Consider the following 56,215-nt stretch of genomic DNA (forward strand, 5'->3'; position numbering starts at 1 on the left):
ACTCATCGGTCACCACCCACGACTCAACACGTTTCGCCAAGATCTCGATCCATCGCCGCGCCCAATGCGGCTCGGATCGACAGTTTACCTATTTACGGATAAGTTCTTAGTTAGGCCTTAGACGATCACAGCACCACCGTCCGCCACCAGCGTCTGCCCGGTGATGAACGCGCCCGCCGGAGAGGCAAGCATGGTGACGATGCCGGCGATGTCCTGCGGTTGGCCGAGCCGCCTCAGCGGCAGCTTGTCCTTTGTGAAGGCCTGCATCTCCGGATCGTCGAGCAGTGCCTGGGCCAGCTTGGTCTCGACCAACCCGGGTGCGATGCAGTTGATGCGGATGTTGTGCGGGCCGAGTTCCACGGCCAGGTCACGCGCCAGTTGCATGTCGGCCGCCTTCGACAGTCCGTAGGCGCCGATGGTGGACGAGCCCTTGAGTCCTGCGATCGACGAGATCACGACGATTGCGCCATCGCGTTTCGTCTTCATGTCGGCGCTCACCAGCTTCACCAGCCAGAGGTTGCTGAGCACGTTGTTGCGCACGATCTTGAGGAACATGTCGTCCTCGATGTCGTTCAACGCGCCCCAGTGCGGATTGGTGGCGGCATTGCAGACGAGGATGTCGATGGCGCCATAGCGGGCGCGCACCTGCGCGACCATGTGTTCAAGCTGGTCCTTGCGCGAGATGCTGGCTTCGCAGGCCATGGCCTCGCCGCCCTTGGCCCGGATGTCGGCGACGACGGCCTCGCAGGCGTCCAGGCGCCGGCTGGAGACGCAGACCTTGGCGCCGTGCGCCGCGAGTTGTTCGGCAGTGGCGCGTCCGATGCCGCGGCTGGCGCCGGTCACGACGGCCACCTTGCCGCGCAGGCTGAAGAGATCGTTCATCATTTGCTTCGATTCAGGTGGGGTCAGAAGAGGGTTTCGTCGGCGGTCATCAGCACGTCGGCGTCGATGTCGATCACGCGCAGGTGGTGCTCGGCCTCGGGGAAGAGGTAGGCGAAGTAGAAACGCGCCGTCGCGAGCTTGGCCGCGTGGAAGCTGGAGAAGTCGGCCTGCGGCTGCGCCACCCGCGCCATCTCGGTCCAAAGCCAACCGTAGACCTGCAGGCCCAGCAGCCGCAGGAAGCTCTGGCCGCTGGCGCCGACCTGGTCCGGGTTCGCGGTGGCACGCGCTGCGATGCGTGGCACCTGTGCGCCGATGCGTTCGCCCAGTTGCAGCACGCTGTCGGCGAAGGGACGAAGGCTCGAGTCGGGCTCGATGTGGGCCATGGACGCAGCCACGTGCCGCTGGAAGCGCGCGAGTCGATCGCCTCCATCGGCAAGCACCTTGCGGCCCAGCAGGTCCTGGCCCTGGATGCCGTTGGCGCCTTCGTAGATCTGCGCCACGCGCACGTCGCGGATGAACTGGTCCACGCCGCGCTCACCGAGGTAGCCCGCGCCGCCCATGATCTGCTGCGCGAGCGTGGTGCAGGCGTAGCCGTTGTCGCTGGAGAAGGCCTTGAAGACCGGGGTGAGCAGGGCGACCAACTCATCGGCATCGTGGCGCGCATCGGCATCGGGATGCGCCTGGGCGCGGTCCACCTGCAGCGCCAGCCAGTAGCCGAAGGCGCGGCCGGCCTCCAGCCAGGCCTTCTGCGTGAACAGCATGCGGCGCACGTCGGCATGGACGATCAGCGGATCGGCTTCGTGGCCTGGCGCACTGCCCCGGGCGCTGCGGCCTTGCAGGCGGTGGCGCGCATGGTCGGCCGCGACCTGGTAGCCGCGCTCCGACTGGTTGACGCCCTGCATGCCGGTGGCAAGGCGCGCGATGTTCATCATGACGAACATCGCCTGCAGTCCCTTGTTGGCCTCGCCCAGCAGGAAGCCCGTGGCGCCGTCGAAGCGCAGCCAGCAGGTGGGCGTGCCGCGGATGCCCATCTTGTCTTCCAACCCTTCGCAATGCGCGCTGTTGCGTTCCCCTGCATCACCGTTCGCGTCCGGCAGGAACTTGGGCACGATGAACAGCGAGATGCCGCGCGAGCCCGGCGGCGCGCCGTCGATGCGCGCGAGCACCAGGTGGACGATGTTCTCGCCGAAGTCATGCTCGGAGACGGTCGCCATGCGCTTCAGGCCGGTCAGCCGATAGCTGCCGTCGGCCTGCGGCGCGGCGCTGGTTTGAAGCAGGCCGACGTCGGTGCCAGCCAGCGTTTCCGACATGCACATGCTGCCGGTCCAGGCGCCGCTCGCCAGCCTGGGCAGGTAGAGCGCGCGCTGCTGCGCATTGCCGTTGGCACGGATGCATTCATAGGCGCCGCGCGAAATGCTGGCGTACATCAGCCAGGAATGGTTGGCCGAACCGACCAGTTCGATCACCAGGTTGGTCATGACGTTCGGCAAGGCGCGGCCGCCGTCTTCCCGTGCTGCGGTGAGGCGGGGAAAGCCTTGGGCGCACCAGGAGGCATATGCCTCGCGGAAGCCGGCCGGGGTCGTGACCTGGCCGTCGTGGAAGCTGCAGCCCTCGGTGTCGCCGATGGCATTGAGCGGGGCCACTTCATCTTCGGCGAAATGGCCGAGCGCCGAGATCAGTTCGTCGATGTCGTTGCGCCGGATGCCGGCGTGGCTGGGCAACTCCTGCAGACCGGTGGCGGCGTCCAGCCATTCGTGCAGGATGAATTGAAGCTCACGCGTAGGCGTGGCATAGGTCTGGGTGTGTGGCATGTGTGGGGGCGTATCAGTTCGGGGGCACCCGCGGAACCGGCTTTGCCGGGCCGCTGGGTGCGCCCCCTTGAGGGGGAGCGCCGCAGGCGCATTCGGGGGTGGGCCCATCTTCAGGGGCGCTTCATGGCGCAGGTGGTGGGCAGCGAGGTCTCCGCGTTCGGCACGATGGCATCGGTGCGCCAGCCGAAGCCGGTGCCGTCCTGGTCGAGCTTGACGCGCTTGCCGTCCACCTTGGCCCAGGAATCGATGTAGATGGGCATCTGCAACTGGTGGTCTTCCTTGCGCATCTCGACCGGGCCGGCCAGGCCGTCCAGCTTCATGCCTTCCAGCTTGCGCGCCACGGCGACCGGGTCCGAGCCCTTGGCCTCGCGGATCGCGCTCGAGAGCATGCGCATGCCGGTGTGCACCGCGCCGAAGAAGAAGTCCTCCTTGAAACGCTGCTTGTATTCCGTCGCGATCTTGGTGGCGCCGAAGCGCTCGTCGTTCATGTTGTTGCCGATCACCAGCTTGACGCGGCCGACTGCGGGCTCGCCGTAGGCAATGCCCATGCCCGGGCTGCTGCCGGCCACGGTGTAGATGCTGGTGTCCTTCATGCCGGCATCGTTGGCGGCGCGCACCATCAGCGCCAGGTCGTTGCCGAATGCGACGGTGATCAGCGCATCGGCCTTGGCGGCCATGATCTTCGCGATGTAGGGCGAGAAGTCCTTGACCTGGCCCATCGCGTGGTAGTCGTCGCCGACGATCTCGACGTCCGGGCGCATGTCCATCATGTACCGGCGTGCGAAGCGCGCGGCATCCTGGCCGTAGGCGTAGTTGGGGTTGAGCATGAAGACGCGCTTGAGCGTCTTGTCCGCGGCCATGTGGGTGACCATGGCCTTGATCTTCATGTCGATGTTGGCATCGGTGCGGAAGTGCCAGTAGCTGCACTTCTCGTTGGTCATGACCGGCGTGGCGGAGGCGTAGTTGAGGTACACGATCTCCTTGCCGGGGTTGCGCTGGTTGTGCTTCTCGATGGCCTCCTCCAGCGCGATGCCCACCGCGCTGGAACTCGCGCCCTGCACCACGTAGCGGATGTTCTGCGCGCTGACCTGCTGCAGCAGGCTCAGCGCCTCCTGCGGGGACATCTTGGTGTCGAAGGGGACGATCTCGAACTTCGTGTCGCCGGCCCAGCCTTCGGTGTTGGCCTTGTCCGCGAGGAACTGCCAGTGCTTCAGGGCCGATTGGCCGAAGCCGGCGAGCGGGCCGGACAGCATGTCCAGCGATGCGATCTTCACGGTTTCGGCCGCGGTGGCGAGTTGGGCGCACAGGGCCAGGATGGCGCCTGCAAGCAGTTTCGACTTCATGATGTCTCCCTTGGAATGAGTCGGCTTCGGGGCATGCCGGGCAGTCCGGCATGTGTGAAGAAACTCTATGCGGGGAGGGGATTCGGGCTGTTCAGAAATGCCGCCTGCACGCATTCCCTTGCGGAAAGCATGCGAAGCGAGGGCCGATGTGGCGGGGTGTTCAGTTTTTGCCCGGCGCGCCGGACGCCGGGCGGGCTGGCGCCCATGCCTGCTGGAGATAGCCGTCCAGCACGCAGCGGATCTCGCGCACCAGGGCTTCCTCGGCCGGAACTTGCGCATGAACCAGCAGGGCATGCCGGACCATGCCATCCACGATGGTGAATACGGTGAAGGCCATGGCGTCCGCATCGGAGGGTGCGGGCCAGTCGGAGGCGGCGACGAGCGCGTCGCGCACGATCGCCACATGCTGGCGGTACAACTGCTCGTAGCTTTCCGCGGAGGAGATCCGTCGCTCCAGCGAGATCAGCGCTTTCCATTGCTGCGGCCGGTCCAGGAAGCAGTGGGCATAGGCCGCGGCGATGGCATCGGTGACCTGTTGCACGGTGCGTGCCTGCTGCCCAGGGTTCGCTTGGGCCAGCGCCTCGCCGACGCGCCTGACGCATCGGCGCACCGTCACCGCCGCCATCGAGTCCTTGTTCGGGAAGTACAGGTACAGCGTGCCGAGCGCGACCCCTGCGACGTTGGCGATGTCGCGCATCGACACCGCCTCGTAGCCCTTCTCCAGCAAGAGCAGTACGAAGGCATCCTGGATCGCTTCCGACGTCATCCAGGCGCGCGACTGCGTGGGCCGGCGGCGGGGTTTCATCGGATGGGTCATCGATCCTTTCTCCGGCTTGCCGGCGTGCGTGCTGCCCGCCATGGGGTCAGACGGCCTTGCGCTTCGCGTCGTAGTCGCGGATCAGTGCGCGGGCCTCGTCGCCTTCAGGGATCGGCCGGCCGCTGTCGCGCCACTGCACGGCCGACTTGAAGCCCTCGGCCTGCGCATGGCGGCGGAACCACATCCCTTCCGGGTTGTGGCGCGTGATGCCGTCGAACACGGTGGCCATCTGCTGGCTCTGCTCCAGGCCCATCGTGAGCATCACCTGGTTGACGACCATCTTGTGCATCGCGAGGTGGCTGCGCGGCACGCCGGCAATGCGCTTCGCAAGCTTCATCGTCGCGTCTTCCAACTGGTCCGCGGGCACGACCTCGTTGGCCAGGCCCCATTCGGCGGCCTTGCGGCCGTCGATGGTGTCGCCGGTGAACATGAGTTGCTTGGCCCGCGTCGGGCCGAGCCGGTAGGTCCACATCGCGGTGGTGGGGCAGCCCCACACGCGCGTGGGCATGTAGCCGATGCGCGCGTCCTCGGCCATCACCAGCAGGTCGCAGCACAGCGCGATGTCGCTGCCGCCCGCTGCCGCGTAGCCATGCACCTTGGCGATGGTGGGCTTGGGGCTTTTCCACAGCGTCATGAAGTCCTCGGTGTTGCGCTTCATGTAGGCGTAGTCGTCCATCGGGTCCCAGGGGAAGCGCTCCTGCTGGCAGGGGTGATCGAGTTCGCCCTCGCCGAACTGCGAGAGGTCGTAGCCGCCGCAGAAGCCCTTGCCGGCGCCTTCGATGACGATGACGTGAACCTCGTTGTCATCGTTGGCCCACTCGACGGCGGCGCGGATCTCGCGCGGCGTCTGGTCGTTGATCGCGTTGAGCCGCTCGGGGCGGTTCAGCAGCAGGCGGGCAATGCGGGGCTCTGCTGCATCCTTGTCGATGCGCAGGGTGGTGAAGGCGGGCATGAGGTCTCCAGGATTGTTCTGGAAATGATCATAGGCGGGCCTCCGCGCTGCCACGTACTACCCTGGCGACACCCCGCGGTGCAGTGGCACGCCCGGCACATCCAGTTGCGCACGGAGGATGTTCCCGTGTGTCGAGTCGGTCACGAACAGGATGGACCGGTCCGTGCCGCCGAAAGCGATGTTGGTGGTGGAGGCGCCGGCCGGCCCGCGCAGCACGAGCACCGGCTCGGCTCGCGCGTTCAGCACCCAGACATAGCCCAGGCCGGGATTGGCCACGATCACGCGGCCCTGCGTGTCGACGGCGAGGCCGTCCGGTCCGCTCGGGCCGTAGGAGGTGAAGAACTGGCTGACCTTGGCCACGCTGCCATCCGCCAGCAAGGGCACGCGCCAGACGCAGTTGCCGCGCGTCACGGCCAGGTACAGCAGCTTGCCGTCGGGCGACAGGGCGACGCCGTTGGGGCTGGGGACGTTGGCCAGCAGCAGGTCCAGCTGGCCGTCGGGGCGCAGGCGGTACAGGCGACCCGTGGGATCGTGCAGGCCGGTCTGGCCTTGGTCCGTGAAGTAGATGTTGCCTTTGGCATCGATGACCAGGTCGTTGACGCCCTTGAAGCGCTCGGTGTTGCGGCGCTGCAGGTGCGGCGTGACGGTACCCGTCTTCACGTCGATGCGCATCAGGCCGTTCTTGTAGTCGGTGACGAGTAGCGTGTTCGCGTCGAGGAACTTCATGCCGTTGGGCTCGCCGTCGTACTCCGCGACCTGCGACCACTGGCCTCCTGCGTCGATGCGAAAGATGCGGCCGAAGGGAATGTCGGCCACGTACAGGTTGCCGGCATCGTCGAACACCGGGCCCTCGAGGAAGGAGTCGGTGATCTGACCGCCGCGGTTGGCGTCGGCCCAGACGGAAGGCTCGCGCCGGCGCAAGGACTCCGGCATGCGGGAAAAGACTTCGAGCTCCAGGACCTGGGGCGCTTGCAGAAGAAACACGGGAATCTCCGTCGCGGCATTCATGCCGCAGTGGGGGTGAAGGGGCCGAAGCCGTACAGCCGTTGCGGGTTGTCCACGAGGATACGGTCCATGACCGCGTCGTCCCCGCACCATGCGCGCAGCACTTCGACAAGGTCGGTGTCGTCGACCGAGCCCGGTGTCTCCGTGGTGTGCGGCCAGTCGGTGCCCCACATCATGCGCTCCGGCGCGGCCTGCACCAGCGCGCGGCCCAAGGCACTGGCGTCGCCGTACCCTGGTGCGCCCTCGCGCGAGCGCATGTAGACGCCCGACAGCTTGACCCAGGTGCGGCCGCGGTCGATCAAGCTGCGCAGCGTGTCGAAGGAGGGGCTGTCCGGGCCCTGCGCGGGATCGATGCGGGCCAGGTGGTCGATGACCAGCGGGGTCGGCAGCGCCGCGAGCACGGGTGCCAGTTCGACCAGTTGTTCCGGGTGCATGAAGACCTGGATGTGCCAGCCCAGTCGGTCGGCCTTGCGCGCCAGCGTCGTCAGCATGTCCGCAGTGGTGGCGCCCCACGATTGCGGCGTCACGAAGTTCACGCGCAGGCCACGGACGCGCTGCGCATCCAGGCGGTCGAGTTCGGCATCGTCGACGTCGGCTGCCACCACCGCAATGCCGCGCGCTTCGTCGCCAAGCTGTGCCAGCGCGTCGAGCAGGCAGGCGTTGTCGGTGCCATAGGTGGACGGGTTCACCACCACCGTGCGCGACGTGCCGATCCGACGTTGCAGCGCGCGATAGGCATCGACCCCCGCATGCGGTGGCTGGCGCTTCCAGTGCGGCGACGGCGCGAAGCGGGGATCGAAGATGTGCATGTGGCTGTCGCACGCGCCGGCAGGCAGCACACGGGACGGTCGCCCGAGGCCCGCGGAATGGGGCACGGGCTGCGTGAGCGGGTTCAGGGTCATGGGATTCAGTCGAGCTTGATGTCGCCCTTGCGAATCACTTCCGCCCACTTGGCGTCTTCCTTCTTCAGGAAGGCCGAGAAATCGGCGGGCGAGGATCCGACGGGCTGCACGCCCACGTCGGCGAAGCGCTGCTTCACTTCGTCTTCCTGCAGGACGTCGACCAGCGCCTTGTGCAGCTTGGCAGCGACGGGCTCGGGCGTGCCGGCGGGCAGCAGCACGCCGTTCCATTCGAAGGCTTCGTAGCCCGGCACGATGGACTCGGCCACCGTCGGAACCTGCGGCAGGCGCTTGGACCGCTCCGGCGACGACACCGCCAGCGCGCGCAGCTTGCCGGACGACACCAGCGGATAGGACGCGGCAATGGTGCTGAACATGAAGTCGACCTGCCCGCCCGTGACGTCGACGATGGCCGGTCCGCCGCTCTTGTAGCCCACGTGCACCATGTCGAGGTCCAGCTTCTGGCGCAGCAGTTCCGCCGCCAGTCGCTGCACCGTGCCGCTGCCGCCGGAGGCGTAGTTGATCTTGCCGGGCGAGGCCTTGGCCCGCGCCACCAGGTCCTTGGCATCCTTGATCGGCGAATCGGCCTTGACGATGATGATGTTCGGAGCGAGCGCGACCAGCGACAGCGGCTGCAGCGCGTTGCTGGCGTAGGGCATGCGCGGGAACAGGTGCGGATTGATCGAATAGGGCGTGGCGTCGTACAGCATGGTGTAGCCGTCGGGGGCGGCCTTCGATGCATAAGTCGCACCGATGTTGCCGCTCGCACCGGGGCGGTTGTCCACGATCACACTGGTGCCGAGCTTGGCGCCCATGCGCACCGCAAGCACGCGCGCCAGGGCATCGGCCGACCCGCCCGGGGCATAGGGCACGACCATCGTGATCGGCCGGTCCGGGAATGCGGCGTGAACGGAGGCGGCGGCCAGGAGGGATGCGGCGAGCACGCCGCGGAGGAGGTTCTTCATGAAAGGGATTCCCGAAAGGATGAAACTGTGTCCGGTGAACGGCCTGCGCTCATTCCGGCTTGAGGTCGAGCGTGCGGGCGAGATCGCCGTAGGCCTTCACCTCTTGCGCCAGTTGCGCACCGAAGGCGTCGCCGCAGACGTTGCGAGGTTCCATGCCCAGCAGGCGCAGCTTCTCGGCCGTGGCCGGCGCCTGCGCGAACTCGGTGGCCACGCGCCGCAGCGTGGCCAAGATCGGAGCGGGTGTGTTCGCCGGCGCGAGCACGCCATACCAGGCATCGGCGGAATAGCCTTTCACGCCGGCCTCCTCGAAGGTCGGCACATTCGGCAGCAGGGCCGAGCGCTTCGGCGCGGCGACGGCAAGCGCGTTCAGCTTGCCGGCCTGCACCTGCGGCAGCACCGAGCCCAGCGTCGCGAAGGAACTGTCGACCTGCCCGCCCATCATGTCGGTCGTGGCCTGCGCAGCCCCCTTGTACGGAATGTGGTTCATCGAGGTCCCGGTCAGCCGCGTGAACTGCGCGGCGGCGAAGTGGCCGGAGCTCCCGCTGCCCGGCGTGCCATAGGTGCGCTGGCCCGGCGCCGCCTTGACCTCCTTCAGGAAGTCGCCGAGCGACTTGACCGGCATGGAGGGACCGACGACCAGCACCGTCGGGCTGACGGCCACCGAGCACACCGGCGCAAAGGAGCGCACTGCATCGAACTTCACGCGCTGGCTGTAGAGCGCGGGGATCATCGTGTGGTTGGTGGCGCCCAGCAGCAGCGTGTAGCCGTCGGCCGGTGCCGAGGCCACCGCTTCCGCCGCGAGGATGGTGTTGGCGCCGGGCTTGTTGTCCACCACGAAAGGCTGGCCCAGCGCGCGCGACGCGTGCTCGGCGAACGCGCGCGCGACGACGTCGGTCGGGCCGCCGGCGGAGAAGCCGACGAGGATGCGCACCGGCTTGGCCGGCCAGGCCGGCTGTGCCTGTGCGGGCAGGGCCGTCAGTGCACCGCCGAGGCCGAGCGCACCTCCCAGCCATGCGGCCATGAGGGGATGCTTCATGGATGTCTCCTTGTTGTTCTATGCATGCTCAGCCGACCACCGCGGGCTGGCGTGACAGCACCTGCAGCAGGTTGGTGGCCGCGGCGACGCCCATGTTCACGTAGGCATCGCTGGTCACGCCGCCGATGTGCGGGCTCAGCACGAAGTTCTTTTCGGCCTGGAACGCATGGCCGGCGGTCATCGGTTCCACCGCGAAGCTGTCCAGCCCGGCCATGGCCACCTGGCCCGAACGCACCGCGTCCAGCAGCGCGGCTTCGTCGATCAGGCCGCCGCGCGCCGTGTTGACCACGATCACGCCGCGCTTGCACTGCGCGAGCGTGCCCGTGTCCAGCAGGCCGCGGTTGTCGTCGGTCAGCGGGCAGTGCAGCGAGATCGCATCGGACTCGCGCCACAGCGTCAGCAGGTCCACGCATTCCACGTACGCCGGCACGTTGCGAGCGAACGGATCGAAGCCGATGACCCGCATGCCGAGGGCATCGGCCATGCGTGCGAATCGCAAGCCGATCGCGCCGAGGCCGACCAGGCCGATCGTGCGCCCACCCAGTTCGAGGCTCTTGTGCGTTGCCTTGTCCCAGTGGCCCGCATGCATGCGCGCATCCAGCGCGACCACCGACTTGGCGCAGGCCAGCAGCAGGGCCAGTGCCTGCTCGGCCACCGCGGCGGCGTTGGCGCCGGCAGCCGCGACCACCTCGATGCCGCGCGCCTGCGCCGCCACCTTGTCGATGGTGTCGGTGCCGCTGCCGTGCTTGGAAATCACGCGCAGCGAGGGCGCCGCGTCCATCACGGCGGCGCCGACCTTGCCGTAGCGCACGATGATGGCGACAGGGTCATGCGCGCCGCACAGTGCCACGAGATCGCTTTCGGTCGGCGTCTTGCCGGCGTAGATCACCTCGTGACCTTCGAGCAGGGCCAGTGCTTGCGGCGCCAGGTCGGCGCCGGTGACGAGGATGGTGCTCACAGCGTTTCCCCTTCCTTCAGCACGCCGGCGGAGCGCAGTGCGGCGTCGAGCCACTTGGCGGCGGTCTCGCCACCCTTGATGGCCGCGATGCGCGCGGCTTCGTCCTTGACCTTCTTCGCGGCCAGCGGCAGAAGTGCTTCGATCTTCTCGCGCTCCACCACGACGACACCATCGCCATCGCCGATCACGAAGTCGCCGGGATGCACCGTCACGCCGCCGATCGACACCGGATGCCCGATGCGCCCGCCGATGTTCTTGGTCGGGCCGTTCGGATTGGTACCGACCGAGAACACCGGGTAGTCCATCTCGTCGATCTCCAGGCTGTCGCGGCAGGCGCCGTCCATCACCACGCCAGCGATGCCGAGCTTCTGGCAGGCCGTCATCATGATCGTGCCCATGAGTGCCGAGGTCTGGTCGCCCTTGCCGTCGATGACCAGCACGTCGCCCGGCTTGGCCATGGCGATGGCGGCGTGGATCATGAGGTTGTCGCCGGGGCGGACTTCGACGGTGAAGGCCGTGCCGGCCAGCTTCATGCGGGGCCGCAGCGCCTTGATGCGGCCATCCACCGCGCCGCGGCGACCGGCCACGTCGGCCAGGATGGCGGGTTGCAGTTCGGCGGCTTGCGCCACGATGTGGGCGGGGACACGTTGGAAGTCGCGAATGATGTCGGGAAGGGTGTTTGTCGTCATGGTGTTCTTTCGGTTCAGGGTGTGTTTGTCCTTCCCTCTCCCCGCTGGGGAGAGGGTCAGGGTGAGGGGCAGCGGCGATGGATGTGCCTGCTTCAGTCGACCTTCGCCCCCGACTCCTTGACGATCGCGCCCCAGCGCCCGATGTCGTCATGGATCAGCTTGGCGAACTGCTCGGGCGTGCCACCGAGCGCATCGGTGCCCTGGCTCGCCAGCTTCTTCTTGACCTCGGGGTCCTGCAGCGCCTTGTTGAACGCGCCGTTCAGCTTGGCAACGATGTCCTTCGGCAGACCCGCCGGCCCGGCCACGCCGAACCAGGTCACCGCCTCGAAGCCCTTGTAGCCAGACTCGGCAATGGTCGGCACCGCGGGCAGGTCGGCCGTGCGCTTGGCAGACGTGACGGCGATGGCGCGCATCTTCGCGTTCTTGACGTAGCCGATCAGCGTCGGCACCGAGGACATGTACATCTGCAGCTGGCCGCCGATCAGGTCGGTCGAGCCCTGTGCCGCGCCCTTGTACGGAACGTGCGTGAACTTGACGCCGGCGGTCTTCTGGAACAGCTCGGTCGCGAGGTGCGCCACCGTGCCGCTGCCGGAGCTGGCGTAGTTCAGCGACTCCGGCTTGGCCTTGGCGGCGGCCACCACGTCGGCGAGCGACTTGTAGGGCGAGTCGGCGGCCACCACGAGCAGCAGCGGTGCGGTGGCGACCGGCACGACCGGGGTCAGGTCCTTCTCGGGGTTGTAGGGCAGCTTGGGGTAGAGCGTGGGGTTGATGGCCAGGTTGCTGGTCTGGCCCAGCACCAGCGTGTAGCCGTCGGCGGGTGCCTTGGCCGCCGCATCCACGCCGAGGTTGCCGCCCGAGCCCGGCTTGTTGTCGATGATGATCGACCAGCCGTTGCTGGTGGCGACCTTGTTGGCGACTTCACGCGCAATCAGGTCGGTGCCGCCGCCAGCGGGGAAGGGGACGATGAGCTTGATCGGCCGCGACGGCCAGGCGGCCTGGGCCGAGGCCGGGGCGTGCGCCAGGAGCGTGGCGCTGGCGACGAGCGAGAGGGCGGCGATGCCGAGGGTGCGGCGCGAGGCAGTGAAAGCGCGGTGTTGTTGCATGAACTTGTCTCCTGTTGCGCCCGTCCCGCGTGATTGCGGGCGGTGCGTTTGATGGAGCCAAGTATTCGACGAGCGGTCTATTCAGTCCAATCGATAGTTTTTGAAGATTGATAGATGCGGCTTGGGGTATTGCATCCCCAGATCTACACGAGGTGTTCACCAGCGTGCCGCTGGACAAGGAGATCCTGGACGTCCTGGATGAGCTCCAGCTTCTTGACATGGGTTCCCGGGCAGGCATGCGTCGTTTTGGGGTCTTCCCGGTGAAGCTTCATCGTCAAGGGGTCCATGCCCAGGATGGCGCAGAGCGTCGCCATGGCGGCCACGGTGTTCTGGCGGACCAGCAAGCCCCTGCCCGAATCGAAGGCGTCCTTGTCATAGTCTCCAAGCATCTCGATCCCCAAGGCCGTCTTGTTCCAGCTGGGCGAGTGCACGCCAGAGACGGTCAAGGGCGTGAACACCCATATCTGCCGGTCATCGATGAACAGGTGCGGACCGGCACTCCATCCCTGCTTGTCGCGATAGAAGGTGACGAGGTTCTGGATGTGGGTCTTGGTGAACCCATTGGGTCGCTGCGCAAGGGAGGGCGCCGCGGTGTTGTGGACAGTGATGAACGACGGCCGCCACGCTGTCCAACTCAGCCCGTGACAGTAAGCGTCGAACGCATCGGCGTCGAAGGCCGACCCAACAATTTCCTTCCAGGCCATGGAGGTCTCCCAGGTTTGCGAACGCCCACCCTGCATTGCAAATCATCGACGCTTCGATGCACTGCGGCAAGCCTCCGCAAGCGCTGTTGCTCACAAGAATTGAGGATGCAAATTTCGGACATCGCGAGCGGCCTGACGATGCTTTCGCCCCCGTCGTTCCTAGGCCCGCGGTCCCTCTGCGTATTTCGCCAGCAGATCGATCAGCCGTTGCGCGGCGGGCGAGATGTAGCCGCTGTCTCGATAGGTCACGACCATGCGACGGCGCATCGTCGTGGCGGGCAGCTTCACTTCACGCAGCGCTGCGCCGGAGCGGCCGGCCTGCAGGTGCAGGCGCGAGATGAAGCTCAACAGGCCGGTCTCGCCGATCAGCGTCGGCAGCATCAGCAGCATCGTGCTTTCGACCTGCACCACGGGGCGCGTGATGCGGTTGCGGTCGAAGGTCTGGTCGAGCCAGTCGCGTGTCGGCGCGCCGGGTGGTTGCAGCACCCAGCGATAGTCGACGAGATCCTTGAGGCCGGGCTTGGGCTTGTCGAAGATGGGGTGCTTGTCGTTCGCGGCGACCACGATCACGTCTTCTGCCAGGTACTGCGAGGCAAAGCCCGATTCGGTCGGGCCTTCGGTGCCGACCATCAGGTCGATGTCGCCCGCACGCAGCAGCGGTTTCAGTACGTCGACCAGCGCGACCGTGGTGCGCAGGGTGACGCCGGGCGCCTCGCGCATCAGGTCGCGCGCGGCGGGCGGCAGCAGGAACTGCGCGGCGGTCGGCACGATGCCGACCTTGATGTTGCCAGTGAGGCCGCGCCCGATGTCGCCGATCTCGCGGCGTGCGCTCTCCACGTCGAAGCGCGTGCGCTGCGCCCACTTGAGCAGCGCCTTGCCGGCGGCGGTGAGACGGATGCCGCGACCGGTCTTCTCGAAGAGGGCGGCACCGCAGGCGTCTTCCAGCCGGCGCACGCAACTCGTCAAGGCCGGCTGCGTGCGATGCAGGCGTTCGGCCGCGCGCCCCATGTGCTCGAGTTCGGCGATGACTTCGAAGTACTGGAGATCGCGGAGGTCCAAGGTTGCTGCTCCAGGCTTTGGTGGCTGTGGTCGGAGACTTCACTTTAAGGCAGTGCTCGGAAGAGCCGCACATGCGGCCCCGCCCATCTCGTCCCAGTTCGGTGCGTTCGCAATGCTGCGGCGCACCAGATGGGCGCACGTCGCGCCCTGAACGGCCGGGATTCGCGGCTTTCCGGGTTGTTGGAAGCCGGCACGGATGTTGCTCACACCATTGCACTGACCTGCACGGCACCGTTGCCGCAGGCCAAGTGCCTCCGCTAATGACGGCGGGATTCGAGGCGGACCGACAGCAATGACGCTGGCAGTCCGTCTGTTCCAACCCGATTCGCATCCGTTCCATGCGGGGGCCCACTGCCCGCTGTCGTATCAGACAGCGACGTCCGGTGGTCCGCACCCTCACGGTTTCGGTTGTGTGTGCAGGATCCGACATGAAAATCGCAGTGATTGGCCACGGCATGGTGGGCCACAAGTTTCTGGAGCAGCTTCACGAGTTGGGCATCGCGCAGGCCGAGGTCACGGTGCTCTGCGAAGAGCCCCGTCCGGCCTACGACCGGGTGCACCTGTCCGAGTTCTTCTCGGGCAAGACGGCGGAAGACCTTTCGCTGGTCGAGCCCGGTTTCTTCGAGCGCAGCGGGTTCACTTTGCGCCTGGCCGCGAAGGCCGTGGCCATCGAGCGCCGCAACAACACCATCACCACCGCCGACGGCGAAGTGGTGCACTACGACAAGCTGGTGCTGGCCACGGGCTCCTCGCCCTTCGTGCCGCCGGTGCCGGGGCGCGACCGTGCCAACTGTTTCGTCTACCGCACCATCGAGGACCTGGAAGCGATGAAGGCCTGCGGCGCCCGCTCGAAGACCGGCGTGGTCGTGGGCGGCGGCCTGCTGGGCCTGGAGTGCGCCAAGGCCCTGCGCGACATGGGCCTGGAAACGCATGTGGTGGAGTTCGCGCCGCGCCTCATGGCCGTGCAGGTCGATGAAGGCGGCGGGCGTGCGCTGCGCAACAGCATCGAGGCGCTGGGCCTGCATGTGCACACCGGCCGCAACACGGTGGAGATCGTCGACGGCGCGACGGCCCGGCACCGCATGGTGTTCGCCGATGGCACGCACCTGGAGACCGACATGATCGTGTTCTCCGCCGGCATCCGTCCGCGCGACGAACTGGCACGCCAGAGCCTGCTGGCAGTGGGTGCGCGCGGCGGCATCGCGGTGGATTCGCACTGCCGCACCAGCGACCGCAACATCTACGCCATCGGCGAATGCGCGGCTTGGAACGACCAGACTTTCGGCCTCGTCGCACCGGGCTACGACATGGCACGCGTTGCCGCGAAGCACATCGCCGGTCAGGATGAAGCCGCCTTCACCGGCGCCGACATGAGCACCAAGCTCAAGCTGATGGGCGTGGACGTGGCCAGCATCGGTGACGCGCACGGCAAGACGCCCAAGTCGCGCGCCTACCAGTACGTCAACGAGCACAAGCAGATCTACAAGAAGATCGTCGTGAGCGAGGACGGCAAGCAACTGTTGGGTGCCGTGCTGGTGGGCGATGCCAGCGAGTATGGCAACCTGCTGCAACTGGCGCTCAACGGCATTGCACTGCCGGAGGACCCGGAGTTCCTGATCCTGCCTTCGAGCGACGGCAAGGCGCGCCCGGGCATCGGTGTGGAAGCGCTGCCCGACACGGCGCAGATCTGCTCGTGCAACAACGTGAGCAAGGGGCAGCTCTGCGCAGCGGTCGGCGAGGGCGCCTGCACCGTGGCCGACCTCAAGGCCTGCACCAAGGCCGGTGCATCGTGCGGGGGCTGCGTGCCGCTGGTCACGCAAGTCATGAAGATGGAAATGAGCAAGCGCGGCATGGCGGTCAACAACCATTTGTGCGAGCACTTCCCGTATTCGCGCCAGGAGCTGTTCCACCTGGTCCGTGTGGGCGAGATCAAGACCTTCGGCGACCTGCTCGCCAAACACGGCAAGGGCCTGGGCTGCGACATCTGCAAGCCGACCGCCGCGAGCATCTTCGCCTCCTGCTGGAACGACTTCGTGCTCAAGAAGGACCTGGTCAGTCTTCAGGACAGCAACGACTACTTCCTCGGCAACATCCAGAAGGACGGCTCGTACTCCGTGGTGCCGCGCATGCCGGGCGGCGAGGTCTCGGCCGATGGGCTGATCGCCGTGGGGCAGGTCGCGAAGAAGTACGGCCTCTACACCAAGATCACCGGCGGCCAGCGCGTGGACCTGTTCGGTGCGCGTGTCGAGCAGTTGCCTGCGATCTGGGAAGAATTGATTGCTGCGGGCTTTGAATCAGGCCATGCATACGGCAAGTCGCTGCGCACGGTGAAGAGCTGCGTCGGCTCGACCTGGTGCCGCTACGGCGTCGACGACAGCATGGGCATGGCCATCGAACTGGAGAACCGCTACAAGGGCCTGCGCACGCCCCACAAGATCAAGTTCGGTGTCTCGGGTTGCACGCGTGAATGCGCCGAGGCGCAGAGCAAGGACGTGGGCGTGATCGCCACCGAGAAGGGCTGGAACCTCTATGTGTGCGGCAACGGCGGCATGAAGCCGCGCCATGCCGAGCTCATCGCTTCCGACCTGTCGAAGCAAGAGCTCATCAAGCTGGTCGACCGCTTCCTCATGTTCTATGTGCGCACGGCCGACCGGCTGCAGCGCACCAGCACCTGGCGCGAGAGCCTGGAGGGCGGCCTCGACTACCTCAAGGGCGTGCTGATCAGCGACACGCTGGGCCTGGGCGCGGAACTCGAAGCGCAGATGCAGCACGTCGTCAGCACTTACCAGTGCGAATGGAAGACCGCCGTGAACGACCCGGCCACGCGCCAGCGCTTCCGCTCCTTCGTCAACAGCGAGAAGCCGGACGAGCACATCGTGTTCGTGGAAGAGCGCGGCCAGATCCGGCCGGCGCGCGGCGCGCAGCGCGACGAAAGCGCCAACGATCTCGAAACCGCCTGAGGACATCCCCATGAGCACCGAAACCCTTCACTGGACGGCTGTGTGCGCAGCCACCGACATCCTGCCCGACACCGGCGTCTGCGCGCTCGTCGACGGCGTGCATGTCGCGATCTTCAACGTGGCCGGCGCGCAGGAGTTCTTTGCCATCGACAACGTCGATCCGAAGTCCAGGGCCAGCGTGCTGTCGCGCGGCCTGGTCGGCAGCCTGGGCGAGCGCATCGTCGTCGCGTCCCCCCTCTACAAGAACCACTTCGACCTGCGCAGCGGCGAATGCCTCGAAGCGCCGGAGCACTCGGTGCGCGCCCATGCGGTGCGTGTCCACGAGGGCCGCGTCCACGTCGCGCTCTCCTGAACCCCTTTTCATTTCAGATCCCCAAGGAACCCCATGGCCTACCTCGCACCTGCCGAATTCGTCACCAAGATGGTCGACGCCGGCGAATCCAAGCTCCTGATGTCCACCCGCGACACGCTCATCCGCTCCTACATGGCCGGCGCCATCCTGGCGCTGGCCGCGGCCTTTGCCGTGAGCATCACCGTCAACACGGGCAACGCGCTGATCGGCGCCATGCTCTTCCCGGTCGGCTTCATCATGCTGTACCTCATGGGCTTCGACCTGCTGACGGGCGTGTTCACGCTGGCACCGCTGGCCGTGCTCGACAAGCGCCCCGGCGCCACCTGGAAGGGCGTGATGCGCAACTGGAGCCTGGTGTTCTGCGGCAACTTCGCCGGCGCGCTGACCGTGGCCGTGTTCATGGCGATCATCTTCACCTTCGGCTTCAGCGAGGCGCCCAACGCCATCGGCCAGAAGCTGGGCCACATCGGCGAAGGCCGCACGGTGGGCTATTCGTCGCACGGCGCAGCGGGCATGCTGACGCTGTTCATCCGCGGTGTGATGTGCAACTGGATGGTGTCGACGGGCGTGGTCGCTGCATTGATGTCCACCAGCGTGTCGGGCAAGGCCATCGGCATGTGGATGCCCGTGATGATCTTCTTCTACATGGGCTTCGAACACTCGATCGTCAACATGTTCCTGTTCCCCACCGGCCTGATGCTCGGCGGCAATTTCACGCTGATGGACTACCTGATCTGGAACGAGATCCCGACGGTGCTGGGCAACCTCGTCGGTGGCCTGAGCTTCGTGGGGCTGACGCTGTACGCGACGCACTACAAGACGGCCCCCAAGCGCGCCCTGACCTGAGCACAGGCGATTGCGCAAAGAGCTTCGCGTGACGCTCGGCCAGCACTCGCTGGCCGGCGCCGAGGGCATCAACCAGGACTTCCACGGCGCGATGCTGCCGCAGGGGCTGGCGCGTTTTTCCAAGGGCATCGCGGTGGCGATTGCCGATGGCATCGGCTCCAGCCGCGTCAGCCAGGTGGCCAGTGCGGCGGCGGTGCGCGGCTTTCTCGACGACTACTACGCCACGTCCGAGACATGGTCGGTGCGCCGCGCAGCCCAGCGCGTGCTGAGCGCCACCAACTCCTGGCTGCATGCGCAGACGATGCGAAGCGATGCGCGCTTCGACAAGGACAGCGGCTACGTCTGCACCTTCAGCGCGCTGGTCCTCAAGGGGCGCGAGGTGCACCTGCTGCATGTGGGCGACTCGCGCATCTACCGACTGCATGCGCACGCGCTCGAGCAACTCACGGACGATCACCGCGTGCATTTGTCGTCGGTGGAGTCGTACCTCGGGCGCGCGCTGGGTGCCGATTCGCGCGTGGAGATCGACTACGACCATTGGGAAGCCGAGGCCGGCGAGGTCTACCTGCTGGCCACCGATGGTGCGTACATGCACCTCGATGCGGAGGCGGTGCATGCCGCGCTGGCGCAGGGCGGCCCTGACCTCGACGAAGCGGCGCGGCTGCTCGCGAGCGAGGCCAAGGCGCGGGGCTCGAAAGACGATGCGACGGTGCAGCTGCTTCGCATCGACGAGCTTCCTGCGCCCCACGCGGCGCCGCTGCCGATGCAGCGCGACAAGCTCGCAATCCCGCCACCCCTCGCGCCACGCGCCAAGTTCGAAGGCTTCACGCTCGTGCGCGAACTGCAGGTGAGCGCGCGCAGCCATGTGCACCTCGCCGTGGACGATGCCACCGGCCAGCAGGCGGTGCTGAAGCTGCCTTCCGTGGACCTGCGCGATGACGCCGACTACCTCGACCGCTTCGTGCTCGAAGAGTGGATTGCGCGTCGCGTCGACAGCCCGCATGTGCTGAAGGCCAGCGCCGTCGAGCGCCCGCGCAGCCATCTGTATGTCGCGATGGAGTACGTCGACGGCCAGACACTGGCGCAATGGATGGTCGATCATCCGCGCCCCGGCCTGGACAGCGTGCGCGGCATCGTGGAGCAGTTGGCCATGGGGCTGCAGGCCTTGCATCGGCGCGAGATGCTGCACCAGGACATCCGGCCGGAGAACGTGATGATCGACCGCGCCGGCACGGTCAAGATCATCGACCTGGCGTCCACGCATGTGGCGGGCCTGGCCGAAGGCACCGGCGATCAGCGCGCACTCGCCATCGCGGGCACCTTGCAATACACGGCGCCGGAATACTTTGTCGGGCGGGGCGGCGATGTGCGCTCCGAGCTGTTCTCGCTGGCCGTGATCGCGTACCGCATGCTGACCGGCCAACTGCCCTATGGACTGGACGCCTCGCGCATCCGGACGCCGGCGGATGTGAACAGGCTGCGCTATGTGCCGGTGCGCCATTTCCGGCCAGAGTTGCCGGCATGGCTCGATGCGGTGTTGCAAAAGGCGCTGCATCCGGACCCTGCGAAGCGTCAGCAGGCGGTGAGCGAGCTCGCGCATGACCTGCGCGCGCCGGGGCCGGAGTTCATGCGCGAGAGGCCGATGCCGCTGATCGAGCGGAACCCGGTGCGCTTCTGGCAGGCGACGACGGTGGTGCTGGCCGTGGCGGTGATCGTGTTGATGGGGATGCGCGTCGTCGGGGGTTGATGCGCCTCCAGGGACGGGGCCGTCCGGTGCTGCGCTGGTGGCGGAGGCCACTGGATTTCACGCCGAAAGAATGAAAGACTCGCGCGACCCACCCACGCACGCGGAGCCCTTCATGCCGCCCACCGCCCCGATCACGGACGCCAATCCGACCGTCGAAGAGATGCAGGGCCGCGTCGCGCGCTTTCGCTCGCTCCAGCCGACGACGGACTACGTCGATGCCGCCATCCCGGGTTGCGAGCGCATGACCTACCGCGTACTCGGCACGCCGCCCGCCGCGCCGCTCGCGGCCGAGGGCTTCCACCTGAACATCGTCTGCTGCGAGCCCGGCAAATCGGCGCCGCTGCACAACCACCTGACGCAGGAAGTCTTCGTCGCGCTCTCGGGGCGGTGGGAGATCTTCTGGGGGCCGACCGGCGAGCGCAGCGTGGTGCTCGAGCCCTGGGACACCGTGGCGATTCCACCGGGCGTGTCGCGTGGCTTCAGGAACATTGGCGCCGAGCCCGCGTACCTCATGGGCATGGCGAGCGGCAAGGACCCGGGCAACATCAACTGGCCAGCGCCGGTCCGCGCAGCGGCTGCGGCGGCAGGGGTTGAATTGCCGTAGATCCGACGCCCGTCTCTTACAGCTTCAGCTCCCACGTCTCGCCGACGAGTTGCTGGCCAAAGCCTTCGTACGGCTCCGACTTTGTCAGTTTGAACCCCCGTGCCGCGTAGATGCCGCGCGCCGCGGTCAGGCAACTGTTGGTCCACAGCACCATCTTCTTGTAGCCCTTGCGCCGCGCGAAGGCGATGCATTCGTCGGTGAGCTTCGCGCCCAGCCCCAGGCCGCGCGCCCGGGGTGTGAGTATCAGCATGCGCAACTGCGCCGTCGTGGCCGACTTGCGCACCAGGAACACCGCGCCCACGCGTTCGCCGTCGAGTTCGGCGACCCAGCATTTCTCCCACTCCGGCTGGAACTTGCGCATGAACTGCGCCGCGATGTCGGCAACCAGCGACTCGAACTCGCTGTTCCAGCCGTACTCGCGCGCGTAGATTTCGCCGTGCTGCTGCACCACCCAGCCGATGTCGCCGGGCAAGGGGTCGCGCAGCACCACAGTGGTGAGCCGGGTCGACGCGGGTTTGTGGGGGTCGAGCAAGGATTCGACGGTGCGCATCGCCGCCAGCATCTGCTGGCGTTCCGCGGCGGAAAGCGGGGAGAGCAGCGCACCGGCTTCGTCGCGAGATTTCTGCTGCAGCGGCGCGAAGGCCGCATGGCCGGCCTCCGTCAGCGCCAGCAGCTGGTGGCGCGCGTCGCCGGGATGCGGTTTGCGCGTCAGCCAGCCGGCCGCATCGAAGCGGCGCAGGATCCGGCTGAGGTAGCCCGCATCCAGGCCGAGCGTCTTGCCGATTTCGCTGGCCACCGGCATGTCGCGATGCGCCAGTTCGTAAAGCACGCGAACGTCGGTCAGTGACAGGTCGCTGCCAAGGTAGCCGTCGAGCGCGCCGATGCGGGCGGTGTAGAAGCGGTTGAACTGCCGGACGGCCTTTACGGCGGCGGCGTCCACAGAGCGGGGTGCAGCGGTGATAATTGACATGGTCATCTATATTAATTGACAAAAGCAATCATATTCGAATGGCCGGGGACGTCACTGGAAGGTCTTTAGGGCGACAAACCTACGGTAAAACCCTAAAATGGACGGTTGCCCACTTTGGGCCCACATGGCGTTGCATTGCGCCAGCCCCACGCCAGCCGCAATTTCAATGAACGCCCCTGTCGACGTCTCCTTCTTTCATCGCGCCGCCAAGCCGCTGACCAGCTATCGCAAGTACTGGGCGGCCCGCTTCGGCACGGCCAAATTCCTGCCCACCTCGCGCAAGGAGATGGAGGCGCTGGGTTGGGACAGTTGCGACATCATCGTGGTCACCGGCGACGCCTATGTCGACCATCCGAGCTTCGGCATGTCCGTGATCGGCCGCATGCTGGAGGCGCAGGGCTTCCGCGTCGGCATCATCGCGCAGCCCGACTGGCAGAGCGCCGAGCCCTTCAAGGCGCTTGGCAAGCCGAACCTGTTCTTCGGCGTCACGTCCGGCAACATGGATTCGATGATCAACCGCTATACGGCGGACCGGAAGATCCGCAGCGACGACGCGTACACGCCCGGCGACGTCGGCGGCAAGCGGCCGGATCGCGCGGCCATCGTCTACTCGCAGCGCTGCAAGGAAGCCTGGAACGACGTGCCGATCGTGCTGGGCGGCATCGAAGGTTCTCTGCGCCGCATCGCGCACTACGACTACTGGTCGGACAAGGTGCGCCGCTCGATCGTGGTGGACAGCAAGTGCGACCTGCTGCTGTACGGCAATGCCGAACGCGCGATCGTCGAGGTGGCGCACCGCCTCGCCGCGAAGGAGCCGATCCAGCAGATCACCGACGTGCGCGGCACCGCCTTCGTGCGGCGCGACACGCCGGAAGGCTGGTTCGAGATCGACTCGACCAGCGTGGACGAGCCGGGGCGCGTCGAGGCGCATGTGAATCCGTACCTGATGGTGTCGGAGCAGGCCAAGGCGAACGGTGCGACCTGTGCGCGCGAAGACGAGGCGCAAGCCGTCGCCGACGTGGCGAACCAGGCCAACCCGGCGATCAAGCCGATCAATTTCGTGCCGAACCCTCGGGTCCGGCTCAAGGTTCCGCCGCGCGATCGCTCGGTGATCCGCCTGCCTTCCTACGAACAGGTGCGTTCAGATGCGGTCCTCTACGCGCACGCCAACCGCGTGCTGCACCTCGAGACCAACCCCGGCAACGCCCGCGCCCTGGTGCAAGCCCATGGCGAAGGCACGACCGCGCGCGACGTCTGGATCAACCCGCCGCCCATCCCGCTGACCACGGCCGAGATGGACTACGTGTTCGACCTGCCCTACGCCCGCAGCCCGCACCCGCGTTACGCCGACGAGCAGGGCGGCCACGACGGCGCGACCAAGATCCCCGCGTGGGAAATGATCCGCTTCAGCGTGAACATCATGCGCGGCTGCTTCGGCGGCTGCACCTTCTGCTCCATCACCGAGCATGAAGGCCGCATCATCCAGAGCCGCTCGGAAGACTCGATCATCAAGGAGGTCGAGGCCATCCGTGATTCGGTGAAAGGCTTCACCGGCACCATCTCCGACCTCGGCGGCCCGACCGCCAACATGTACCGCCTGGGGTGCAAGTCGCCCGAGATCGAGGCCGCCTGCCGCAAGCCGAGTTGCGTGTACCCCGGCATCTGCCAGAACCTCGGCACCAACCACGATCCGCTCATCAAGATCTACCGCCGCGCGCGTGCGCTCAAGGGCATCAAGAAGATCCTGATCGGCTCCGGCCTGCGCTACGACCTCGCGGTCCAGAGCCCCGAGTACGTCAAGGAACTGGTGCAGCACCACGTCGGCGGTTATCTCAAGATTGCGCCCGAGCACACCGAGCAGGGCCCGCTCACCAAGATGATGAAGCCGGGCATCGGCAGCTACGACAAGTTCAAGCAGCTGTTCGAGAAGTTCAGCGCCGAGGCCGGCAAGAAGCAGTACCTGATCCCGTATTTCATCGCCGCGCATCCGGGCACCAGCGACGAGGACATGATGAACCTCGCGGTCTGGCTCAAGAAGAACGGCTTCCGCGCCGACCAGGTGCAGACCTTCTACCCCAGCCCGATGGCCACGGCCACGGCGATGTACCACTCCAACAAGAATCCGCTGCGCAAGATCACGCGCGAGAGCGAGACGGTGGACATCGTGCGCGGCGACAAGCGCCGCCGCCTGCACAAGGCCTTCCTGCGTTACCACGATGCCAACAACTGGCCGCTGCTGCGCGAGGCGTTGAAGGCCATGGGCCGCTCCGACCTGATCGGCAACGGCAAGCACCACCTGATCCCGACCTGGCAGCCGCTGACCGATGGCAGCTACACCAGTGCGCGGCGCAGCAACTCCAGCGCGTCGGCCGAGAAGGTGAAGTCATCACCGGTGACCAAGGGCAGGCTGCTCACGCAGCACACGGGCCTGCCGCCGCGGGACAACGGCTCGGGCCGGCCTGTGGCGGGCAAGAAGCCGGGCGGGGCGCGGCCGGCGATTCGCAAGGGGCGTTGAGTCGATTGGCAAGTCGAGGTGGCACGGCCATCTCGACTTGAGGTTCTCAGGCTCCCAGAAGGCTCGCCGGCAGCAGCTTGCCGACCCATGCGCCCACGACTGCGAAGTGGCCCAGCACCGTCGTCCAGTAGACCGCCATGAATTCGGGCTTGCGAATCTTGTGGCGGAACACCCGCTGGGCGAACCATGCGCCCGGCCAGCCACCGGCCAGCGACAGCATGTGCAGCGTGCTTTCCGCCGTGCGCCAGCGGCCTGCTTCGGCGGCGCCCTTGTCGAAGCCATAGACGAAGAAGGTCAGCAGGCTGATCACCAGCAGCACACCCAGTGCGATCGGTGGCAGGCGCGCGGTCCAGACGCCGTAGCCAAGCAGCGCGACGTAGATTGCCAGCAGCAGGGCCACCGGCAATGAGGAAGATGTTTGCGCTGCCTCGCGGGCGCGGCCGTTGGAAGGATCGGTCTTTCGGCGCGGCGCTTCGGACGCGCGTCGGCGTTCCGCTTGCTGTGTCGCGCTCGCCGCCCGCACCGCCATGGCACGCGGCCCCTTGCCGCCCACGTGGATCTCTTCGAAGCTGAGCTTCATGCCGACCTGCGGCGCGGCGCCACGGTCGGCGAAGTCACGCAGGTGCACGAACACATCGGCGGGGATATCGGGTGAGCGAATGAAGCCGAAGCCCCTGTCTTTTTCCCAGCGAATGAGTGTGCCTTGGCGTTTCATCGCGCGCATTCTCTCCGAGGCGCTCAACGCTTCGCGACCGGTATCCGCGCCGACGCCTTCACCTCCCGCAGCGCCAGGCTCGACTTGATCGAAACAACGCCGCGCTGCTTGCGAAAAACCTGCTCCACGAATTCGCTGTAAGCGTCCAGGTCGGTGGCCAGGACCTGCAGAAGGTAGTCGGCGTCACCGGTGATCTTGTGGCATGACAGCACCTCGGGCAGCAGTTTCATGGCCTTCTCGAACTTGTCCGGCGCGTCGTCGGCATGCATGCCGAACTGGATCTGCACGAAGGCCAGCACGTCGAGCCCGAGCATGCGCCGGTCGAGATTGGCCTGGTAGTCCTTGATCACGCCGTCGTCCTGCAAGCGCTTGCGGCGTCGCCAGCACGGGGTGACGCTGAGGGACAACTTCTCCCCGAGGGCCGCGTTGGAAATGGCGCCGTCGGCCTGCAGCAGGCCGAGCATGGCAATGTCAATGTCATCCAAAGGTGGCAGAGGGTGATTTTTGCTCATTTTGAGATTTTGGTAGTCGATATTTTCTAAAAGAATAACTTGTGACGCAGCAATAGCAAAGTTTTTGCGCTGATGCGGCGATAAGATTTTTCCATCAACAGAGGGCAAAGATGCTTACGGTTTTCAGTTCTTCCCATCACCTGCACCACGGCAAGGAGCTCAAGGACGGCGCTCTGACGCCTTCCTTCGAAGAGCCGGGCCGCGCGGACACGATCCTGCGCCGCGTGCGCGCAGTGGGCCTGGGGAATGTCATCGCATGCCGTCCGTTCGGCCTCGCGCACTACATCGGCGCGCACAGCGAACGCTATGTGCGCTTCCTGTCGACGGCCTGGCAGCAATGGAGCGCGGGTGGCCGGACTTCCGACGCACTGCCGCTGGTCTGGCCCGTGCGCAACATGCGCGACGACATCGAGCCTTCGGTCATCGAGGGCAAGCTCGGCTACTTCTCGATGGATGCGGGCGCGCCCATCACGGCCCACACCTGGAATGCGGTCGCGGAAAGCGCAAACCTCGCCCTCACCGGCGCCGAACTCGTGCTTGAAGGCGCACGCAGCGCCTTCGCCCTGTGCCGGCCGCCGGGGCATCATGCGGGCCGCGAATACATGGGAGGCTATTGCTACCTCAACAACGCGGCCATCGCGGCTTCCCATGCCATAGCCAAGGGCGCCAGACGCGTCGCCGTCCTGGATGTCGATTTCCATCATGGCAACGGCACACAGGACATCTTCTACGAGCGCCCTGACGTGCTCACCGTGTCCATCCACGGCGACCCTTCGGTCTCCTATCCGTACTTCAGCGGCAATGCCGACGAGCGAGGATCCCATGCCGGCACCGGCTTCAACCTCAATCTTCCGCTGGCCAAGGGCACGGACTGGGCGGCCTACACGCAGGCCTTGAAGCTTGCGTGCCAGGCGGTGGCCGCGCATGCCCCGGACCTGCTGGTCGTCTCGCTGGGCGTCGACACCTTCGAGAACGATCCGATCAGTCACTTCCAGTTGAAGTCCGATGACTTCTCCCGACTCGGCGACCAGATCGCCTCCATCCGGTGCCCCACGCTCTTCGCGATGGAGGGGGGCTACATGGTGGACGAGATCGGCATCAACGCCGTCAATGTCTTGCAGGGCTTCGAAGCGCGCGGATGAGCGCCACAGCCCTTTCGAACACCAACCACCACCGACCCATATGACTCAATACATCGACGTTCAGGATGTCGCGGAAATCGTCCAGCGCGAAGGCCTTCCCCAGATGATTGCCGCCATGGCGAGCTACATCGAATCCGACTACCGCGACTGGAAGAGCTTCGACAAGTCCGCCCGCGTGGCCAGCCACTCCACCGTCGGCGTCATCGAACTCATGCCGACGGCCAACGAGGCGCTCTATGCATTCAAGTACGTCAACGGCCATCCTCAGAACACCTTCAGCGCGCTGCCAACGGTGATGGCCTTCGGCGTGCTTGCCGACGTCGGCACCGGCTTCCCGCTGTTGCTAAGCGAGATGACGCTGCTCACCGCCATCCGCACGGCCGCCATGTCCGCACTGGCCGCCAGCCGCCTGGCGCGCAAGTCCTCACGCAGCATGGCCATGATCGGCAACGGCTCGCAAAGCGAGTTCCAGGCGATCGCGTTTCATTCGATGCTCGGCATTCGCGAGATCCGCCTGTACGACACTGACATCGAGGCTTCGCAAAAGCTCAAGCGCAATCTCGCGGCATTCCCGGGACTCGAGGTCACGATTTCGCAGACGGCCGAGCATGCCGTGCGTGGCGCCGACATCGTCACGACCGTCACCGCGGACAAAACCAATGCCACCATCCTGCGGCCTGAAATGGTGGAGCCAGGCATGCACGTCAACGCGGTCGGCGGCGATTGCCCCGGCAAGACTGAGTTGCATCCAGAGGTGCTCAGCCTCGCGCGCGTTGTCGTCGAGTACGAACCGCAGACACGGATCGAAGGCGACATCCAGCAGATGCCCGCAGATTTCCCGGTGACGGAGTTCCACCAGATTGTCTCGGGTGCTCAGCCGGGCCGGACGAGCGAGCAGGAGGTCACGGTGTTCGATTCGGTGGGCTTCGCGCTCGAGGACTTCTCCGCGCTGCGCTACCTGCGCGACCTGGGCCAGCGGCATGGCGTGGGGCACGAGTTGAACCTGGTGCCTACGCTGCACGACCCCAAGGACCTCTACGCGCTGGTGCGGCCGGGGTCATCGCAATCCGGGGTCATCGACAAGGGCTCCAAGGTCCAGGCCAAAGCGGCTTTGGCCTGACGCGTTCGACGCTTCGACGGAAAGCCTTGCCCCATGAGCCATGTCCACGAAGTTATCGATGAAGCGCCCGTCCGCGAACTGAGACGCCGCCTTCATGCCTGCGCCGAGCTCGGCTACGAGGTCCACGAAACCGCGCAAGTCGTCAGCGACGCACTCGAATCCTGGGGCGTTGAAGTTACGCGGGGCATCGGCAGGACCGGCCTGGTCGGCACGCTCAGCGGGCGCCCCGGCCCCACGTCGATCGGCCTGCGCGCCGACATGGACGCGCTACCGATCCAGGAGGCCAACACATTCGCGCACCGCTCGCGCAACCCGGGCGTCATGCATGCCTGCGGACACGACGGCCACATGGCGATGCTGGTGGGTGCTGCGCGCCATCTCGCGGCGCGTCGCGACGAATTCAGCGGCACGGTGCACTTTATCTTCCAGCCGGCGGAAGAGGGCGGAGCCGGTGCGCGGGCGATGATCGACGACGGGCTGTTCGATCGCTTTCCGGTCGACGCGGTATTCGGCGTGCACAACTGGCCCGGCCTGCCGCAGGGGAGCGTCGCGCTGCGCGCGGGCGGCCTCATGGCCTCGAGCAACCTCTTCAAGGTGCAGGTGCAGGGAACGGCATGCCACGCGGCCATGCCGCACAACGGCTCTGATGCCCTGCTGGCCGCCTCGCAGATTGCGTTGTCGTTGCAGACCATCATCACGCGGCGCCTGCGGCCCATCGACAACGCGGTGCTCTCCGTGACCCAGATCCATTCGGGCCATGCCGACGGCGTGGTGCCGGGCGAGGCCTGGCTCAGCGGCGCGGTGCGCACCTTCGATGGCGCGGTCACCACGGCCATCGAGAGGCACATCGGCGAGATCGCGGCCAGCACCGCGCAAGCCTTCGGCTGTACCGCCCGATCCGACTTCTTCCGAAGCTACCCGCCCACCGTGAACGACCCCGATGAAGCGGCCTATGCCGCGCAGGTCGCCACGCAGGTCGTCGGCGGGGCGAAGGTCATCCGTGACTGCGAGCCGACGATGGCCTCGGAAGACTTCGCCTTCATGCTGCAGGCCCGGCCGGGTTGCTATGCCTTTATCGGCAATGGCGCGGCCGACCAGCGCATCGATGGCCGCTCGGCCGGGCCGTGCGAGTTGCACAACCCGAGCTACGAGTTCAACGATGAACTCATCCCCGTGGGTGTGCGATATTTTGTGCAGCTTGTCCGTTCGTTCGGCGAGCGACCACGACGACGAGAGAACAGCGCATAGACGCTGCCCCATCCAGAAGACCAGAGACATATCAGAGGAGGACCCCCATGCAAAGACGCAATTTCATCCAGCTCGGCGCCAGCGCGGCCACGGGCATCACGCTCGCGGGCGTTCCACTGCACTTGCTGGCCGCCGGCCGGTCCGGCGTCATCAACGCCGTGGTGCAACCCGAGCCACCCGGCCTCATGCTGGGCATCGTGCAGAACGGCCCCGCCGCGCTGGTCGCCAGCAACATCTACGAAGGCCTGCTGCGCTACGACGAGAAGATCAATCCGATGCCAGCGCTGGCGGCTTCGTGGTCCTCGAACAAGGAAGGCACGGTCTACACCTTCAAGCTCAAGCCCGGCGTCACCTGGCATGACGGCAAGCCCTTCACCTCGGCGGACGTGGTGTTCTCGGCCGACGTGTTCCTGCGCAAGACGCATGCACGCCTGCGCAACAACCTCGCGTCGGTGGAGAGCATCAAGGCGATCGATCCGCTCACCGTGGAGTTCAAGCTCAAGTACGCCTTCGCGCCCTTCATCTACATCTTCGATGCCGCGGCCATGCCGATGGTGCCCAAGCACATCTACGAAGGCACGGACTTCCTCACCAATCCCGCCAACGCCACGCCCATCGGCACTGGCCCGTTCAAGTTCAAGGAATGGGTCAAGGGCTCGTACATCCACCTGGTGGCCAACGACAAATACCACGTGAAGGACCAGCCCTTCGTCGAGAGCGTCTACTTCCACATCATTCCGGATGCGGGCGCGCGCGCGGCGGCCTTCGAGTCCGGCAAGATCGACCTTGTGCCCGGCGGCGCGGTCGAGTACTTCGACGTGCAGCGCCTGGCCAAGCTGCCGGGCTGCGCCGTGACCACCAAGGGCTGGGAGTTCTTCGCGCCGCAGTCGTGGCTGTGGATCAACAACCGCAAGGCGCCGATGAGCAACGTCAAGTTCCGCCAGGCGCTGATGCATGCCATCGACCGCGAGGCGCTGTGCAAGGTGGCATGGCAGGGTTTTGCCAAACCCGCAAATGGCCCGTTCAACAGCAACATCAAGTTCTCCAACAGCACCGACGTCGCCAAGTACCCGCGCAACCTCGACACCGCCAAGAAGCTGCTGGCCGAGGCCGGCTACAAGGGCGAGACCATCCGCCTGCTGCCCATTCCCTACGGCGAGACCTGGAACCGCGCGGCCGAGATCGTGCGGCAGAACCTGATCCAGGCCGGCATCAAGGTCGAGACCACTGCCACCGACGTGGCCGGCTGGAACCAGAAGCTCGGCGACTGGGACTACGACCTCGCCTTCACTTTCGTCTACCAGTACGGCGACCCGGCCATTGGCGTGTCGCGCAACTTCACCACCAGCAACATTGCCAAGGGCTCGCCCTTCAACAACGTCGAGGGCTACAGCAACCCGAAGGCCGATGCGCTGTGGGACAGCGGTGCGAAGGAGGTCGACCCGGAGAAGCGCAAGGCCATCTACCTCGAGTTGCAGAAGCTGCTGGTGGAAGAGGTGCCGGTGGCCTGGCTCTACGAGATCAACTTCCCGACGCTCTACCGCACCAAGGTCAAGAACTTCATCAGTTCCGGCGTGGGCCTCAACGACAGCCTGGGCGGCGCGTCCGTTTCATGATGACGCCGGGTTCACACCAACGGCCTGAAGGAGGCCGGAGATGAGGCGCGTGCAGTTCCTGCTCACGCGCGTGCTGCAGGGGGTGATGGCGCTGCTGCTGATCGCTGTCGTCAACTTCATGCTGGTGCATGCGGCGCCGGGAGATCCCGCCTCGGTGCTGGCCGGCGAGGCCGGCGCGTCTGACCCGCAATTCGTCGCGCAGTTGCGCCAGCAGTTCGGGCTCGACCAGCCGATGACCACGCAACTGGCCACCTACATCGGCAAGGTGCTGCATCTGGACCTGGGCTTTTCCTATCGCCAGCAGCAGCCGGTGATGCAGCTCATCCTGGACCGGCTGCCCGCCACGCTGCTGCTGACCGGCAGTGCCTTCGTGCTGTCGCTGTTGTTCGGCGTGACGCTCGGCGCGCTGTCCGCCCGCAAGGTCGGCACCTGGGTCGACAGCGCCATTACCGTGGTGGCGCTGGCCTTCTACGCAATGCCGCCGTACTGGCTGGCGCTGATGGCGGTGCTGGTGTTCAGTGTGCAGCTTGGGTGGCTGCCGGGCTTCGGCTTCAGCACCGTGGGCAGTGGCTTGAGCGGCATCGCGCTGGCGCTGGACATCGCAAAGCACCTGGTACTGCCCGCGCTCACCTTGGCGCTGTTCTACATGGCGGTGTATGCGCGCATGACGCGGGCCTCGATGCTCGAAGTGGCGCAGATGGACTTCGTGAAGACCGCACGCGCCAAGGGTGTGCGGCCTCATCGCATCCTGCGTGCGCACGTGTTGCGCAATGCCTTGCTGCCGGTGGTGACGCTGGCGGGCATCCAGGCTGGCGGCCTGATCGGTGGGGCGGTGCTGGCGGAGACGGTGTTCGCCTGGCCCGGCATCGGTCGACTGATGTTCGATGCACTGCTGCAGCGCGACTACAGCCTGTTGCTGGGCGTGTTCCTGGTGACGGCCGCGATGGCCGTGCTCTTCAACCTTATCACCGACCTCGTCTACACCTTGGTCGATCCACGCATCGAGATCTGACATGAACAGTGCATTCTGGCGGCGCTTTCGCCGCAACAAGGGCGCGGTGATCGGGCTGGCCGTGCTGATGCTGGTGGCGGTGGTCGCCCTGGTCGGCCCGTCGTTCGCGGAGAACGATCCGTGGGCCATGGTGCAGCAACCCTTCCTGCGCCCGTGGACGGAGCCGGGCTTTGCGCTGGGCACTGACGCGCTGGGACGCGACATCCTGTCGGGCGTGATCTAAGGCGCGCGCATCTCCCTGCTGATCGGGCTGGTCTCCACCGTGGTGGCACTGCTGATCGGTGTGACGGTGGGCGCGCTGGCGGGCTACTTCGGCGGCTGGGTCGACGTGGGGCTGATGCGCTTCACCGAGCTGTTCCAGTCGGTGCCCAGCTTTGCGCTGGCCATCGTGCTGGTCGCGATCTTCCAGCCCTCTGTGTATTCGATCGTGTCGGCGATTGCCATCGTCTCCTGGCCGCCGGTGGCACGGCTGGTGCGGGGCGAGTTCCTCACGCTGCGGCAGCGCGACTTCGTGCAGGCCGCCTTGCTGGCCGGCGAGTCGACGCCGCGCATCATGCTGACGCAGATCCTGCCCAATGCGATGTCGCCGATCATCGTGATGGCCTCGCTGATGGTGGCCACTGCCATGCTGCTGGAGTCGAGCCTGAGCTTCCTCGGGCTGGGCGATCCCAACCAGATGAGCTGGGGCTACATGGTCGGCGCGGCGCGCACGGTGCTGCGCCAGGCCTGGTGGATGGCGGTGTTTCCGGGCGTGGCCATCGTGCTGACAGTGCTGGCCCTCAACTTGGTGGGCGAAGGGCTCAATGACGGGCTCAACTCGCGGCTGGACGGGAGAAGCAAATGAGCGACGTTCAAAAGCCCGTGCTCGAGGTCATCGGCCTGAGCATCTCGCTGCCCAAAGGCGCGGACCGTGCGCTGGCCGTGACCGAGGCCAGCCTGCAGGTGATGCCGGGCCAGACGCTGTGCGTGGTGGGCGAGTCCGGCTCCGGCAAGTCGATGATCGCCAATGCGGTGATGGGCCTGCTGCCCAAGCCGCATGTGCAGCCCGTGGCGGGACAGATCCTGTTCGAAGGCGTCGACCTGCTGAAGCTCAGCGAAGAGCAGATGCGCGAACTGCGCGGGCGGCGCATCGGCATGGTGTTCCAGGAGCCGATGACGGCGCTGAATCCGGTGATGCGCATCGGCGAGCAGATCGGCGAAGTGTTCGACGCGCATGGCAATGTGCCGGCCGCGGAGAAGCGGCGCCGCATCCTGGCCGCGCTGGCGGACGTGGGCCTGCCGGATCCGGAACTGCTGATCGACGCCTATCCGTTCCGTCTCTCCGGCGGCCAACGCCAGCGCGTGATGATCGCGTGTGCGCTGGTGCTGGAACCGCTGCTGCTGATCTGCGACGAGCCGACGACGGCGCTCGACGTGACCACGCAGGCGCAGATCCTCAAGCTGATGCGCGAGCTGCAGCAGCGGCGCGGGACGGCGGTGCTGTTCATCACGCACGACTTCGGCGTGGTGTCGGAGATCGCGGACCATGTGGTGGTGATGCAGACCGGCACGATGGTCGAGTCGGGGCCGGCGCGCGAGGTGCTCGATGCGCCGAAGCATCCCTACACGCGCAAGCTGATCGCGGCCATTCCCACGGGCATTGCGGAGCGCGTCACACCCACCGACGAGGCCAGCAACGTGCTGCAGGTGGTGCAACTGTGCAAGACCTACAGGACGGGCAACGGGCTCTTCAAGAAGGGACGCTCGGTGCAGGCCGCGCGCAACATCAACTTCAACCTGCGGCGCGGCGAGACGCTGGGCATCGTGGGCGAATCCGGCTCGGGCAAATCCAGCGTGGGCCGCTGCCTGGTGGGGCTGGCGCCTTTCGACACAGGACAGATCCTGTTCAACGGGCGCAACCTGTCGAAGGGCTCGGACTTCCGGCGCGAGGCGGGCGGCAAGATTCAGATGGTGTTCCAGGACCCGTATGCCTCGCTCAATCCGCGGCATCGCGTCGGCGCGGCCATTGCCGGCGGCCCCATCGCGCAGGGCGTGAGCGCGTCCGAAGCGATGGCGCGCACGGCCGAGTTGCTGAAGCTGGTTGGCCTCGGCGCCGATGCCGCGGAGCGCTATCCGCACGAGTTCTCCGGCGGCCAGCGCCAGCGCATCGGCATCGCCCGTGCGCTGGCGATGCGGCCTGAACTGTTGGTAGCGGACGAGCCGGTCTCCGCGCTCGATGTGTCGGTGCAGGCGCAGGTGCTGGAACTGTTCGCCCAGGTGCGCGAGCAGTTCAAGCTGGCGATGGTGTTCATCACCCACGACCTGCGCGTGGCCGGGCAGATGTGCGATCACATCGCGGTGATGCAGCGCGGTGAAGTGGTGGAGTACGGCGAGACGCACAGCGTGCTGGGCCATCCGCAGAATGCCTACACGCAGAAGCTGATCGAGGCGGTGCCGAAGCTGGTGGCGGGGTAGGGCGACGCCCTCAGGCCTGCGTCATCGCCACACCTTGCGCGTCGAAGAAGTGCAGTGACCTGACATCCACGGCCAACCGCAGCGTGCCTTCCAGGCGCGCGTCGGCCTCGGGTGCCAGCACGACCAGTTCGCCCTGCGCCGAACGCAGATAGCAGAAGGCGCGATCACCCAGATGCTCCATGGCCTGCGTCTCGCAATTGCGCAGCACGAACTGCGCTTCATCCGGGCCGGCCTCGCCGAGGCGCGCATGCTCGGGCCGGAAGCCGACCGTGGCCACCGTGCCGCCGATGCGGCGCGGCACATGCACCGCCAGCTCGCCGATCTGCAGCAGCGTGCCGCCCGTCTCCGGCACGCAGGCATCGACCTTGAAGAGATTGATGCGCGGCGTGCCGATGAAGCCGGCGACGAACAGGTTGGCCGGCGAGCGGTACAGCTCCAGCGGTGCGCCGACCTGCTCGATCCGGCCCTTGCGCAGCACCACGATCTGGTCGGCCAGCGTCATGGCCTCGGTCTGGTCGTGCGTGACGTAGACGGCGGTGGCCTTCAGTTGCCGCTGCATGCGCGCAATCTCCAGGCGCAGGCGCACGCGCAACTCCAGGTCCAGGTTGGACAGCGGCTCGTCGTAGAGAAACACCTCGGGCTTGCGGATCATCGCGCGACCCATCGCGACGCGCTGGCGCTGGCCGCCGGAGAGCTGCCGCGGATAGCGGTCGAGCAGCGGCGTGAGTTCCAGCGTGGTCGCGATCTGCGTCACGCTGCGTTGCTGCTCCTCGCTGCTCACCTTGGCCATGCGCAGCGGAAAGGCGAGGTTCTGGCGCACGGTCTTGTGCGGATAGAGGGCGTAGTTCTGGAACACCAGCGCGCAGCCACGATCGGCCGGCGGCACGTCGTTGACCACGCGGCCGCCCACGCGAATGTCGCCGCCGCTTGGCGTCTCCAGGCCCGCAATCATGCGCAGCAGCGTCGACTTGCCGCAGCCCGACGGGCCGAGCAGCACGGTGACCTGTCCGTCGGGGATCGTGAGGTCCAGGTCGGGAATGACTTCGACCTCGCCGAAGCGCTTGCTGATGGATTGCAGTTGGATGTCGGCCATGCGGGAAGGCTCTTTCAGTGGGCGTCGGGGTCAGGCAGGCGGAGGGCTGCCGGCTTGCGCCACCCCACGCTCGATGTTGGATTCGGTCAGGCCGAGCAGGTGTTCCATCGCCTTGCGGGCCTGCGCCGGCCGTCGCGCCCAGATCTCGTCGAGCACTGCGCGGTGCAGCGGCAGGCTCTTGCGCGGCGCGCCGGGCTGGCGCGTCGACAGTTCGAAGGAGGTGCGCAACGCGGCTTCGATCAGTGCGCCGAAGGCCATCATGAAGGGATTGCCGGTCGCGCTGAGGATGGCGCGATGGAAGTCGAGGTCCGGGCCGGCGTAGGCCTTCGCGTCCATGCCGGCCGCGTCCATCATGCGGTAGGCCCGCTCGATGACGGCAATGGCCGAATCGCTGGCGGTGGCTGCGGCGATCTCGCTCGCCGCCGGCTCCACGATGCGGCGCATCTGCATGAGATGCCGCGCCATCGCCACGCGGTTGTCGCCCGACCAGGCCCAGCGCAGCACGTCTTCGTCGAGCATGTTCCATTGCTCGCGCGGGAGTACACGCGTGCCCGCCTTCTGGCGCGATGCGATGAGGCCCTTGGCCTTGAGCCGCGAGAGCGCTTCGCGCACTGAGGTGCGGGCCACGCCGAGTTCTTCCGACAGCTCGAGTTCCGTGGGCAAGGGCGTGCCCTCGACCCATTCGCCGCCGACCACGCGCAGCGCGATGTCCTCGGTGACCGCGAGGGGGCTGCGCCGCGCCGCGGCAGCCGCAGGGGATCGCTTGGAACTTGTTTGGTCAGACATATGTATTTGCGGTTGCAAGGTTATCCGAGGGAATTGACGTAAATCTCACGGGTTAACACGGATCTTTTGATTTTATTTGTCTGTCATATTCGGCCGCATCGCATACGACAAGCCATCAGGAGACTTTCCCATGCCCGCTGTCCCTTCCGTTGAAATCGATACCCGGCGCCGCAGGTTGTTGAAGGCTGCTTCAGGCACCGCGGTGATGGCCGCCAGCGGCGGGCTGGCCTTTCCGGCGATTGCGCAGAGCAAGCCCTTCAACGGCCTGAAGCTGCGCGGCGCCGCCTACCAGCATGGCTTCTTCACGATCCTGCGCAAGTACATCCCCGAATTCGAGCAGCAGACCGGCATGACGGTCGACCTGCAGCTCTCCGCCTTCCCGGTCTACAACCAGCAGGCCGACCTGGAGCTGTCTTCGGGCGGCAGTGCATGGGACTTCTGCAACGTCACCTTCATCCTCGCGGCGCGCTGGGTCGCGGCGGGGCTGCTGGCCAACCTCGACGACTTCACCGGCGACCGCAAGCTGACGCCGGCCAGCTGGAACCCTGACGACTTCGTGAAGGGCGCGCAGCTGCCGTACCTCGACAGGGCCGGCAAGACCTACGGCTACTCGTGGGAAGGCGGCGCGATGCTGATGGGCATGAGCCGCACCGACCTGATGAAGAAGCGCGGCGTCGAGGCGCCCCGTACCTTCGATGAACTCATGAAAGTGGCCGAGGCCGTCAACGGCCAGGACGGCGTGACGGGCTTCGTCAGCTCCAACCTGCACCACTGGTTCCTGCCGCCGTATGTGCAGGGTTACGGCGGCGACTTCTTCGTCGATCCGCCCGCCAACATCACGCCCGCACTCGACACGCCGGCCGCCATCCAGGCTACGGACTTCTATTGCAAGCTGTTGTCCAAGTACAGCCCGCAAGGCGTGCTCGGCTATACCGAGGACCAGGCCAAGGCCGCGATGATGGGCGGCCGCTCCAACATCTTCATCCACTCCAGTTCCTGGCTCACGCCGATGCTGACCTCGGCCGACAGCAAGGTGAAGGACACGGCCCGCATCATGCGCATGCCGGCCGGGCCCAAGGGCGACTTCCCCGCGTCCAACAGCCAGGGCCTGGGCATTCCGAAGAACGCGAAGAACAAGGAAGCCGCCTGGGAGTTCATCAAGTGGACGCTGAGCCCCGAACTCAGTGCGCGCATCGTGAAGGACACCGGCCATCCGTCGATCTGCCGCCGCTCGATCATCCAGAGCGAGGAATACAAGCGCATCAACACCATCAACGGCCAGGACATCGGCAAGCTCTACCTCGAGGTGCTGGAGCAGCCGGGCAAGACGAAGAACTACATGGCCTACCGCACGGTGAAGGAGTTTCCGCTGGTGGGTGACGTGGTCAACAAGGCGGTGGAGCGTGTGGTGTCGGGCCAGCAGAGCGCGGCCGATTCGATGAAGGCTGCGCAGGAGGCCGCGCTGGCCAATATGAAGCGCGCCGGCGCCAAAGTCTGACGGCCGTCCGCGACCGATGAACGCTGCCTCCTACGAGCGCCAGCGCCGCAGCTTCGTGCGGCGCGCCATTGCGCCGAGCCTGCTGTTCCTGCTCGTGGTGGCGGGGCTGCCGACGCTGTTCCTGCTCATCACGAGCCTCACGCCGGGCGCGCTGGTCAACCCCGGTTCGCTCGGTGACTTCAGCGAACCGCTGCGCAACTACAAGCTGCTGGGCAGCGACGAGCGCTTCCTCGGCTCGCTCGCGGTGCAGGCGCGGCTGTCGGTCTACACGGTGGTGTTGCAGGTGCTGCTGGGCACGGGCCTGGCCTTGCTCGTGCATTCGGGCCAGTCGCGCTGGCAATCATTGCGACACCTCTTCGTGATCCCGATGGTGCTGCCGCCGATCGTCGTCGCGGTGATCTGGAAGCTGATCTACACCCCCGACATCAGCCCCATCTACCAGGCCGCCCGTGCGCTCAACATCGCGTTGCCGGCGATGACCACGCATGTGGACTTCGCGCTGTGGTCGATCGTGCTGGCCGACACCTGGGAATGGGCGCCGTTCACCTTCCTCATGGTGCTGGCCGCCTTGCAGAACCTGCCGGCCGAATACGTCGAGGCGGCGCGCATGGACGGCGCCGATGCCCTGCGCGTGTTTGGCCACATCGTGCTGCCCTATATCGCGCCGGTGCTGCTGGTGTGCACGCTGTTCCGGCTCATCGACAGCATCAAGGCCTTTCCGCTGATCTTCCTGCTGACAGGTGGCGGGCCGGGCTCGGTCACCGAGGTCACCAACTACTACGCCTACCTCGTCGCCTTCAACTTCGGCGAGCTGGGCTATTCGAGCGCCATCACGGTCGTGCTGCTGACCGCCACCGTCGTCATCAGCTGGGCCGCGATGCGCGTGAGCAAGAACCGGGAGAGCCTCGAATGACGACTGCCTTCAGGCAGTGGCGACGCCGCTGGCCACTCGCCCGCTGGGCCGTGCCGCTGGTGCTGTTCCTCATGCTGCTGCCCTTCCTGTGGCTGCTGCAGATGTCCTTCAAGCCTGCGGCGCAGATCATGGAGTTCCCGCCGCGCGTGCTGTTCACGCCGACGTTGGAGCACTATGTGAGCCTGTGGAAGGACGGCTTCCCGGAGTCCTTCGTCAACAGCCTCGTCACGAGCACGGTGTCGACGCTGCTGGCGCTGGTGTTCGGCGTGCCGGCCGCCTATGCGCTGTCGCGCTGGAGCGGGCGCGGCAAGTTCGGGCTGGGCCTGTCGATCCTGCTGACGCGGATGGCGCCGCCGATCGCCTTCACCATTCCGTTCTTCCTGGCTTTCCGCTGGCTGGGGCTGCTCGACACGCGCACCGGGCTGATCCTGATCTACATGACCTTCAACCTGCCGCTGGTCATCTGGATGATGCAGCCCTTCTTCGACGCGGTGCCGGTGTCGCTCGAAGAGGCGGCGTTGATGGACGGCGCGCCCTTTCGCACCGTGTTCCTGGAGATCGTGATGCCAATGGCCACGGCCGGCATCGCGGCCACGGCGATCCTGTGCTTTCTCTACGCGTGGAACGACTTCTTCTTCGCGCTGATCCTCACGCGCACCGACGCGCGCACCGCGCCCGTGGCGGTCGTGAACTTCATGAACTACGAGGGCTGGGAGTGGGGCAAGATCGCGGCGGGTGGATCGCTGGTGATGGCGCCGGTGCTGATCTTCTCGATGATGGTGCGGCGCTACCTGGTGAGCGGCCTGACGGCGGGTGCCGTGAAGGGCTGAAGCGCATGGGGACCTTCACGCTCAGCGGTGCCACGCGCATCGTCCCCATCCTTGCCTGGCCGGTCGATCATGTGCGTGCGCCGCGCATCTACAACCCGGCCTTTGCCGCCGAGGACCTGGACTGGCACATGGTGCCGATGGGCGTTCATCCCGAAGACCTGGCCGCCACCGTCGCGCAGCTGGCGCGTGTGAGCAACCTGCAGGGGCTCAACCTCACGATCCCGCACAAGGCGGCCGCCGCGGCACTCTGCACGCGGCTGACGCCAGCCGCACGGCGCAGCGGCATGGTCAACACGATGCGACTCGATGCGGATGGCGCGTGGGCCGGTGAGAACTCCGACGGCATCGGCTTCGTCAGCGCATCCCGGACGCATGGCTTGCTGCGCATCGACAAGCCGGCCGTCATCGTCGGTGCAGGTGGCGCGGGCACGGCCATCGCGCTGTCGCTGGCCGATGCCGGCGTCCGCACCATCGATGTGTTCGACACCGATGCGACGCGCATTGCGAATGTGCTGGCCGCACTGCGCCAGAACTTTCCCGACGTCGATGCCGGCAGCCGGCTCGCGAGCCTGCGCCATGCCGGCCTGGCCGTCAACGCCACGCCGCTCGGCCTGCACCCCGGCGACGCGATGCCTTTCGACGCGGCGCAACTTCCGGGTGACGCTTGTGTGTTCGACATCATCGCGGCGCGCGACACCGAACTCATGGCCGCTTGCACCGCGCGCGGCCTGCGCGTGCTCGGCGGCGGCGCCATGATCGAAGGCCAACTGATCACGCAGATCGCGTTCTGGCGCGGCGAACCGTGAAGCACTTTCCAATCACAGAAGGGAGTGCCATGGTCAAGCCATTGAAGTCTGCGCTGGCCTTGCCGGTGATCGCTACCGTCCTTGCGCTGGGTGCCCTTCCTGCCATCGCGCAGACCGGCTATCCACAGAAGCCCATCGTGCTCGTCGTGCCGCAACCCGCGGGCGGTGCAGCCGACCAGTTCGCGCGGCCCTTCGGTGCGGCGCTGTCGCAGCGGCTGGGGCAGCCGGTGATCATCGAAAACCGGCCCGGCGCCAACGGGAACATCGCGGCCGCCTACGTCGCGCACAACCTGCCGGCCGACGGCTACACCATTTTCTATGGCTCGGTCAGCACGCTGGCCGTCAATCCTCATCTCTACAAGTCCACCGGCTTCGATCCGCTGAAGGACTTCCAGCCGATCACGCTGACCAACCAGACTCCCAACGTGCTGGTGGTCGGTGCGGGAACGCCGTACAAGAGCGTGGCCGAGGTGGTCGCGGCGGCGAAGAAGGCGCCGGGCACGCTGAGCTTCGGTTCGGCCGGCAACGGCAACACGATGCACCTCACCGGCCTGCAGTTCGAGGCGAAGACCGGCACCTCGCTGGTCCATGTGCCGTACAAGGGCGGCCCGGCCGCGCTCACCGACGTGATGGGCGGGCAGATCCCGATGATGTTCCATAACCTCTCGGCCGTCCTCGCACAGGAAAAGGCGGGCCGCGTGCGCGTGCTGGCCGTGGCCGATACGCATCGCTCGAAGCTGTTGCCCGAGGTGCCGACGATGACCGAGGCAGGTGCCCCGGGCGTGGTGCAGCTCGCATGGAGCGGCATGCTGGTGCGCAGCGGCACGCCGACGCCCATCGTCGAGCGCCTGCACAAGGAGATGACAGCAATCCTCGACACGCCGGCTTTCCGCAAGCCGCTGGAAGAGCAGGGCTTCGACGTGCTGTCGTCGACGCCCAGGGAATTCACCGAACGGCTGAAGGCCGACTACGCCGCCATGGGCGAAGTCATCAAGGCCGGCAACGTGCAGATCGACTGACCGACAAGGAACGCACAGAGTGACCCGCAAGCGCAAGCACATCTTCCTCATCATCACCGACCAGCAGCGCTATGACACCATCGCTGCGCTCGGTTTCCCCTACATGCACACGCCCAACCTCGACCGGCTGGTGCGCGAAGGCACGAGCTTCGACAACTGCTTCATCACCGCGCCGAGCTGCGTGCCCTCGCGCGCGAGCCTGTTCAACGGCTACTACCCGCATGCCACCGGCATCCTGCGCAACGGCCAGCCCTGGCAGAAGACATGGGTCTCGACGCTGGCCGACAAGGGCTACCACTGCGTCAACGTCGGCAAGATGCACACCATCCCCTACGACGCCAAGGCCGGCTTCCATGACCGCTTCGTCATGGAGAACAAGGACCGCTACTACGAAGGTCGCTGGTTCGCCGACGAATGGGACAAGGCACTGGTCGCACGGCACCAGGTCAAGCCCTCGCGCGAACGTTATCGCGACTGGCCCGACTACAAGGAGCGCCTCGGCGCCTACGAGTGGACCTTGCCGCCCGAATCGCATGCCGACTTCTTCGCGGGCGACCTGGCGAGCTGGTGGCTGGAGACGCGGCCCAAGCCCGAGGCGCTGTTCATGCAGGTCGGCTTCCTCGGCCCGCATCCACCTTACGACCCGGTGGCCTCCTACACCGAGCGCTACCTCAACGACCCGCGCATCCCCGTGCCCGATCCGCAGCCATCGGACCTCGACGGCCTGCCCAGCTTCCTCAAGCACAAGCGCGAGCACGACAGCCGCGTGGACCACGATGCCGTGCTGTGGCAGATGAACCCGACCGAGGCGCAGTTGCGTCGTCTGCGCGCCTACTACCTGGCCAACGTGACGATGATCGACGAGTCCATCGGCAAGCTCATCGACACGCTGGAGCGCAAGGGCTATCTCGACGAGTCGCTGATCATCTTCACCTCTGACCATGGCGACAACCTGGGCGACCATGGCCTGTCGCAGAAGTGGTCGATGTACGACACGGTCACGCGCGTGCCCTGCATCGTGTGGGCGCCGGGCGAAGTGCCGCAGGGCAGGCGGGAGGAGGGGCTGGTGCAGCTCTTCGACATCGGCGCCACGGTGCTCGAATGGGCCGGTGCGCCGTTGCCGCCCGGATGTCAGGCGCAGAGCCTGATGCCGGCCTTGCGCGGCGAAGCGCTGCAGCCGCGCGAATACGTCTATGCCGAGCAGGCCGGCGATGTGGTGCTGACCGGCGCCAAGCTCATCACGATGATCCGCGACACGCGCTGGAAGGCGGTGCACATCGTGGGCAGCGAGGAGGGGCAACTGTTCGACCTGCAGTCAGACCCGGGCGAGATCGTGAACCTCTGGAACGACCCCGCTCATCACGCAGAGCGCGAGCGCCTGCTGGAAGCGCTGCTGCAGTGGCGCATGGGCAGTTCCGTCGAGACGATGAACCTGATGGCCGAGGCGCGCTGACCGACTTGGTACCCCGTTTCATAAATGCGGGCACAAATGAAATCGATGCGTTTCGTGTCAGGGCAAGGCGCAAACCGCAGCGATACCTCGAGGTATCGCGAGGATTTGCAACGCCGCCATGGCACGAAAGGCGCGATTTCATGTGCTCGTATTTATGAAATGGGGTACTTAGGCAACTATTGCTTGATCCCTTGCCGGGTAAGCCATTGGTCGATCAATCCGGCGACCTGGTCCGAGTTGCGATCCATCATCAGCATGTGCGTGTTGCCCTTGATGCCGAGGTCCGGCAGCACGATGCGGTCGCCGGTGCCGCCGGCCGCGATCAGGTTGCCGCGGAACTTGTCCTGCGCGGCCACGATGCGGCCCCAGAACGGGAACTTGCCGATGTTGTCGCCCCACACCCAGAGCATCGGGACCCCCTTGACGCGCGCGAAGTCGTATGTGTCGGGGTTGGGCGAGCCCGATGTCTCCACGGCCACCAGCGCCTTCACCTTGTCGGGGTAGCGCAACGCCGAGTTGAAGGCGAAGTTGCCGCCCTGGCTGTGCACCACGATCACGCAAGGGCAGACCTTGTCGACATACGCGTCGTAGGCCGCCTGCGTCGCCGCGTCGTTGGTGCCCCAGCGTGGGATCGACTGTTTGGTGAACTGGTCGAAGGCAGCGATGGGGAACTGCGTGCCCGGCAAGGCGGTGCGTTGCGCGGGATCGGTGTTGTAAGAGTCGGTGTCGCCGATGCGGAACAGTTCCCAGGCTTCCTTCTTGGGACGGAAGAAGGGCTCGCTCTTGAAGATCTCGGGGTAGCGCGCCCATGACGCGCGGCCACGTTCGACCGCGTCGCTCACGTAGACGTCGTAGCCGGCGTGCAGGAAGTAACTCTCCCAGCCGGGCTTGCCATCGGGCTTGGTCTCGAAGGTGGTGCCGGCCAGGCCGCCGCCGTGCCACAGCAGCATCGGGTACTTGGCCTTGGGGTGGGCGAGCCGCGTGTAGCGCGCATAGAGCGATTCGACCTCGAAGTCGCCGTTCGGATTGAGCTTGAGCGGCGGCGCGCCGGGCGTGAAGGTCAACTCCTTTTCCGGCAGGCCGGCAAGCGTCACGGCCCGGCCGCCGACATGGAAGCTGCCGACCTCGGTGACCTGCAATGTCGGCGAGGTGCAACCGATCAGGGCGGCGAGCGCCAGGCAAGCCGATGCGAAGTGGAGGGCTCTTTTCTTCATGGTGTCTCCGGTGGAGGCACCATCATCGTTCAAGTGCTGGCGCGCTGCTCGATGGGGGCGTTCAGCCACCCGGGGGGCTGGTCAGCGCGCGGCAGTTGTTCAGGTCGTGAGCTGGCTGATCAACGCCGCGTCGAGGATGCCGTTGGCCGGATGCCCGTTCTGCGCCTGCCAGGCCTTGACCAGCTTGGAGGAAGTCTGGCCGAAGACACCGTCGGCCTGGATGTCGACGTCGCGATCGGAAAGGCCCAATTGCACCAGCCGCACGTCCAGCCCGCGCGCCAAGGGCGACTGCAGTGCGATCGGCCGCGAGCCTGGGTGCGGCCCGTCGTAGCAGCCCGGTGGCATCGCGGCCAGGGTGGCCTGCGATATTTCCTTGCCGCGCACCACCAGCGGCAGCCCCAGCGCCCAGAAGCCCTGGTCGATCAGGCGCTTGAAGGCGTCCATGCGATAGACCGTGGGGCGAAGGTCGGCCCGAACGTTGTTCTCGAGCCAGGCCCGTCGCGTGGCGACGTAGGCCGTGATCCAGGCGCGTTCGCCGATGGCAGCCGGCGCGCCGGCGGACTGCGTGGTGCGATCGCGCATCGTTGCCCAGGCGCCGTGGACGAAACCGTCATAGACCACGGCGGTGGCCAGTGGGCTGTTGAGCCCCAGCTTGCTGGCCGCGCGCACGGCGGGCTGCCAGTAGGTCTGGTCGAAGAAGATGTCCTGCGTCTCGCGCATGACCGGGTCGTCGGCGGTGGCGCGCAGCACGTTCTGCAGCTTGTGGTCGATGTCGAGCGAGTGGTCGATGGCCGCGAAGCGCGGCAGCGACGGCTTGAGCCGTGCGCCGAAGCGTGCGCCCAGGTTGGCGCAGTATTGCTGGAGCAGCAGGGCCAGGTTGCCGGAGCCCAGCGTGGTCTGCGAGCGGCCGAAGGTAAGGTGGCCGGTGTCGCCGGGGATCAGCGTCACGTTGCCGTAGTCGCCGAGCACTTCGCCGGTTTCGAACAGGTTGATGATGGCCTTGGCCGCGGCTGCCTGCGTCGCGGTGATGGGGCCGGCAGCGGCGGGCGCGCCGGCTGCGGCAGTGGTTTGCGGCAGGGCGGCCACGGTCGCTCCAGCCGTCGCTGCAGCCGCGGCCGGGGCAGCAGGGCGTTCCTCGAAGGTCAGGTTGCATCGGCCCGGTCGGGTGGGGTCCGGGTTGCAGCCGGTCACGAGAAAGCCGATCTGCTCGATGTCCAGTGTGGCCTGGGCGCAGTCTTCGCAGGGGATGTTGCGGTTCATGGAGGACTCCTTCTACGCGGTGGCGGGTCGGCCGGCGAGGCCGCAGACGTATTGGCGGTGCAGGTTCATGCGCATTGTTTCGGCGGGCGAATCGGCATCGATCGCCACGAGGAACATCGTGTACCTGCTACGCGCCGCTGCCGGGGTCATGGCGGAGAAGCCAGCGACGTTGGCCTCCTTGTCCAGCACGCCGAGCGCGTCCGCGTTGCTCCATACCTTGGGCAATTGCGCATCGGTCAGGCTGGACAGGCAACTGAGCGTGACCAGTGCATGCCGGCTTTGCGTGCGTTCCTCGACCCGGTACGCGTTGAGCGCGGCATCGGCCTTGGTCATGAACACGCTGCGCACTTCCTCGCGTCGCGCGAGGTCGGTGGCGACGCTGCCCGTGGCGAACAACTGGCCGGCACCGAACTGCGTGCTGCCTTGCGATGCGGAATCGACATCGGTCTGCAGCGTCGCCAGGACCGACGGGAAGGCGCCGTCAGTCACCGGAATGACCGAGAGTTCCTTGCGCTTGTAGCCGAGGGTGAAGGTCGAGGTGCTGCCGCTGGCTTCGTAGCCTATCTTCAGGCCAAGCGTGGTCGAGGTGCCGAAGAACATCGGCTTGATGGCGCCTTTCAGCGCCGGGTCGTCGGGGAACTTCAAGCCCGGGTTCACCAGCACCCTGGCGGCGTTGCCGGTCGCATAGACCTGCTTCACTTCACGGTTCAGGAGCTTGCCGTTGGTCGTGAAGCTGGCCAGCACCGGCGGCACAGCGCTGGTGTCGTAGCGCGGACCGAAGTAGCCCTCCACCCGGTCGTAGGCGATGCTGGCGGTGGGTGGGGTCTGCTCCACGTCCATGGCCAGCGAAGACTTCGTCACGAAGACCACGGTGTCGGGTCCGCTGGCGCAGGCTGCCAGCAGCGCGGTGGAGAGAAGGCAGGCAAGGGCATGCAGGCGTTTCATCGCGGTGTCTCCAGGTGAGCCCGGGCCGGCGCAACGCAGACGTCGTTGCGCAGGAAGCCGAGCATGGTGTCGCCGTAGCCCAGCACCAAGGCGTTGCCGGCCTCGGCCTGGGTCCATGTCAGCCCGACCGTGCGCACGCGCAAGGTCTCCGCCGCGGCCGGGGGACTTGCCGGAGGGAGCGTCAGGTGCATCGCACCCACGATGTGCCGGGTTCCATCGCTGTCGACCCACACATGCGCACAACCGCCCAGCAAGACCATTGCGGCCACGACGGCCAGTCGACACAGGGTCTGGATGGATTCGGCTTCCATCCGGCCATTACAGCCACCCTGCGGTGCGATGCCATCCCCACAAGAGGTGACTCGTCGCCGGGGTCGAGCGCCGTCGCGCTACGGCTGGTTCAACTGCGTATACGGCAGGTAGCCGCCACCGCCCCAGTTGGCCTGCAGCAGGAGGCCCGAATCGGTGAAGCTGTAGGTCGAGATGAAGGGATTGAACGATTCGGCCATGCCGACGGAAGTGCCGCCCGGCCGGAGCTTCACCGTCGCGTCGGCCGAGGCGGTGACATCGGCGCCCACCTTGAGGAACTGGTCGAACACTTCCCGGTTCTTGAAGATCAGCACCTGCCGGAAGTCCTTGTAGCCCAGGCCCGGGCCGGTGCCGGCGCGTGCGGCGACCATGTACGTCGGCTTCTTCGTCGCGTTGTCGACCATCACGCCGCTGCCGGTCGACGTGACCAGCATCACGATGTTCATCTGCGAGGCGTCGAACACCGCGTAGCCGACGGCCTTGTTCAACTCGTCGCGGGCTTCGGGCTTTTGTGCGAAGAGCTGTTCGAGCGTCTTGTCGCGCATCGCGAGGATGCTGGCCCGCTTCTCGACGACCTGCTCGGGCGTGAGCGTGGGCATGGCGCCGCTGCTCGTCGAGCCGCCCGGGCCTGTCATGGAACTGCAAGCCGCCAGCAGCAGGGGGAGGGCGAGAGTGGCGAGGCGTTTCATCTGCGATGGCTCCTTGCGCGCGACGGTCGCGCCCATGTGTCGGTCGGTGGGCAAGGATAGGCGCCAGCGCGCGCGGGCCTGGACATATTTCGCGGTACGGCATCCGTCGGACTGTTGCTAATTGTTAACCCTATCCGTCAAAAAACTTCCCGTCGATATAGTTTGATTCGCTAATCAAATTGTGTTCATTCGAGGTGTGCGCAAGCCACCGGGAAGAGGCCAATGACAGGACTTCAGCTACGGACCCGCAAGGACGCGGGGCGCGCAAACGTTCATGGCGTTCACTCGCTGGACCGCTTCGTCTTCACCGTGCCGGAGCTCGACGTCGCGGTGCGCTTCTACGATGCCTTCGGCCTGCAATTGCGGCGCACCAATGGCCAGCTCGACCTGCGCACCTGCGGCCATCCGCACACCTGGGGCTCGGTCTTCCAGGCGCCGGGGCCGAAGAAGCTGCAGTACCTGCGCTTTGCCTGTTTCGCCGAGGATTTCGATGCCATCGCCGCGCGGGTCGACGAGCTGAAGATTCCGCGTTGCGCGCCGCATCCGCTGGGCAACGCCGAAGGACTCTGGCTCATGCACCCCGATGGATTTCCCGTGCAGGTGGTGGTGGGCCCGAAGAGCATGGCGGACACCCGCAGCACGCCCGTCGTCCAGGAAGAGGTGCCGGTGGGCACCGGCGCATCGCTGGCCCGCTCGCGCATTCCCAAGGTGCATCCGCGCCGCCTGTCGCATGTGCTGCTGTTCTCGCCCGACGTGAAGGCCGCGGCCGACTTCTACGAGCAGGCCCTGGGCCTGCGCGTCTCGGACAGCTCTGCCGACATCATCGTGTTCCTGCACGGCGTGCACGGCAGCGACCATCACCTGATCGCGATGGCCAAGTCGAACGGGCCCGGCCTGCACCACTCGAGCTGGGACGTGGGCAGCATCGACGAAGTGGGGCGCGGCATGGAGCAGATGCTCACGGCGGGCCACACCCAGGGCTGGGGCGTGGGCCGGCATGTGCTGGGTTCCAACTATTTCTACTACGTGCGCGACCCGTGGGGCAGCTACGCGGAGTACTCCTTCGACATCGACTACGTGCCGGGCGACTTCGACTGGACCTCGGCGGATCATCCGCCGGAGGACTCGTTCTACGCCTGGGGTCCGAAGGTGCCGGAAGAGTTCGTCACCAACCACGAAGTCCCGGCCTGACGATGCCCGCGCGGTCGAGCGGCCGCGCTACCTCATTACCAAGGAGACAAGCATGACCATGGACCGTCGTTCATTCGTGGCCGCTGCCGGCTCGATCGGCGCGCTCGGCGCGAGTTCGCTGCTCGGCCACAACGCCATCGCACAGCCTGCGGGTGCGCCCATCCGCATCGGTGGCACGCTGGCGCTGACCGGGCCGCTGTCGGCCACGGGCCTGGTGCACAAGCTCACCGGCGAGATCTATGTCGACGGGCTCAACAAGCGCGGCGGCCTGCTCGGCCGTCCGGTGGAATGGGTGCTGAAAGACGACCAGTCGAAGCCCGACCTGGCACGCACGCTGTATGAGCAACTCGTCACCTCCGACAAGGTCGACCTGCTGATCGGCCCCTATGCCACGGGCAACATCCTGTCGGCGATGGGCGTGGCGCAGCGCTACAACAAGACGCTGGTGCACCACACCTTCGGCATTCCGAACCTGGCCAAGTACGAGCAACAGTTTCCAGCCTGGTCGATCGGCCCGGATCCGGAGAAGACCTTGCCGGCGCTGGTGCTGGACGCGCTCAACAAGACCGCGCAGCCGCCCAAGACCATCGCGGTCGTGACGAGCAAGTTCCCCTCGGTGCACTTCGTCGCGCTGGGCGCGCGCGAGGTGGCGAAGCAGCGCGGCCTGAACGAAGTGCTCTTCCTCGAATGGGACTTCGGCAACCGCGACTACGGTCCGATCGCAGGGCGCATCAAGGAAGCGAACCCGGATTTCATCTGGACCGGCGCGATCGGCCTGGAGGGGACGCAACTGCTCGATGCGATGAAGAAGATCGACTATGCGCCGCGGCTGCACTTCTATCACTTCCCCTCGCCCGCGCCGATGCTGAAGGTGCCGGAAGCCAACGGCGCGTTGTCGATGACCATCTTCGAGGACCATCCGCCCTTCACCAACAATGCGGCGGCGGCCGATTTCGTCAAGGTCTACCGCGAGCGCGCCACGCAGGCCAACATGCCCGACACCACCGTCGAGACCCAGGCCGCGGCTTCCTTCACGGCCTGGCAACTCATCGAGGCAGCGGTGGTCGCGACCAAGGGCATCGACGACAAGGCCATGGCGGCCTGGCTCAAGGCCAACCAGGTCGACACCATCCAGGGCAAGCTGCGCTTCAACGAGCGAGGCAACTTCGGTGCCGACCTGAGCAAGGTGAAGCAGGTGCAGAACGGCAAGTGGGTGACGGTGTGGCCGCCGGAGTGGGCCGCGCCGGGTGCGAAGCTCGTGACTCGCCCCGCCTGAATGAACATTCCCAGCGCCACGCTGCTGGCGCAGTCGGTACTTGCAGGGCTTTTCACTGGCGCGCTCTACGGCTTGCTCGGGCTGGGCCTGAGCCTGTCGTGGGGCCTTTTGCGGCAGATCAACCTGTCGCATTTCGCGCTCGCTTTCCTGGGCGCGTACCTGACCTATGAGCTGTCGAGCCGGTTCGGCATGGACCCGCTGTTGACGCTCGCGCTCATCGTGCCGCTGTTCTTCGTACTGGGCGTGGGCCTGCATGCGCTGCTGACGCGCTTCCGCGTGAGTCCGTTCAATTCGCTGCTGGTGACCTTCGGCGTCACGGTGATCATCGAGGCGTTGATCCAGTACATATGGACCGCCGACTTTCGCAAGCTCGAATCGACTTACGCGGAGCACAAGCTGCGGCTCGGCCCGCTGTTCCTGCCGGTGCCGGAACTGATCACGGTGGGCTTGGGCGTGGGCATCTCCTTCGCGGTGTGGCTGGTGTTGAGTCGCACCGACCTGGGCAAGGCGATGCGCGCGGCGGCGCAGGACGCACCGATCGCCGCGGCCTTCGGCGTGAACCAGAACGCGCTGGCGCTGATGCTCTCCGGCCTCAATGCCGCGCTGGCCGGCGTGGCGGGTGTGTGCATCGCGCTGGCCTACACGATGTCGCCGTCGCAGATCTATGCGTGGATCGGCGTGGTGTTCGCTGCCGTCATGCTCGGTGGCTTGGGCCGGCCGCTGGGGCCGCTGATCGCGGGTTGCATCATCGGCGTGACGGAGGCCGTGACCATGGCCGTCACGGCGCCTTCCTGGGCGCCGCTGGTGTCCTTCTCGCTGCTCATGGCCGTGCTGCTGGTACGGCCGGGGAGAGTGTCTTGAGGCGAGCACTGGTGCTGCTGCTCGCCGTGGGTGCGGCGCTGGCCGTGGTGCCTTGGCTGCGGCTGCCGGCCTTCCATGAATCGATCCTCTACCTGGTGCTGCACTGGATCGCGCTGGCCACCTCGTGGAACCTGCTCTCGGGTTATTCGGGGTACTTCTCCTTCGGGCATGGGGCGTTCTTCGGCATCGGCATGTACACCACGGCCACGTTGGCGACGCGCTTCGACGTGCCTTACCTCTGGACCTTGCCGGCCGCCGCCCTGATGGCCGCGCTGTTCGGCACGCTGCTCGGCGCGGTGGCATTCCGCGTGCAGGCGGTGCGCGCGGAATTGTTCTCGCTGCTGACGCTGGCCGCGACCTTCGTGGTGGCGACGATCATCCTCAATACGCCGATCGACGGCGGGCCGGGCGTGTCGATGGCAGGTGTCGCGGTGCCCGCATTGGGGCCGACGGCATCGGGCACCTTCTACCTGCTCGCATTGGCCAGCGCATGGCTCGCGGTGGTGGCGGCGCTCCTCATTTATGGCTCGCGCTTCGGTACAGGCCTGTTCGCCATCCATGACGACGAAGACGTGGCGGAGGTGATGGGCGTGCCTACCTTCCGCTACAAGCTGGCCACCTTCGCGCTCTCCTGCGCACTGGCCGGCCTGGTGGGCGGCGTGCATGCGCTGTTCATCTCCTACGTGACGACGGGCGACACCTTCACTATCGCGATGCCGCTCACCGTGATCCTGATGGCGGTGCTGGGCGGCACGCGGCATTGGGCCGGGCCGATCGTCGGTGCGACTGCGATCACGCTGCTGCTCTATGCCTTCACCGGCAGCGAGAGCGCGATCATCGGGAAGGGGCTGACGGGGCTGGTGCTGATCGTGGTCATTCTCTTCATGCCGGAGGGCTTGCTGGGGCAGGCGCTGAAGTGGTGGGGGGCGCGGCGGGGTCCGACTGCGGTGGTGCGCGAGCTTGTCTCGGCAACGTCGCCTGTCGCATCGCCCGTGCAGCGAACCGGCGAGGTGCTGCTGCGCGCGCAAGGCGTGCACAAGTCCTTCAAGGGCGTGCAGGCGCTGCGCGGCGTGGACCTGGAGGTGCGGCAGGGCGAGATCCTCGGCCTGCTCGGGCCCAATGGGTCGGGCAAGTCGACCTTCATCAATGTCGCCAGCGGGCACTACGCGGTGACTGCGGGGCGCATCGAGTTCGCGGGGCGGCGCATCTCCGGCATCCCGGCGCACCGCATCGCGCACGGCGGCATCGCCCGCACCTACCAGATCCCGCGACCCTTCGCGCACCTCACGGTGCTGCAGAACGTGGCGCTGCCGGCGATGTTCGGCGCGGCGTCGCTGGACCGTGGCACGGCCGAGGACGAGGCCTGGCAGTGGCTCGCCTTCACCGGCCTCACCGAGCGTGCCCACGCGCTGCCGGCCGAACTCAACCTGCACCAGCGCAAGTTCCTCGAATTCGCCCGCGCATTGGCCGCGCGGCCGCGCATCCTGATGCTCGACGAGGTGCTGTCGGGCCTCACGCCTTCGGAGATCGACGAGGCCGTCGCGCTGATCCGCCGCATCCGAGACCAGGGCGCGACCATCGTCTTCGTCGAGCACGTGATGCGCGCGGTGATGGCCTTGTGCGACCGTGTCGTGATCTTCAACCGCGGCGAGGTGCTGGCCGAAGGCCCGCCGGCCGACGTGATGCAGCGGCCCGCCGTGGTCGCGGCCTACCTGGGCCAGGCGATGGAGACGGGCTCGCCATCGACCGCCGCGGGCCTCGACCCGGAGCCAGCCCGTGCTTGACCTGCAATCGATCCGCGTCGCCTACGGACAGGCCGTCGCGCTATGGGACGTGTCGCTGAGCATTGGCGCCGGCGAGCTGCTCTGCGTGGTCGGCCCCAACAGTGCCGGCAAGAGCACGCTCATCCATGCCATCGCCGGGCTGCATCGCATCGGCGCGGGGCGGATGGTGTTCGAGGGGCAGGACATCTCGCGCCTGCCGCCGCATCGCTTCTGCGCGCGCGGCATCGCGCTGGTGCCGGAAGGGCGTCGGCTGTTCACCGAGATGACGGTGCGCGAGAACCTGGAGATAGGCAGCTACCTGCCGGCCGCGAGACGCGACCGTGCGCGCTCCCTGGCCCGCGTGTGCGCGCTGTTCCCCGTATTGGGCGAGAAGCTGTCGCAGCCGGCCGGTTCGTTGTCCGGTGGGCAGCAGCAGATGGTCGCGATCGGCCGCGCGCTGATGGCGCAGCCGCGCCTGCTGTTGCTCGACGAGCCCTCGCTCGGCCTGGCGCCAAGCATCGTGCTCGACATGTTCGAGGCGATACGCCGCATCCACGCGGACGGCATCTCGGTCTTGCTGGTGGAGCAGAACGTCAGCATGGCGCTGCGCATCGCGCAACGTGCGGCCGTGCTGGAGGAGGGCCGCATCGTGGCGGTCGGTCGGCCCGATGAACTGATGGCGCGGCCGGAGTTGCGCCGGGCGTACCTGGGCGTTGGCGCCGAGCACTCGGGGTAGCGGAAGCACGCACGTTTCGATTCCGTGCGGCGAGTCCGCGCCGGCCCCCAGGGCGCGGTGCGATCGCGTTCAGCCGCGCGCTCGCGCAGCAATCATCGTCTTCAACTCCCCGCTGGCGATCAGCTTCTGCACTTCGGTGGCGCCACCCACCAGCACGCCCTTGACGAACACCATCGGAAAGGTCGGCCAGCCGGTCCACATCTTCAGTGCATTGCGATCGCGCCATTGGCCCAGGTAGCTGCCGTACTCCAGGTACTTGTACGCCACGCCCGCCTGGTCGAGTGCCTTGCGCGCCCGCTTGGGATGGGGGTTCATCGCCATGCCCACCACGACCACGTCGTTGGCAGCGATGGCGGCCATGACTTCGCGAACCAGGGTCTGGCGGCTGCCGGCCAGCTTCTCGCGGATCGCGGGGTGGATGTGGGCTTCGTCGAGGACGGGACGGGGCATGAGCGACTTTCAGGGGTTTGGTGATGGGCATGCATTTTGGCTGTCGCGGACGATCGGGTCGCTGCATGATGCGAGCCATGGCGACGTCCGATCCGTCCTTGCGCATGCTGCCTGTCCGCCTTCATCCGGGCGACGACCTGAGGCGGGCGCTGGAGGTCGTGGTGGCCGGCGAAGGCGCGGCGGCTGCGTTCGTCCTGTCGGGGATCGGGAGCCTGCGCCCGGCCATGATCCGCCTGGCCGGCGCGGAAGAAGTGACAGTCATCGATGCCGATACTGAACTGCTTACGCTGTCGGGCACCATCGCCGCTCAAGTCGTGCCCGGTCCAGGAAGCTCGCACCTTCACCTGAGCGTGGCCGATGCACAAGGCCGTGTCATCGGCGGCCACGCGGGCTACGGATGCATCGTGCGGACCACCGCCGAGGTACTGCTGGCGCTGCTGCCGGGCTGGCACTTCTCGCGGGAAATCGACCCGGTCACGGGTTGGGCCGAACTCGCGGTACGGCGCCAGCCCGGAAGATGAAAGCGCCTACTCGAACTGCACTTCCGCCACGACCGGTGCGTCAGGCGAATTGGTGTCCGCGTTGGCCAGCATTTCGCCCTTGCGGAACCAGTAGCGGCAGCCGGTTCGCTTGACCATCGTCACGCACATCTGCCCGTCTTCGCGAATGGCCCAGGTGCCGCTCGCCTTGCCCATGCCGGCGCGTGATGCCTCGACGGTGCCGTCCGGGTGGTAGGCCCAATGCGACACCGCGCCACTCTGCAGGTTCTTCGACTGGATGGCCTTGCCAACCAGGCTTTCCTGGACCTGGACCTTGCTCAGGTAGGAGCGATCATCCGCGACCGCCGGGATCGGATGCAGCAGCGCGCCCAGCGCCGCCACCAGCGACAGCATGCAAGTCATCCAAAACAGCAAACGCGAAGAGAGTTTCATGTGCCGTGCTCCGAATGACACCGCGCCGGGTGCGCGATGGGATGGCAGGCAATTTAGACGTCCTTGGTTGTTTGATGGAGTGAAGGCTCCACAGCCGCCGTGTGACTTTTGTCACTTTCGGCATTCACTCCCTCTCCCGCAAGCGGGAGAGGGCCGGGGGAGGGCATGTGCCACCGCGCCTTCAGCGCCGGTTCCCGAGCACGAGGATCGACACCCCCGAGGCAATGAAGGTCGCGCCCGCTCCGAAGTTGAGCCAACTCGTCGCCTTCGGCCGGCGCTCCAGCCATCCGGAAAGCCGGGCCGCATAGCTTCCCAGCACCGAGAAGATGATCGCCGTCAGCACCGCGAAGATCGCCCCGTAGACCAGCATCTGAAGCGTCACCGAGCCGCGCGAGGCGCTCACGAACTGCGGGATGAAGGCCAGCACGAACAGGCCCGGCTTCGGATTGAGCACGTTCGACAGCAGCCCCGTTGCGAACACGCGGGGAAGGCTCTGGCGCGCGGCCGGTGTGAAAGAAATGAGGTTGCGCGAAGCCAGGGCCTTGATGCCCAGCCAGAGCAGGTAGGCCGCGCCGATCAGCTTGACCGCCCAGAAGGCCGCCGGCGATGCCTGGATCACCAGCGTCAGCCCCAGCGCCGCGGCAGTCGTGTGGACCATGATGCCCAGGCCCGCGCCGATCGAGGACAGCACGGCCGCGGCCCGCCCCTGGCTGAGCCCGCGGCTGATCGCAAGGATGTTGTCCGGCCCCGGCGCGACGACGACCAGCAGCACGGCGAAGAGGTAGGCGAGGAGGACTTCGGTGGGGAACATCATGGGGCCGTCAGTGACTGACGTAGTGTGCACCCGCGATGATGAAAGGCAGCACCAGTTCGGGAATCAGGTATCCCAGCCAGACCGCCGCCGGCTTGGGCAACCCGACCTTGCTGATCGACAGCAGCCGCCCGCAGCCGGCCAGCAACACGCCCAGCGCCAGCAGGTAGACCAGGGTTCCCTGTTGGCGGACGGTGATGCCGGCCCACAGGCTGATCAACCCCGTCGACAAGTACACCCCGGCCATGAAGCGGTGCACGTTGTCCAGCCGCGGCTCGGTCTGCGGCTGGCCCAGCACCATCTGCAAGGTGCCGCCCGCCATGGCGATCGCCGCCACCAGGAACAGGCAGATGCGCACCACCCATTGGCTGGTGAGCAGCGGATCGCCGTCGGCCATGTCGAGGGCCTCAGTTCATGAAGACGGTGTCGTTGGCCGGTTGCGGCGGAATCTTGATCGCAATCGCCTTGACCGGCCCGCTCGTCACGAGCGTGCCGCCATGGGCCGTGCCCTTCGGAATGATGATCAGCGTCCCGGGCTTGAACTCCTTGCGTTCATTGCCCAGCCACATCGCGCCGCTGCCCTCGATGATGTACTGGATCTCGTCCGTCTTCGGATGGTTGTGCTTGGCCACGTTGCCGGACTGGATCGCGATCGTGGCGTTGTCGGTGGTCACCAGTCCCTTGGAATTCATCTCGGGATTGGGCGTGCCGGGAATGTCGCCATGCTTGAGCGCCACCAGGTCGATCATCATCGGCTGCAAGGGCGCCGCCGCCGCTGGCGCTTGCGCATGCGCCTCGCCGACCAGGTGGTGCGCCGCCGGCGCGACGACGATGCCGGCAACGAATGCAACGGCAAGAAGAACACCGAGGGTTGTCCTGTGGAGGCGCATGCAGACCATCCTTTCTTCGCGTGCGGGAATTCGCGAGGAAAGTATGCGTGTGGTCCCGGCGCGCGCAATAGGGAGTCACTCCCTCTCCCGCCGGCTAGAAATGCATGCCCCCATGCCCATGCGCCGCCGCCTTCAGCCGCAGCATCACCGCCTCGTTGAGCTTTCGAGTCATCCCGTTCCATCGACTCGTCATCTTGTCGATCTCCGACCGAAGCCGCCCGGCCGTCGCCACGTCGCCCGTCTCCAGTGCCCAGATCGCATATTCCGCATGCGCTTCAAAGGTGCCAAAGCGCGCAATGGCCTGCTCGAACTCCCGCCGGGCATCCGCTGGTCGCAACGTCCCCGCATAGCACCGGCCCAGCAGCAACGAGACCGCGTCCGGCCGATACTCCGGCCGACTGGCGCGCAACGCTTCCAGGTGCACCAGCGCTTGCGCATACCCATGGCTCTCGAT

The 56,215-nt window shown here is 66.5% G+C and carries 54 protein-coding genes and 1 pseudogene (1 of these 55 cut by a window edge); 25 read left to right on the plus strand and 30 right to left on the minus strand.

From position 1 onward, the window contains the following. Positions 1–117 precede the first annotated feature (117 nt). The 14 genes from WKW79_RS33050 to WKW79_RS33115 all read right to left on the minus strand — a co-directional run bounded on the left by WKW79_RS33050 (position 118) and on the right by WKW79_RS33115 (position 14,223). Entirely contained in the window at positions 118–885 is a 768-nt protein-coding gene (locus WKW79_RS33050; protein ID WP_340339473.1) for an SDR family NAD(P)-dependent oxidoreductase, read from the minus strand. A 20-nt stretch (positions 886–905) separates the two neighbouring features. Continuing rightward, the gene (locus WKW79_RS33055; protein ID WP_340339474.1) at positions 906–2,693 is read right to left on the minus strand and encodes an acyl-CoA dehydrogenase C-terminal domain-containing protein; all 1,788 of its coding nucleotides are present in this window, start codon (positions 2,691–2,693) and stop codon (positions 906–908) included. Between the two features lie 110 nt (positions 2,694–2,803). Next, positions 2,804–4,036 (minus strand): branched-chain amino acid ABC transporter substrate-binding protein, encoded by a 1,233-nt coding sequence (locus WKW79_RS33060; protein ID WP_340339475.1) that lies wholly within the window; start codon positions 4,034–4,036, stop codon positions 2,804–2,806. A 160-nt stretch (positions 4,037–4,196) separates the two neighbouring features. Next, positions 4,197–4,853, minus strand: coding sequence for a TetR/AcrR family transcriptional regulator (locus tag WKW79_RS33065; RefSeq protein WP_340339476.1), 657 nt, complete (start codon positions 4,851–4,853; stop codon positions 4,197–4,199). A gap of 46 nt (positions 4,854–4,899) precedes the next feature. After that, entirely contained in the window at positions 4,900–5,805 is a 906-nt protein-coding gene (locus WKW79_RS33070; RefSeq protein ID WP_340339477.1) for a crotonase/enoyl-CoA hydratase family protein, read from the minus strand. Between the two features lie 57 nt (positions 5,806–5,862). Continuing rightward, entirely contained in the window at positions 5,863–6,789 is a 927-nt protein-coding gene (locus WKW79_RS33075) for an SMP-30/gluconolactonase/LRE family protein (RefSeq protein ID WP_340339478.1), read from the minus strand. A 20-nt stretch (positions 6,790–6,809) separates the two neighbouring features. After that, complete coding sequence (locus tag WKW79_RS33080) at positions 6,810–7,712, minus strand: amidohydrolase family protein (RefSeq protein WP_340339479.1); 903 nt, start codon at positions 7,710–7,712, stop codon at positions 6,810–6,812. Positions 7,713–7,717: 5 nt separating this feature from the next. Beyond that, complete coding sequence (locus WKW79_RS33085; RefSeq protein WP_340339480.1) at positions 7,718–8,674, minus strand: Bug family tripartite tricarboxylate transporter substrate binding protein; 957 nt, start codon at positions 8,672–8,674, stop codon at positions 7,718–7,720. Positions 8,675–8,723: 49 nt separating this feature from the next. Then, complete coding sequence (locus WKW79_RS33090; protein WP_340339481.1) at positions 8,724–9,710, minus strand: Bug family tripartite tricarboxylate transporter substrate binding protein; 987 nt, start codon at positions 9,708–9,710, stop codon at positions 8,724–8,726. A gap of 28 nt (positions 9,711–9,738) precedes the next feature. Next, positions 9,739–10,668: an NAD(P)-dependent oxidoreductase gene (locus WKW79_RS33095; protein ID WP_340339482.1), complete on the minus strand. Its 930-nt coding sequence runs from the start codon at positions 10,666–10,668 to the stop codon at positions 9,739–9,741. After that, on the minus strand, positions 10,665–11,357 hold the full coding sequence (locus WKW79_RS33100) for an RraA family protein (RefSeq protein ID WP_340339483.1): 693 nt from the start codon (positions 11,355–11,357) through the stop codon (positions 10,665–10,667). Before WKW79_RS33100 ends, WKW79_RS33095 begins: the two co-directional genes overlap by 4 nt. A gap of 92 nt (positions 11,358–11,449) precedes the next feature. Beyond that, the gene (locus tag WKW79_RS33105) at positions 11,450–12,460 is read right to left on the minus strand and encodes a Bug family tripartite tricarboxylate transporter substrate binding protein (protein ID WP_340339484.1); all 1,011 of its coding nucleotides are present in this window, start codon (positions 12,458–12,460) and stop codon (positions 11,450–11,452) included. A gap of 143 nt (positions 12,461–12,603) precedes the next feature. Continuing rightward, complete coding sequence (locus WKW79_RS33110; RefSeq protein ID WP_340339485.1) at positions 12,604–13,164, minus strand: N-acetylmuramoyl-L-alanine amidase; 561 nt, start codon at positions 13,162–13,164, stop codon at positions 12,604–12,606. A 159-nt stretch (positions 13,165–13,323) separates the two neighbouring features. Continuing rightward, positions 13,324–14,223 (minus strand): LysR family transcriptional regulator, encoded by a 900-nt coding sequence (locus WKW79_RS33115; RefSeq protein ID WP_340339486.1) that lies wholly within the window; start codon positions 14,221–14,223, stop codon positions 13,324–13,326. A 428-nt stretch (positions 14,224–14,651) separates the two neighbouring features. Between WKW79_RS33115 and nirB the strand changes: the two genes are divergently transcribed. The 5 genes from nirB to WKW79_RS33140 all read left to right on the plus strand — a co-directional run bounded on the left by nirB (position 14,652) and on the right by WKW79_RS33140 (position 20,732). Further along, positions 14,652–17,183, plus strand: coding sequence for a nitrite reductase large subunit NirB (nirB, locus tag WKW79_RS33120; RefSeq protein WP_340339487.1), 2,532 nt, complete (start codon positions 14,652–14,654; stop codon positions 17,181–17,183). A gap of 10 nt (positions 17,184–17,193) precedes the next feature. After that, positions 17,194–17,535: a nitrite reductase small subunit NirD gene (gene nirD / locus WKW79_RS33125; protein WP_340339488.1), complete on the plus strand. Its 342-nt coding sequence runs from the start codon at positions 17,194–17,196 to the stop codon at positions 17,533–17,535. Positions 17,536–17,568: 33 nt separating this feature from the next. Then, positions 17,569–18,381, plus strand: coding sequence for a formate/nitrite transporter family protein (locus WKW79_RS33130; protein ID WP_340339489.1), 813 nt, complete (start codon positions 17,569–17,571; stop codon positions 18,379–18,381). Between the two features lie 10 nt (positions 18,382–18,391). Then, a complete protein-coding gene (locus WKW79_RS33135) occupies positions 18,392–20,128 on the plus strand; it encodes a bifunctional protein-serine/threonine kinase/phosphatase (protein ID WP_340339490.1) in 1,737 nt (578 codons plus the stop codon). A gap of 112 nt (positions 20,129–20,240) precedes the next feature. Further along, positions 20,241–20,732, plus strand: a complete 492-nt coding sequence (locus WKW79_RS33140) for a cupin domain-containing protein (protein WP_340339491.1) — start codon at positions 20,241–20,243, stop codon at positions 20,730–20,732. Positions 20,733–20,748: 16 nt separating this feature from the next. Here WKW79_RS33140 and WKW79_RS33145 read toward each other — a convergent pair whose 3' ends face one another. Beyond that, entirely contained in the window at positions 20,749–21,708 is a 960-nt protein-coding gene (locus WKW79_RS33145; RefSeq protein ID WP_340339492.1) for a bifunctional helix-turn-helix transcriptional regulator/GNAT family N-acetyltransferase, read from the minus strand. A 160-nt stretch (positions 21,709–21,868) separates the two neighbouring features. Between WKW79_RS33145 and WKW79_RS33150 the strand changes: the two genes are divergently transcribed. Then, complete coding sequence (locus WKW79_RS33150) at positions 21,869–24,217, plus strand: YgiQ family radical SAM protein (RefSeq protein WP_340339493.1); 2,349 nt, start codon at positions 21,869–21,871, stop codon at positions 24,215–24,217. Between the two features lie 46 nt (positions 24,218–24,263). On the opposite strand, the gene WKW79_RS33155 is transcribed toward WKW79_RS33150, so the two are convergent. Then, complete coding sequence (locus tag WKW79_RS33155; protein ID WP_340339494.1) at positions 24,264–24,932, minus strand: DUF1294 domain-containing protein; 669 nt, start codon at positions 24,930–24,932, stop codon at positions 24,264–24,266. 23 nt (positions 24,933–24,955) lie between these two features. Then, positions 24,956–25,444 (minus strand): Lrp/AsnC family transcriptional regulator, encoded by a 489-nt coding sequence (locus WKW79_RS33160; RefSeq protein WP_340339529.1) that lies wholly within the window; start codon positions 25,442–25,444, stop codon positions 24,956–24,958. Positions 25,445–25,554: 110 nt separating this feature from the next. Between WKW79_RS33160 and WKW79_RS33165 the strand changes: the two genes are divergently transcribed. The 7 genes and pseudogenes from WKW79_RS33165 to WKW79_RS33195 all read left to right on the plus strand — a co-directional run bounded on the left by WKW79_RS33165 (position 25,555) and on the right by WKW79_RS33195 (position 34,036). After that, complete coding sequence (locus WKW79_RS33165; RefSeq protein ID WP_340339495.1) at positions 25,555–26,586, plus strand: histone deacetylase family protein; 1,032 nt, start codon at positions 25,555–25,557, stop codon at positions 26,584–26,586. A gap of 40 nt (positions 26,587–26,626) precedes the next feature. Next, positions 26,627–27,706 (plus strand): ornithine cyclodeaminase, encoded by a 1,080-nt coding sequence (locus WKW79_RS33170; protein ID WP_340339496.1) that lies wholly within the window; start codon positions 26,627–26,629, stop codon positions 27,704–27,706. A 33-nt stretch (positions 27,707–27,739) separates the two neighbouring features. Beyond that, positions 27,740–28,954 (plus strand): M20 aminoacylase family protein, encoded by a 1,215-nt coding sequence (locus tag WKW79_RS33175; protein ID WP_340339497.1) that lies wholly within the window; start codon positions 27,740–27,742, stop codon positions 28,952–28,954. A gap of 47 nt (positions 28,955–29,001) precedes the next feature. Further along, on the plus strand, positions 29,002–30,570 hold the full coding sequence (locus tag WKW79_RS33180) for an ABC transporter substrate-binding protein (protein WP_340339498.1): 1,569 nt from the start codon (positions 29,002–29,004) through the stop codon (positions 30,568–30,570). A gap of 40 nt (positions 30,571–30,610) precedes the next feature. Beyond that, positions 30,611–31,582: an ABC transporter permease gene (locus WKW79_RS33185; RefSeq protein ID WP_340339499.1), complete on the plus strand. Its 972-nt coding sequence runs from the start codon at positions 30,611–30,613 to the stop codon at positions 31,580–31,582. A 1-nt stretch (position 31,583) separates the two neighbouring features. Continuing rightward, positions 31,584–32,426: pseudogene (locus WKW79_RS33190) on the plus strand (ABC transporter permease). After that, entirely contained in the window at positions 32,423–34,036 is a 1,614-nt protein-coding gene (locus WKW79_RS33195) for an ABC transporter ATP-binding protein (RefSeq protein ID WP_340339500.1), read from the plus strand. Before WKW79_RS33190 ends, WKW79_RS33195 begins: the two are co-directional and overlap by 4 nt. 10 nt (positions 34,037–34,046) lie before the next feature. Here the strand turns inward: WKW79_RS33195 and WKW79_RS33200 are convergent, their stop codons facing one another. Together WKW79_RS33200 and WKW79_RS33205 are read right to left on the minus strand one after the other, a co-directional pair. After that, positions 34,047–35,129, minus strand: a complete 1,083-nt coding sequence (locus WKW79_RS33200; RefSeq protein ID WP_340339501.1) for an ABC transporter ATP-binding protein — start codon at positions 35,127–35,129, stop codon at positions 34,047–34,049. A gap of 30 nt (positions 35,130–35,159) precedes the next feature. Continuing rightward, on the minus strand, positions 35,160–35,915 hold the full coding sequence (locus WKW79_RS33205) for a FadR/GntR family transcriptional regulator (RefSeq protein ID WP_340339502.1): 756 nt from the start codon (positions 35,913–35,915) through the stop codon (positions 35,160–35,162). A 130-nt stretch (positions 35,916–36,045) separates the two neighbouring features. Between WKW79_RS33205 and WKW79_RS33210 the strand changes: the two genes are divergently transcribed. The 6 genes from WKW79_RS33210 to WKW79_RS33235 are packed head-to-tail and all read left to right on the plus strand — an operon-like array spanning position 36,046 to position 42,434. Then, positions 36,046–37,413 carry an ABC transporter substrate-binding protein gene (locus WKW79_RS33210; RefSeq protein ID WP_340339503.1) on the plus strand — a complete coding sequence of 456 codons (1,368 nt, stop codon included), beginning with the start codon at positions 36,046–36,048 and terminating at the stop codon, positions 37,411–37,413. Between the two features lie 16 nt (positions 37,414–37,429). Beyond that, positions 37,430–38,326, plus strand: coding sequence for a carbohydrate ABC transporter permease (locus tag WKW79_RS33215; RefSeq protein ID WP_340339504.1), 897 nt, complete (start codon positions 37,430–37,432; stop codon positions 38,324–38,326). Beyond that, positions 38,323–39,156 carry a carbohydrate ABC transporter permease gene (locus WKW79_RS33220; RefSeq protein WP_340339505.1) on the plus strand — a complete coding sequence of 278 codons (834 nt, stop codon included), beginning with the start codon at positions 38,323–38,325 and terminating at the stop codon, positions 39,154–39,156. Before WKW79_RS33215 ends, WKW79_RS33220 begins: the two co-directional genes overlap by 4 nt. Before the next feature lie 5 nt (positions 39,157–39,161). Then, entirely contained in the window at positions 39,162–39,962 is an 801-nt protein-coding gene (locus WKW79_RS33225; protein WP_340339506.1) for a shikimate dehydrogenase family protein, read from the plus strand. A gap of 29 nt (positions 39,963–39,991) precedes the next feature. Continuing rightward, entirely contained in the window at positions 39,992–40,981 is a 990-nt protein-coding gene (locus WKW79_RS33230; protein ID WP_340339507.1) for a Bug family tripartite tricarboxylate transporter substrate binding protein, read from the plus strand. A 19-nt stretch (positions 40,982–41,000) separates the two neighbouring features. Further along, complete coding sequence (locus tag WKW79_RS33235; protein WP_340339508.1) at positions 41,001–42,434, plus strand: sulfatase family protein; 1,434 nt, start codon at positions 41,001–41,003, stop codon at positions 42,432–42,434. A gap of 176 nt (positions 42,435–42,610) precedes the next feature. On the opposite strand, the gene WKW79_RS33240 is transcribed toward WKW79_RS33235, so the two are convergent. The 5 genes from WKW79_RS33240 to WKW79_RS33260 form a co-directional block, all read right to left on the minus strand. Beyond that, a complete protein-coding gene (locus WKW79_RS33240; protein ID WP_340339509.1) occupies positions 42,611–43,648 on the minus strand; it encodes an alpha/beta hydrolase in 1,038 nt (345 codons plus the stop codon). Between the two features lie 99 nt (positions 43,649–43,747). After that, the gene (locus WKW79_RS33245; RefSeq protein ID WP_340339510.1) at positions 43,748–44,908 is read right to left on the minus strand and encodes a chitosanase; all 1,161 of its coding nucleotides are present in this window, start codon (positions 44,906–44,908) and stop codon (positions 43,748–43,750) included. A 12-nt stretch (positions 44,909–44,920) separates the two neighbouring features. After that, complete coding sequence (locus WKW79_RS33250; RefSeq protein ID WP_340339511.1) at positions 44,921–45,853, minus strand: hypothetical protein; 933 nt, start codon at positions 45,851–45,853, stop codon at positions 44,921–44,923. Next, positions 45,850–46,164: a hypothetical protein gene (locus WKW79_RS33255; protein ID WP_340339512.1), complete on the minus strand. Its 315-nt coding sequence runs from the start codon at positions 46,162–46,164 to the stop codon at positions 45,850–45,852. The genes WKW79_RS33250 and WKW79_RS33255 overlap by 4 nt, the downstream gene beginning before the upstream one ends. A 78-nt stretch (positions 46,165–46,242) precedes the next feature. Further along, positions 46,243–46,851, minus strand: a complete 609-nt coding sequence (locus tag WKW79_RS33260; protein WP_340339513.1) for a lipid-binding SYLF domain-containing protein — start codon at positions 46,849–46,851, stop codon at positions 46,243–46,245. A gap of 222 nt (positions 46,852–47,073) precedes the next feature. Between WKW79_RS33260 and WKW79_RS33265 the strand changes: the two genes are divergently transcribed. From WKW79_RS33265 to WKW79_RS33285, 5 genes are read left to right on the plus strand one after another with little or no spacing between them, the layout of a single operon-like run. Further along, entirely contained in the window at positions 47,074–48,042 is a 969-nt protein-coding gene (locus tag WKW79_RS33265; RefSeq protein ID WP_340339514.1) for a VOC family protein, read from the plus strand. 52 nt (positions 48,043–48,094) lie between these two features. After that, the gene (locus tag WKW79_RS33270) at positions 48,095–49,318 is read left to right on the plus strand and encodes an amino acid ABC transporter substrate-binding protein (RefSeq protein WP_340339515.1); all 1,224 of its coding nucleotides are present in this window, start codon (positions 48,095–48,097) and stop codon (positions 49,316–49,318) included. Continuing rightward, entirely contained in the window at positions 49,319–50,179 is an 861-nt protein-coding gene (locus tag WKW79_RS33275) for a branched-chain amino acid ABC transporter permease (RefSeq protein ID WP_340339516.1), read from the plus strand. After that, positions 50,176–51,963 carry a branched-chain amino acid ABC transporter ATP-binding protein/permease gene (locus WKW79_RS33280; RefSeq protein ID WP_340339517.1) on the plus strand — a complete coding sequence of 596 codons (1,788 nt, stop codon included), beginning with the start codon at positions 50,176–50,178 and terminating at the stop codon, positions 51,961–51,963. The genes WKW79_RS33275 and WKW79_RS33280 overlap by 4 nt, the downstream gene beginning before the upstream one ends. Then, on the plus strand, positions 51,956–52,678 hold the full coding sequence (locus tag WKW79_RS33285; RefSeq protein WP_340339518.1) for an ABC transporter ATP-binding protein: 723 nt from the start codon (positions 51,956–51,958) through the stop codon (positions 52,676–52,678). The genes WKW79_RS33280 and WKW79_RS33285 overlap by 8 nt, the downstream gene beginning before the upstream one ends. Positions 52,679–52,747: 69 nt before the next feature. Here the strand turns inward: WKW79_RS33285 and WKW79_RS33290 are convergent, their stop codons facing one another. Further along, the gene (locus WKW79_RS33290) at positions 52,748–53,128 is read right to left on the minus strand and encodes a glutaredoxin domain-containing protein (protein WP_340339519.1); all 381 of its coding nucleotides are present in this window, start codon (positions 53,126–53,128) and stop codon (positions 52,748–52,750) included. A 98-nt stretch (positions 53,129–53,226) separates the two neighbouring features. On the opposite strand from WKW79_RS33290, the gene WKW79_RS33295 reads away from it, so the two are divergent. Further along, positions 53,227–53,649 (plus strand): PPC domain-containing DNA-binding protein, encoded by a 423-nt coding sequence (locus WKW79_RS33295; protein ID WP_340339530.1) that lies wholly within the window; start codon positions 53,227–53,229, stop codon positions 53,647–53,649. A 6-nt stretch (positions 53,650–53,655) separates the two neighbouring features. Here the strand turns inward: WKW79_RS33295 and WKW79_RS33300 are convergent, their stop codons facing one another. From WKW79_RS33300 to WKW79_RS33320, 5 genes are all read right to left on the minus strand, one after another. Continuing rightward, a complete protein-coding gene (locus WKW79_RS33300; RefSeq protein WP_340339520.1) occupies positions 53,656–54,060 on the minus strand; it encodes a hypothetical protein in 405 nt (134 codons plus the stop codon). Positions 54,061–54,241: 181 nt separating this feature from the next. Next, on the minus strand, positions 54,242–54,874 hold the full coding sequence (locus WKW79_RS33305; RefSeq protein ID WP_340339521.1) for a LysE family translocator: 633 nt from the start codon (positions 54,872–54,874) through the stop codon (positions 54,242–54,244). 7 nt (positions 54,875–54,881) lie between these two features. Continuing rightward, a complete protein-coding gene (locus WKW79_RS33310; RefSeq protein ID WP_340339522.1) occupies positions 54,882–55,268 on the minus strand; it encodes a DUF4345 family protein in 387 nt (128 codons plus the stop codon). 10 nt (positions 55,269–55,278) lie between these two features. Beyond that, positions 55,279–55,761, minus strand: coding sequence for a cupin domain-containing protein (locus WKW79_RS33315; RefSeq protein WP_340339523.1), 483 nt, complete (start codon positions 55,759–55,761; stop codon positions 55,279–55,281). Between the two features lie 94 nt (positions 55,762–55,855). Next, a protein-coding gene (locus WKW79_RS33320) for a hypothetical protein (protein ID WP_340339524.1) crosses the window boundary here: on the minus strand, positions 55,856–56,215 show its 3' end. 402 nt of this gene lie beyond the right edge of the window; the window shows 360 of its 762 coding nt (coding positions 403–762); its start codon lies beyond the right edge, outside the window; the stop codon is at positions 55,856–55,858.

The organism is Variovorax robiniae (genome assembly GCF_037889955.1).
In the GTDB taxonomy this organism is placed as follows: Bacteria; Pseudomonadota; Gammaproteobacteria; order Burkholderiales; family Burkholderiaceae_C; genus Variovorax; species Variovorax robiniae.

Bases quoted from the DNA above. Each gene is read 5' to 3' on its own strand.
- WKW79_RS33090 (WP_340339481.1), bottom strand. From the start codon at position 9,710: ATGAAGCATCCCCTCATGGCCGCATGGCTGGGAGGTGCGCTCGGCCTC.
- WKW79_RS33220 (WP_340339505.1), top strand. From the start codon at position 38,323: ATGACGACTGCCTTCAGGCAGTGGCGACGCCGCTGGCCACTCGCCCGC.
- WKW79_RS33140 (WP_340339491.1), top strand. From the start codon at position 20,241: ATGCCGCCCACCGCCCCGATCACGGACGCCAATCCGACCGTCGAAGAG.
- WKW79_RS33260 (WP_340339513.1), bottom strand. From the start codon at position 46,851: ATGAAACGCCTCGCCACTCTCGCCCTCCCCCTGCTGCTGGCGGCTTGC.
- WKW79_RS33150 (WP_340339493.1), top strand. From the start codon at position 21,869: ATGAACGCCCCTGTCGACGTCTCCTTCTTTCATCGCGCCGCCAAGCCG.
- WKW79_RS33145 (WP_340339492.1), bottom strand. From the start codon at position 21,708: ATGACCATGTCAATTATCACCGCTGCACCCCGCTCTGTGGACGCCGCC.
- WKW79_RS33100 (WP_340339483.1), bottom strand. From the start codon at position 11,357: ATGACGACAAACACCCTTCCCGACATCATTCGCGACTTCCAACGTGTC.
- WKW79_RS33255 (WP_340339512.1), bottom strand. From the start codon at position 46,164: ATGGAAGCCGAATCCATCCAGACCCTGTGTCGACTGGCCGTCGTGGCC.
- WKW79_RS33155 (WP_340339494.1), bottom strand. From the start codon at position 24,932: ATGAAACGCCAAGGCACACTCATTCGCTGGGAAAAAGACAGGGGCTTC.
- WKW79_RS33210 (WP_340339503.1), top strand. From the start codon at position 36,046: ATGCCCGCTGTCCCTTCCGTTGAAATCGATACCCGGCGCCGCAGGTTG.
- WKW79_RS33080 (WP_340339479.1), bottom strand. From the start codon at position 7,712: ATGACCCTGAACCCGCTCACGCAGCCCGTGCCCCATTCCGCGGGCCTC.
- WKW79_RS33230 (WP_340339507.1), top strand. From the start codon at position 39,992: ATGGTCAAGCCATTGAAGTCTGCGCTGGCCTTGCCGGTGATCGCTACC.
- WKW79_RS33085 (WP_340339480.1), bottom strand. From the start codon at position 8,674: ATGAAGAACCTCCTCCGCGGCGTGCTCGCCGCATCCCTCCTGGCCGCC.
- nirB (WP_340339487.1), top strand. From the start codon at position 14,652: ATGAAAATCGCAGTGATTGGCCACGGCATGGTGGGCCACAAGTTTCTG.
- WKW79_RS33310 (WP_340339522.1), bottom strand. From the start codon at position 55,268: ATGGCCGACGGCGATCCGCTGCTCACCAGCCAATGGGTGGTGCGCATC.
- WKW79_RS33275 (WP_340339516.1), top strand. From the start codon at position 49,319: ATGAACATTCCCAGCGCCACGCTGCTGGCGCAGTCGGTACTTGCAGGG.
- WKW79_RS33270 (WP_340339515.1), top strand. From the start codon at position 48,095: ATGACCATGGACCGTCGTTCATTCGTGGCCGCTGCCGGCTCGATCGGC.
- WKW79_RS33250 (WP_340339511.1), bottom strand. From the start codon at position 45,853: ATGAAACGCCTGCATGCCCTTGCCTGCCTTCTCTCCACCGCGCTGCTG.
- WKW79_RS33160 (WP_340339529.1), bottom strand. From the start codon at position 25,444: ATGAGCAAAAATCACCCTCTGCCACCTTTGGATGACATTGACATTGCC.
- WKW79_RS33215 (WP_340339504.1), top strand. From the start codon at position 37,430: ATGAACGCTGCCTCCTACGAGCGCCAGCGCCGCAGCTTCGTGCGGCGC.
- WKW79_RS33060 (WP_340339475.1), bottom strand. From the start codon at position 4,036: ATGAAGTCGAAACTGCTTGCAGGCGCCATCCTGGCCCTGTGCGCCCAA.
- WKW79_RS33205 (WP_340339502.1), bottom strand. From the start codon at position 35,915: ATGTCTGACCAAACAAGTTCCAAGCGATCCCCTGCGGCTGCCGCGGCG.
- WKW79_RS33175 (WP_340339497.1), top strand. From the start codon at position 27,740: ATGAGCCATGTCCACGAAGTTATCGATGAAGCGCCCGTCCGCGAACTG.
- WKW79_RS33195 (WP_340339500.1), top strand. From the start codon at position 32,423: ATGAGCGACGTTCAAAAGCCCGTGCTCGAGGTCATCGGCCTGAGCATC.
- WKW79_RS33105 (WP_340339484.1), bottom strand. From the start codon at position 12,460: ATGCAACAACACCGCGCTTTCACTGCCTCGCGCCGCACCCTCGGCATC.
- WKW79_RS33200 (WP_340339501.1), bottom strand. From the start codon at position 35,129: ATGGCCGACATCCAACTGCAATCCATCAGCAAGCGCTTCGGCGAGGTC.
- WKW79_RS33170 (WP_340339496.1), top strand. From the start codon at position 26,627: ATGACTCAATACATCGACGTTCAGGATGTCGCGGAAATCGTCCAGCGC.
- WKW79_RS33245 (WP_340339510.1), bottom strand. From the start codon at position 44,908: ATGAACCGCAACATCCCCTGCGAAGACTGCGCCCAGGCCACACTGGAC.
- WKW79_RS33050 (WP_340339473.1), bottom strand. From the start codon at position 885: ATGATGAACGATCTCTTCAGCCTGCGCGGCAAGGTGGCCGTCGTGACC.
- WKW79_RS33110 (WP_340339485.1), bottom strand. From the start codon at position 13,164: ATGGCCTGGAAGGAAATTGTTGGGTCGGCCTTCGACGCCGATGCGTTC.
- WKW79_RS33165 (WP_340339495.1), top strand. From the start codon at position 25,555: ATGCTTACGGTTTTCAGTTCTTCCCATCACCTGCACCACGGCAAGGAG.
- WKW79_RS33180 (WP_340339498.1), top strand. From the start codon at position 29,002: ATGCAAAGACGCAATTTCATCCAGCTCGGCGCCAGCGCGGCCACGGGC.
- nirD (WP_340339488.1), top strand. From the start codon at position 17,194: ATGAGCACCGAAACCCTTCACTGGACGGCTGTGTGCGCAGCCACCGAC.
- WKW79_RS33290 (WP_340339519.1), bottom strand. From the start codon at position 53,128: ATGCCCCGTCCCGTCCTCGACGAAGCCCACATCCACCCCGCGATCCGC.
- WKW79_RS33185 (WP_340339499.1), top strand. From the start codon at position 30,611: ATGAGGCGCGTGCAGTTCCTGCTCACGCGCGTGCTGCAGGGGGTGATG.
- WKW79_RS33055 (WP_340339474.1), bottom strand. From the start codon at position 2,693: ATGCCACACACCCAGACCTATGCCACGCCTACGCGTGAGCTTCAATTC.
- WKW79_RS33315 (WP_340339523.1), bottom strand. From the start codon at position 55,761: ATGCGCCTCCACAGGACAACCCTCGGTGTTCTTCTTGCCGTTGCATTC.
- WKW79_RS33070 (WP_340339477.1), bottom strand. From the start codon at position 5,805: ATGCCCGCCTTCACCACCCTGCGCATCGACAAGGATGCAGCAGAGCCC.
- WKW79_RS33225 (WP_340339506.1), top strand. From the start codon at position 39,162: ATGGGGACCTTCACGCTCAGCGGTGCCACGCGCATCGTCCCCATCCTT.
- WKW79_RS33305 (WP_340339521.1), bottom strand. From the start codon at position 54,874: ATGATGTTCCCCACCGAAGTCCTCCTCGCCTACCTCTTCGCCGTGCTG.
- WKW79_RS33265 (WP_340339514.1), top strand. From the start codon at position 47,074: ATGACAGGACTTCAGCTACGGACCCGCAAGGACGCGGGGCGCGCAAAC.
- WKW79_RS33130 (WP_340339489.1), top strand. From the start codon at position 17,569: ATGGCCTACCTCGCACCTGCCGAATTCGTCACCAAGATGGTCGACGCC.
- WKW79_RS33065 (WP_340339476.1), bottom strand. From the start codon at position 4,853: ATGACCCATCCGATGAAACCCCGCCGCCGGCCCACGCAGTCGCGCGCC.
- WKW79_RS33300 (WP_340339520.1), bottom strand. From the start codon at position 54,060: ATGAAACTCTCTTCGCGTTTGCTGTTTTGGATGACTTGCATGCTGTCG.
- WKW79_RS33240 (WP_340339509.1), bottom strand. From the start codon at position 43,648: ATGAAGAAAAGAGCCCTCCACTTCGCATCGGCTTGCCTGGCGCTCGCC.